Source organism: Micromonospora sp. NPDC007271 (assembly GCF_040634005.1).
Taxonomy (GTDB): Bacteria; Actinomycetota; Actinomycetes; order Mycobacteriales; family Micromonosporaceae; genus Micromonospora.
In genome coordinates this window covers 6,840-56,675 of sequence record NZ_JBEYER010000049.1, presented here as the reverse complement: position 1 = coordinate 56,675, position 49,836 = coordinate 6,840, and the positions used below count along the sequence as shown (strand labels likewise).

The window sequence follows — 49,836 nt, the reverse complement described above, 5'->3', positions numbered from 1 at the left end:
CACTCGCCGACCTGGCGGAGATCGACGCCACCGGCCTGCTGCCCGCGCCGCCCGGTGACCGGCTGCCGTTACGGCCTGGGATCAGAAGCCCGGGCCGTGCTGGTGGCCGTGGCCGTGCCCGTGCCCGTGGCCGTGGCCACCGGCGGCGGCCGGCTCGGCCTTCTCCGGCTTCTCCACCACCAGGCTCTCGGTGGTGAGCAGCAGCCCGGCGATCGAGGCGGCGTTGACGACCGCGTTGCGGGTCACCTTCACCGGGTCGAGGATGCCGGACTTGACCAGGTCGACGTACTCGCCGGTGGCCGCGTCGAGGCCGTTGCCCCACTCCTTGCCGGCGACCTTCTGCACCACCACGTAGCCGTCGTGGCCGGCGTTCTGGGCGATCCAGCGCAGCGGCTCGACCAGCGCCTTGCGCACGATCGAGACGCCGACCTTCTCGTCACCGGTAAGGCCCAGGTCGTCGGCGAGCACCGGCAGGATCTGGGCCAGAGCGGCGCCGCCACCCGGGACCGTACCCTCCTCGACCGCGGCCTTGGTCGCGGCGATGGCGTCCTCGATGCGGTGCTTGCGCTCCTTCATCTCGACCTCGGTAGCCGCGCCGACCTTGATCACGGCGACGCCGCCGGAGAGCTTCGCCAGCCGCTCGGCCAGCTTCTCCCGGTCCCACTCGGAGTCCGAGGCCTCGATCTCCTTGCGGATCTGGGCGACCCGGTCGGCCACCTCGCTCGCCTGGCCGCCACCGTCGACGACGGTGGTGTTCTCCTTGTCCACCACCACGCGGCGGGCGGTGCCGAGCACCTCCAGGCCGACCTGGTCGAGCTTGTAGCCCAGCTCCGGGGCGACCAGCTCGGCGCCGGTCAGGATCGCCATGTCCTGGAGCATCGCCTTGCGGCGGTCGCCGAAGCCGGGGGCCTTGACCGCGCAGACCTTGAGGGTCTTACGGATCGCGTTGACCACCAGCGTGGAGAGCGCCTGGCCCTCGACGTCCTCGGCGATGATCAGCAGCGGCTTGTTGTTCTGGAGGATCTTCTCCAGCAGCGGCAGCAGCTCCTCGATCGCCGAGATCTTCTGCGTGGTGATCAGGATGTACGGGTCCTCCAGGACCGCTTCCTGCCCCTCCACGTCGGTGACGAAGTTCGGCGAGATGAAGCCCTTGTCGAACTGGAGACCCTCGGTCACGTCCAGCTCGGTGACGAGCGCGGAGCCCTCCTCGACGGTGATGACACCGTCGCGGCCGACCTTCTCCATCGCCTCGGCGATCAGCTCGCCGATCGTGGCGTCCTGCGCGGAGACCGTCGCGACGTGCGCGATCGACTCCTTGCCGGCGACCTCGACGGCCCGGCCGAGCAGCGCCTCGGAGACCTTCTGGGCCGCCGCGTCGACGCCCCGCTTGAGGCCGGTCGGGTTGGCCCCGGCGGTCACGTTGCGCAGGCCCTCGCGGACCATCGCCTGGGCCAGCACGGTCGCGGTGGTGGTCCCGTCGCCGGCGACGTCGTTGGTCTTGGTCGCCACCTCCTTGACCAGCTGCGCGCCGAGGTTCTCGTAGGGGTTGGTGAGCTCGATCTCCTTGGCGATGGTCACGCCGTCGTTGGTGATCGTGGGCGCACCGAACTTCTTGTCCAGGACGACGTTGCGCCCGCGCGGGCCGAGGGTGACCTTGACCGCGTCGGCGAGGGCGTTGACACCGTGCTCCAGCAGGTGCCGGGCGTCGTCCGAGAAGCTGAGGATCTTCGCCATCAGTATCCCTTCGAAGCGACGTTGCCCCGGCCCGGCGAGCCGGACCGGGGCAACGACACTGATCGGTTGCTTACTTCTCGATGACCGCGAGGACGTCGCGGGCGGAGAGCACCAGGTACTCCTCGCCGGCGTACTTGACCTCGGTGCCGCCGTACTTCGAGTACAGGACGGTGTCGCCGACCTTCACGTCGAGCGGCACGCGGTTACCCTTGTCATCGATCCGGCCCGGGCCGACAGCGAGGACGGTGCCCTCCTGCGGCTTCTCCTTGGCGGTGTCGGGGATCACGATGCCCGACGCCGTGGTGGTCTCAGCCTCGTTCGCCTGGACCACGATCCGGTCCTCGAGCGGCTTGATCGCAACCTTGGTCGCGGTAGTCACGGGCATACCCTCCTGGGGTACTGGTTTCGTTGCCGGTCGACACGCCGACCGGCGTCAATCTGCCACATGCCACCGGGCGGGGCCGTCGTCGCGGGTGCCGGTCCGCCTGGCGTTCAACCCCCGGACACCGGGCCCGGGCGTTGGCACCCTCAGGGTGAGAGTGCTAATCGCAGGTTATTCCTCGGCTAGCACTCCGTCAAGGAGAGTGCCAACCCGCGCCCGGCGCGTCGCCAGTGTTCCGCCGGTCGGGAGAATGGGCGGGTGGATCTGGACCAGCTCGCCGCGCTGCGTACCCCTGAGGGGTCGGCCGCGCTCGCGGCGGCCGCCGAGGTCGCCGGCGGCGACCCGCTGGCCGCGGCGGCCCGGCTCCGTTCGGCGGGGTTCCCGGCCGGGCTGGCCGCCGCCGCGCTCACCCAGGCCGAGCTGCGCCGCCGGGCGGCCGGCAAGTTCGGGCCGGAGGCCGACCGGATGTTCCTCACCCGGCCCGGGCTGGAGCAGGCCACCCGCCGGGTGGTCGCCGACCGGCGGGCCGCGCGGCTGCACGCCGCCGGGGTACGCACCCTCGCCGACCTGGGGTGCGGTCTCGGCGCCGACGCGCTCGCCGCCGCCCGCGCCGGCATCCGGGTGTACGGGGTGGAGGCCGACCCGGTGACCGCCGCGATGGCCGCCGCGAACGCCGAGGCGGCCGGGCTGGCCGAGCGGTTCACCGTGGCGTGCGGCGACGCGACGGCGTTCGACGTGACCGGGGTGGACGCGGTCTTCTGCGACCCGGCGCGCCGTTCGGCCGGCACCGGACGGCGGATCTTCGACCCGAACGCCTACTCGCCGCCCTGGGACTTCGTCACCGGGCTGGCCGAGCGGGTCCCGCGCACCGTGGTCAAGGTGGCCCCCGGCCTGGACCACGCGCTGATCCCGGCCGGCGCCGAGGCGGAGTGGGTCAGCGTGGCCGGCTACCTGGTCGAGGCCGCCCTCTGGTGCGGCGCGCTGGCCGAGGTCCCCCGCCGCGCCACGCTGTTGAAGGAAGGGTCCCCTGTTAACGCACCCGGTAGAGCAGAGGCCCCCTGTTATCAGCTAGCCGGCTCCGGCGAGGCCGAGGCGCCGGTGGGGCCGGTCCGGCGGTACGTGCACGACCCGGACCCGGCGGTGGTCCGCGCCCACCTGCTCGCCGAACTGGCCGAGGACCTCGGCGGGACGCTGGCTGATCCGAGCATCGCCTACCTCTACACGGACGCCCCGGTCGCCAGCCCGTTCACCCGCTGCCTGGAGGTCACCGACGTGCTGCCGTTCTCGCTGAAGCGGCTGCGCGCCCTGCTGCGGGAGCGCCGCGTGGGCCGGGCGGAGATCCTCAAGCGCGGCTCGGCGCTGGAGCCGGAGAAGCTGCGCCGGGACCTGAAGCTCGTCGGCGAGGAAGCGGCCAGCCTGGTGCTGACCCGGGTGGCCGGCGCGCCGACCGTGCTGGTCTGCCGGCCGGCCTAGAAGCCTGACCGTGAGGCAGTACCTGACGCACGGACTTGACCTCAACTTCGGTTGAGGACATGTGCTGTTGCTCGCCGTTCCTGATCGGAGAAAGCGAGCACCGTTGGACACGACCATTTCATCTCCTCAACCCGCTGAAGGTACTGCGAGACCGTCTCCGTTGACGCTTCCGGTGGTGCTGGTCGGTGTCTTCTTGGTGGCGATGTCGATCTCGGGCACCGCGGTCGCGTTGCCGAGCATCGGCCACGACCTCGATGCCTCCGGCTCTGCCCTGAACTGGATCGTGGCCGGATACAACCTGGCTTTCGCCGCCATGACCTTGGTGGCGGGCTCGACCGCCGACCGGGTGGGCCGGCGCAGGGTTTTCATCGTCGCCGCATTCGTGTTCGCAATCGGCTTTCTTGCCACCGCGCTCAGCCCGTCGATCGTGATCGCCGACATCGCCCGAATCGTGTCCGGTGGCGGCGGGGCCGGAATCATGGCCGCGGGTGGGGCGATCCTGGCCTCCAGCTACAACGGTGCCACCCGCAACCGGGCCTTTGCGCTGATGGGCACCATGGCCGGGATCGGCATCGCGGTCGGCCCCACCTTTTCCGGGCTCTTGATCACCGCGACCGGGTGGCGGGGTAGTTTCGCGGTCTTCACCGTGATCGGTCTTCTGGCCGCGCTCGGCGCGACTCGTACCCGGGAGTCGCGCTCAGAGTCCGGGCGGGCCGACTCGGTTGGCAGCATCCTGTTCGTCGGCGCCTTGACCTGTCTGATGTTCGCACTGCTCGAAGCCCCGTCGCTGGGGTGGACCCATCGGGCCGTCATCGCCACTCTCGTCATCGGTCTGCTGGCGCTGGTGATCTTCGGCATCGTGCAACGGCACAGTAGTTCCCCTGTGCTGGCACCGTCCTTGGTGGCCAACCGCGGATTCATTGGGTGGAGCCTGGCGACACTCACGACCTCGATCGGATTCCTCGGCGTGCTCGTGTTCCTGCCGACCTACCTGCAGTCAGCCGCCGGACTCACCCCGGCGGCGGCCGGCGTGGCGATGCTACTGCTCACCGCACCGGTTCTGATCATGCCGATGGTGGCGGTCACCCTGGTCAACAAGGGCGTCCCCGCGCGAGCCTTGATCATGATGGCGTTACTGCTCGTGGTAGTCGGGAACTTCTGGCTCATGGCCCTCGGGTCCGAGAACACCGTTGCCGTAGTCGCGGCACCACTGCTGATGACCGGGATCGGCATGGGTGTTTCCTTCGGCATCACCGACGGTCAGGCCATGAGCCTCGTCCCGGCCGACTCGGTCGGCATGGCAGCCGGGTTCCTCAACACTCTGCGCGGCGCAGCCGAAGCGCTCGTGATCGCCGCGTTCAGCGCCTCCCTGATCGGTCTCCTCGCGAGCAAGCTCGGCGACCGCACCCATGCGGCGGCGGTGAGCGCAGGTCGCCTTGGCAACAATCCAGCCAGCGAACTGGACGCGTTCACCTGGTCCTGGCATATGACCCAGCTCGGCGTCGGCATCCTGTGCCTCGCCCTGTCGGTCGCCGTCGCCGCCCTCATCTTCGGGAGCAAGGCCAACGGCGCCGAAGGATCTGCCTCAACTTCACTTGACCTCAACCATGGTTGAATTTTTAGCGTCAAACCGTCGCCGAAAAGGAAGGTCAAATACCCCACCGCCTACGTCACCGGCGCACCGCGTCTGATTGATCTGGGAGGACGAGATGCATGCCAGGCCGGACGACCACCTCACCATCGGTGAGGTCGCCCGACGGACTGGCGTGCCCGCCTCAGCGCTCCACTTCTATGAACGCAAGGGATTGATCTTTTCGCTGCGCAACGGCGGCAACCAGCGCGTCTACCCTCGCCACATGTTGCGCCGCATCTCGCTGATCATCGTCGCCAAGCGGCTCGGCATTCCGCTGTCCGATGTGGCTGGCGTCTTTGTGACACTTCCCGCAGATGAGGCGCCGACCCATGCGGCTTGGCAGCGCGTCTCTCGATCGTGGAAACGCCAACTGGAAGAACGACGCCGTGAGATCGAGAGCCTGGAGCAGGAACTCACCGGCTGCATCGGCTGTGGATGTTTGTCGATGAAAGGCTGCCTCCTGCTTAATCCTGATGACGCCCTCGGGCAGCAGGGCCCCGGTCCAGTGCGGTTGCAGTCCAGCGATTCCACGAAGACCCCGCGGAGATCGCGCCGACCCTAGGCGTCTGCCGTCTCCAGGTCCGGCCGGCTGCCGTACCGGCTTTCCACTCGCCCATCCGCCCGGACCGGACTACCTTGTCGGGCATGGCGGGACAGGGCACTCCGGCGACGGCGCTGCTGGCGCGGCGGAGGATCGCGCACAGCACCCATCCGTACGACGTCTCGCCGGATGCGCCGAACTACGGCGCGCTGGTCGCGGCGGCCCTCGGGGTGCCGCCGGAGCGGGTGTTCAAGTCCCTGGTCACCGAGGTCGACGGCGGGCTGGCCGTGGCGGTCGTACCGGTCACCGGGGAGTTGGACCTCAAGGCCCTCGCCGCCGCGTTGGGCGGCAAGCGGGCGACCATGGCGGACCGCGCGGTGGCCGAGCGGGCCACGGGCTACGTGCGCGGCGGGATCAGCCCCCTCGGCCAGCGCAAGCGGCTGCCCACGGTGGTCGACGGGTCCGCACTGGACCATCCGACCGTCTACGTCTCGGCCGGTCGCCGGGGTCTGCAGCTGCAACTCGCCCCAGCGGATCTGGTCGCGCTGACCGACGCGGTCACCGCACCGATCGCGGCCGCCTGAACCACTTCGGACGGTCACCGCGCACGCGTTCCCGCACCTCGTGCCGGGGAGCGCTCTCAGCCGGGTGACGGCCGGACGACAGTGGCGTTGCTGAATTGTTACCGCCGCCAACAAACTACTGGCCTCGACAGTCTTGCGGGCCCAACAAGCGGGGAAATACGTTGCCGGGCACAACAAAACACAAATCCCCCACCCCGGAAAGGACCCGTGCACATGCGCAAGGGCTTCCTCACCTTCGCCGCCGTCGGCCTGCTGGCCGCCGGCAGCATGGCCGCCTGTGGTGACAACGACGGTTCCGACCAGGCCGGCGGCGCCAAGAAGCCGAAGATCGGTGTGATCCTCCCGGACAGCAAGTCCTCCGCGCGGTGGGAAACCGCGGACCGCAAGTTCCTCAAGGAGGCCTTCGACGCGGCGGGCGTCGACTCCGACATCCAGAACGCCCAGAACGACAAGAGCGTGTTCCAGACCCTCGCCGACCAGATGATCACCAACGGGGTGACCGTCCTGATGATCGTCAACCTGGACTCCGGCACCGGCAAGGCCGTGCTGGAGCGGGCGAAGTCCCAGGGTGTGGCCACCATCGACTACGACCGGCTGACCCTGGGCGGCTCGGCGCTGTACTACGTCAGCTTCGACAACGAGGCGGTCGGCAAGCTCCAGGGCGAGGGCCTGGTCAAGTGCCTGGCCGACAAGGGTGTCAAGAACCCGGCGATCGCCTACCTCAACGGCTCGCCCACCGACAACAACGCCACCCTGTTCAAGAACGGGTACGACTCGGTGCTCAAGCCGAAGTTCGACGCCAAGGAGTACACCAAGGCCGCCGACGACGACGTGCCGGAGTGGGACAACGCCCAGGCCGCCACGATCTTCGAGCAGCAGCTCACCAAGGCCGGCGGCAAGATCGACGGGGTGCTCTCCGCCAACGACGGCCTCGGCAACGCGGCCATCTCGGTGCTGAAGAAGAACAAGCTCAACGGCAAGGTCCCGGTGACCGGCCAGGACGCCACCGCCCAGGGCCTGCAGAACATCCTCGCCGGCGACCAGTGCATGACCGTCTACAAGGCGGTCAAGAAGGAGGCCGACGCCGCCGCCGCCCTGGCCATCGGTCTCGCCAAGGGGGAGAAGAAGGACACCGGCCAGACGGTCAAGGACCCGGAGGGCGGCCGGGACGTGCCGGCCGTGCTGCTAGAGCCGAAGGCGATCTACAAGGAGAACGTCAAGGACGTCGTCGACGACGGCTACGTCACCAAGGACGAGCTCTGCGCCGGGGCGTACGCCAAGCTCTGCGCCGACGCCGGGATCAGCTGACCCTTCCGTACCCGCTTCAGGCGGCGCCGCCCGGCACGGGACCCCCGTGCCGGGCGGCGTTCCCGCCGGACGGGACCCGAGACCTTACCTCCGTCCGAAGGAGACCCCGTGTCCGCCACTCCCCTGCTGGAACTACGCGGGATCGACAAGAGCTTCGGTCCCGTCCAGGTGCTTCGCAACGTCGACTTCGCCGCCCACCCCGGTGAGGTGACCGCACTGGTCGGCGACAACGGCGCCGGCAAGTCGACCCTCGTCAAGTGCATCAGCGGCATCTACCCCACGGACGCCGGTGAGTTCCTCTTCGACGGCCAGCCGGTGAGCATCAACGGCCCGCGCGACGCGGCCACGCTCGGCATCGAGGTCGTCTACCAGGACCTCGCGCTCTGCGACAACCTCGACATCGTGCAGAACATGTTCCTCGGCCGGGAGAAGCGCAACGGCATCGTGCTCGACGAGCCGACCATGGAGCAGTTGGCCGCCGAGACCCTGGCCGGGCTCAGCGTCCGTACGGTGAAGTCGCTGCGCCAGCACGTCTCCAGCCTCTCCGGCGGCCAACGCCAGACCGTGGCGATCGCCAAGGCGGTGCTCTGGAACAGCAAGCTGGTCATCCTGGACGAGCCGACCGCCGCCCTCGGCGTCGCACAGACCGCCCAGGTGCTCGAACTGGTCCGCCGGCTGGCCGACAACGGCCTGGCGGTGGTGCTCATCTCGCACAACATGAACGACGTCTTCGCCGTCTCCGACCGGATCGCCGCGCTCTACCTCGGCCAGATGGTCGCCCAGGTGAAGAGCACCGACATCACCCACTCGCAGGTGGTCGAGCTGATCACTGCCGGCCGCTCCGGCAGCCTCGGCCTCCCCGCCGACCCGGCCCCGGGCAGCAACGGCAACGGCGCCGAGCCCGCCGACCCCACCCCAGGAGCCGTCCGATGACCACCACCGCCGTCAAGAGGGAGGGGCCGGCCGCCGTCGCGCCGGCACCCACCGTCGGCAGCCACCTCCACAACTACTGGCGCCGGGTACGCGGTGGCGACATCGGGGCCCTCCCCGCGGTCGGCATGCTCGTCCTGCTCTCCGCGGCCTTCTCGATCGCGCGCCCGTCGTTCCTCACCGCCGGGAACTTCGCCAACCTGTTCACCCAGGGCGCGGCGGTCACCCTGATCTCGATGGGGCTGGTCTTCGTCCTGCTGCTCGGCGAGATCGACCTCTCCGCCGGCTTCGCCAGCGGGGTCTGCGCCGCCGTCCTGGCCAACGTGGTGACCGTGTTCGGCTACCCCTGGTACGTCGCGGTGCTCGCCGCGGTCGCCACCGGCGCGGTCATCGGCACACTCCTCGGCCTGCTGGTGGCGAAGGTCGGCATCCCGTCGTTCGTGGTGACCCTCGCCGGCTTCCTCGCCTTTCAGGGCATCGCGCTGATGCTGGTGGAGGAGGGCAAGAACATCTCGGTGCGGGACGACGTGCTGCTGGCCATCGCCAACCGCAACCTGCCCCCGGCGGTGGGCTGGCTGCTGGCCGCCGTGGCGGTCGCCGGCTACGCGGCGGTCCAGCTGCACCGGCACTGGCAGCGCTCCACCCGCGGCCTGCTGGCCGACCCGATCGCGGTGGTCCTCGCCCGGATCGGCGCGCTGGCGGTGATCCTCGGCGTGGCGGTCTTCATCCTCAACCTGGAGCGCAGCCGCAACGTCCTGTTCACCTCGCTCAAGGGCGTGCCGATCGTGGTGCCGATCATCGCGGTGCTGCTGATCGTCTGGACCTTCGTGCTCCAGCGCACCAGCTACGGCCGGCACGTCTACGCCGTCGGCGGCAACCGGGAGGCGGCCCGCCGCGCCGGTATCAACGTCGACCGGATCCGGATCTCGGTCTTCGTGATCTGCTCCGGCATGGCGGCGGTCGGCGGCATCGTGGCGGCCAGCCGGGCCAACTCGGTCGACCCCAACACCGGTGGCAGCAGCGTCCTGCTGTACGCCGTCGGCGCGGCGGTCATCGGCGGCACCAGCCTCTTCGGCGGCAAGGGCCGGGTGCTCGACGCGGTGCTCGGCGGCGCCGTGATCGCCGTCATTGACAACGGGATGGGCCTGATGGGATACAGCTCGGGCCGCAAGTACGTCGTCACCGGCATCGTCCTGCTCGGGGCCGCCACCATCGACGCGCTGTCCCGGCGGCGTGCCGCCGCCACCGGCAACCGCTGAACCGCTTACGGAAATGGCTGTGGCAATGCGCGCAGGACCGAGCCAGGACGAGATCCGCCGGCAGAACCTGGGCGCGTTGCTGCGGTACGTGCACGTCCACGGCGCCACCAGCCGCGCCGAACTGACCACCGCCCTCGGGCTGAACCGCAGCACCATCGGCGCGCTGACCGCCGACCTGGCCGGTGCCGGCCTGGTCAGCGAGGGGACCCCGAAGGAGACCGGCCGGGCCGGGCGACCGTCGCTGGTCGTCCGGCCCGAGTCGGCCCGGATCTACGCGTACGCGTACAGCGTGGAGGTGGACCGGCTGCGGGCCGCACGGGTTGGGCTCGGCGGTGAGGTGCTCGACCGCCGGGACCTGGACCGGCCCCGGAACCTGCTGGCCGCCGAGGCCGCGCCGGTCCTGGCGGCGGCGGGCAAGGAGATGCACCAGAGCGTGCCGGCGGACGCGACGTGCGTGGGCGTCGGGGTGGCGGTCTGCGGGATGGTCCGCCGCGAGGACGGCCTGGTCCGGCTGAGCCCGACGACCGGCTGGGTGGACGAGCCGATCGGCGCGGTGCTCGCCGCCGAGCTGGGCGCCGACGTACCGATCACCGTGGGCAACGTGGCCGACGTGGCCGCCTTCGCCGAGCACGCCCGAGGCGTCGCGGCCGGCTGCGACAACGTCATCTACCTGTACGGGGACGTCGGCGTCGGGGCCGGCATCATCGCCGGGGGGCGGCGGCTCACCGGGCACGGCGGGTACAGCGGCGAGGTCGGCCACATGGTGGTGGTCCGGGACGGCACGCCCTGCGACTGCGGGCGCCGGGGCTGCTGGGAGACCGAGATCGGCGAGCACGGGCTGCTGCGGGCCGCCGGCCGCTCCGACGCCCGGGGCCGGGACGCACTGCTGGCCGTCTTCGACTCCGCCGACCGGGGGGACGCCCGCGCCCAGGCCGCCGTCCGCCAGGCCGGCGACTGGCTCGGCTTCGGCGTGGCGAACCTGGTCAACATCTTCAACCCGGAGATGGTCATCTTCGGCGGCACCATGCGTGACCTCTACCTGGCCGCCGCCGCCCAGGTCCGCAGCCGGCTCAACTCCAACGGACTGCCCGCCTGCGTGGAACACGTGCGGCTGCGTACGCCCAAGCTGGGCGAGGACGGGGCGCTGATCGGCGCCGCCGAGCTGGCCTTCGAACGCCTCCTCGCCGACCCCCTCGACGTCGGCTGACCGATCACCCCGGCGGGTGAACTTCTAGCCCTCAGCCGTGCCAGGAGCGCCAGAGGGCGGCGTACGAGCCGCCGGCGGCGACCAACTCGTCGTGCGGGCCCAGCTCGGTGATCCGGCCGTCCTCCACCACCGCCACCCGGTCGGCGTCGTGGGCGGAGAAGAGCCGGTGCGCGATGGCGATGACCGTCCGCCCCGCCAGCACGGCGGCCAGCGAGCGTTCCAGCGCCCGGGCGGCGCGCGGATCGATCAGCGAGGTGGCCTCGTCGAGCACCAGCGTGTGCGGATCGGCGAGCACCAGGCGGGCCAGCGCGAGCTGCTGCGCCTGGGCGGGAGAGAGTGGGTGCCCGCCCGCCCCGACCCGGGTGTCCAGCCCGTCGGGCAGCGCCTCCGCCCAGCCCAGCGCGTTCACCGCGGCCAGCGCGGCGCGTACCCGGGCCGGCTCCGCGTCCGGGCGGACCATCGCCACGTTCTCGGCCAGGGTGCCGATGAAGACGTGGTGCTCCTGGCTGACCAGCGCGACGTGGCTGCGCAGCTCGGCCAGGGGCAGCCGGCTGAGCGGGCGGCCGTCCACGGTGACCGAGCCGGCGCGGGGCGGGTGCACGCCGGCCAGCAGCCGTCCCAGTGTGGACTTGCCCGCGCCGGACGGGCCCACCATGGCCAGCGTCTCCCCCGGCCGGGGCACCAGGGTCACCCCGTGCAGCACGTCGTGCCCCGTCCGGTACGCGTACCGGACGTCGTGCGCGGCCAGCCGGCCGGCGCCCGGCACCGGCCCCCGACGGGCGGGCGCCGCCGGGGCGTCGACCGGATCGGCGGCGGGGTCGGCCGCCACCCCGAGCAGCCGGGCCAGCGAGGCGCCGCCGACCTGCAGCTCGTCCAGCCAGGCGAGGAGCCGGTCGACCGGATCCACCAGTTGCTGGGCGTAGAGGGTGGCGGCGGTGACCTGCCCGAGGCTCACCCAGCCCTTGAGGTGGAACCAGCCGCCGATGAGCAGGGTGGCCACCACCGGTACCACGTACCCGAACTCCGCCACCGGCCAGAAGACCGTACGCAGGTACAGGGTGTACCGCTCGGCCGCGTACGACCGGCGGATGTCGGCGTCGGTGCGGGCCCGGCGCCGGGCCTGCTGCCGCAGCGCCTCCGTGGTCCGCGACCCCTCCACCACCTCGCTGATCCCGTCGGTGATGTCCGAGTACGCGGCGTTCTCCCGCAGGTAGCCCTCGGGAGCGCGGCGCAGGTACCAGCGGGTGCCGGCGACCAGCACCGGGACCGCGAGCAGCGCGGGCAGCGCCAGCAGCGGACCGGTCAGCAGCAGCGCGCCGAGGATCAGCAGCACGGTGACCGCCGAGATCAGCGTCTCCGGCGCGGCGAACCGCACCGTCCGGGAGAGCGCGGCGACGTCCCGGGAGGTACGGGTGAGCAGGTCGCCGGTGCCGGCGCGCTCCACCGTGGCCAGCGGCAGGGTGAGCACCCGCTCGACGAACTCCTCGCGCAGCTCGGCGAGGACCCGCTCGCCGAGCCGGGCCGAGGCCAGGTGGGCGAAGCGGACCAGCACCGACTGGGCGACCACGAAGCCGGCGATGGCCAGCGCGATCCGGTCGACGGTGACGCTGCCGGCGCCCCGCGAGATCCCCTCCACCAGGTCGCCGAGGAGCCGGGGCGCGACCAGGCCGGCGGCGGCGGCGAGCGCGTGCAGGCCGAGCGCGGCGGCCAGGCCGCGCGGGTGCCGGCGGACCAGGGCGCGGGCGTACCGGCGGACCTGGCCGGCGTCGGCGACGGGCAGGGCGGCGCTCACCGGTCCTCCTCCCGGCTCACGGTGGCCGCGTAGCGCGGCTCGGCGGCGAGCAGCTCCTCGTGGCGGCCCTCCGCGACCACCTTGCCGTCCTCGACGAACACCACGTGCTCGGCGCGGCCCAGCACCAACGGACTGGTGGTGCAGACGAGCGTCGTCCGACCGGAACGCGCGGCGCCCAGCCGGTCGGCGATCCGCGCCTCGGTGTGCGCGTCCACCGCGCTGGTCGGCTCGACCAGGATCAGCGTCTCCGGGTCCGCCACCAGCGCCCGCGCCAGCCGGAGCCGCTGCCGCTGCCCGCCGGAGAACTCGCGGCCGCGTTCGGCCACCTGGCTGTCCAGCCCGTCGGGCAGCCCCTCGACGATGTCGGTCGCGCTGGCCGCGGCCAGCGCCGCCTCGACCGCGGCCGGGTCGCCCCGGTCGCGCGGGTCCAGCTCCGTCCGCAGCGGGCCGCTGAAGAGCTGCGCGTCGTTGTCGACCACCAGGATCCGCTCCCGCACCGTCGCCAGCGCCACGTCCCGCAGCGGTACGCCGTGCAGCGTCACGTCCCCGTCGGCGTACCGGCCGAGCCGGTCGGCGATCTCGGCCGCGTCCTCGGGGGCGGCGGCCGCCAGCGCGGTGAGCCGGCCCGGCCGCAGCACCAGCCCCGACCGGACGTCCACCAGCTCGCCCGGCCCGTCGGGCAGGTGCACCGGGCGGGCCGGGTCGGTGAACTCCGGGACGAGCCGCAGCAGCCGGACCACCCGACGGGCGGCGACGTGTCCCCGGGTCAGCTTGTCCGCCGCCTCGGTGAGGTTACGCAGCGGGCCGACCAGGAAGGCGGTGTAGCCGTAGAACGCGACGAGCTGGCCGGCGCTGATCTCGCCGGCCAGTGCGAACCGGGCCCCCAGCCAGGTCACCAGCACCAGGAAGACGCCGGGCAGCAGGATCTGCGCCGCCTGGAGCAGCGACTCCACCCGGGCCACCCGCAGGCCGTCGGCGCGCAGCGCCTGGGACTGCTCCCGGTACCGGGCACCCAGCACCGGTTCCCCACCCACGCCGCGCAGCACCCGCAGGCCGGAGACGATGTCGGCGGCGCGGGCGGTGAGCCGCCCGGTCGAGTCCCGGTACGCCGCCTGCTGCCGGTGCAGCGGCCGGATCAGCAGCGCCACCAACGCCATCAGCAGCGGCACGCCGAGCACCACGACCAGCCCGAGCGGCAGGGACGCGCTGAGCAGGATCGCCGCGACCGTGCCGATCGCCACCACCGCCCCGGTACCCCGGGCGGTGATGTCGACGGCGCTGCCGATGTGCTCGATGTCGGCCGTCCCGATGCTGACCACCTCGCCCGCGGCGACCCGCCGGGGCAGTGCGGCACCGAGTCGGTTGGTGGCGTCCACGGCGACCTGCACGGTCCGGTACGCGGCACCGAGCCAGTTGTGCACCGCGCAGCGGTGTCGCAGGATGCCCGCGGTGGCCTGGAGGAGGCCCAGTCCCAGCAGCACGAGCCCCCAGCGCAGCAGGGCGTCCGGGTCGCGGTGGGCGAGGCCGGCGTCGACGGCCCGCCCGACGGCGGCCGGCATCAGCGCCTGCGCCACCATCCAGACGACACCGAACGCGATGCCGGCACCGAAGGTCAGCGGGTGCCGACCGGCCAGCCAGACCAGGTAACGGGTGGCGGACCGGGCGTCGGGGGTGCCGGGATCGCCGGCCGGGGAGAAAGGCATGACGCCCCGACGCTAGGTGGCCGGTACCCGGCCACGCCAACCAATTCCCGCCGCTCGCCGGCGGTGCCGGGTCAGCGGTCGACCTGCGTGAAGTCCCAGACGTGCGGCGGTCGCGCCACGAGTCGCACCGGCGGCTCGGGCAGGTCCCGGGGGTTGCTCCGCCACTTGGAGATGACCACCAGCCGGTGGTCGGTGGAGGAGAACACCTCGCTGGACAGGTGCAGCGGGTCGTGCTCGAACTCGGGCAGCACGGTCTCGCAGACCCAGGTGATCAGGTCGGCGAAGCCGTACGGCTCGGCCTTCGCCTCCCACATCCGGACGATCACGACGCTCCCCTCCCCCTCAGACGCTGACCACGGTCAGCGGCATCGCCGAGTCCGCGGGCAGGTCGAGGCGGCTCGGCGCGACACCCGAGGCGACCAGGTGGGAGCCGAGCGCGGCCACCATCGCGCCGTTGTCGGTACACAGTTTCGGCCGGGGCGTACGCACCCGGATGTGGTGCTTGGCCGCCCGGTGCTCGGCCATCGCCCGCAGGCGCGAGTTGGCCGCCACCCCACCGCCGATCACCAGCGTGTCGATCCCGCTGCTGCGGCAGGCGTCCAGCGCCTTGCCGACCAGCACGTCGCAGACCGCCTCCTGGAAGGAGGCGGCCACGTCGGCGACCGGCACCGGCTCACCGGCCCGCTGCCGCGCCTCCACCCAGCGGGCCACCGCGGTCTTCAGACCGGAGAAGGAGAAGTCGTAGCGGTGGGCGGCGAGGTCCTTGGGCGCGGTCAGGCCGCGCGGGAAGGCGATCGCCGCCGGGTCACCGGCCCGCGCCTCCCGGTCGATCCACGGGCCGCCGGGGAACGGCAGCCCGAGCAGGCGCGCCACCTTGTCGAACGCCTCGCCGGCCGCGTCGTCGATGGTCGAGCCGAGCGGGGTGACCCCCCGGGCCAGGTCGTCGACGCGCAGCAGCGAGGAGTGTCCGCCGGAGACCAGCAGGGCGACCGCCGGCTCGGGCAGCGGGCCGTGCTCCAGGGTGTCCACGGCGACATGCGCGGCGAGGTGGTTCACCCCGTAGACCGGCTTCTCGGCGGCGACCGCGTACCCCTTGGCGGCGGCGACCCCGACGAGCAGCGCGCCCGCCAGGCCGGGCCCGGAGGTGACGGCGATCGCGTCGATGTCCGCGAGCGTCACCCCGGCCTCCTTCAGCGCCCGGTCCATGGTCGGCACGATGGCCTCCAGGTGAGCGCGGCTGGCCACCTCGGGCACCACCCCGCCGAACCGGGCGTGCTCCTCGACGCTGGAGGCCAGCGCGTCGGCGAGCAGGGTGTGCCCGCGCACGATGCCGACCCCGGTCTCGTCGCAGGAGGTCTCGATGCCGAGGATCAGGGGTTCGTCAGCCATGCTCGTCAGTCCTCGTTGCGCTGCATGACCAGCGCGTCGGTGTTGCTCGGTTGGTAGTAGCCGCGCCGCACGCCGATCGGCTCGAAGCCGTACGTCGCGTAGAGGCGCTGGGCCGGGGCGTTGTCCGCCGCCACCTCCAGCAGGGTGCTGCGTACACCGCGCCGGGCCACCTCGGCGAGCAGCGCCTCCAGCAGCGCCCGGCCGATCCCCCGGCGCTGCGCGTCCCGGCGGACCGCGATGTTCTGCACCCAGGCCTCGTCTGGCGGCGCCACCAGCAGCCCGGCATAGCCGAGCACGCTCCCGTCGTCGTCCATGGCGACCAGGTAGAAGTGCCCGTTGGCCAGCTCGTTCCAGAACATCGCCGGGGACCACCGCTCGGCGCCGAAGAGGTCCGCCTCGATCGGCAGCACCTGGTCGATGTGCCACCAGCGGAAGCGCCCGAGCCGCACCCCCGTCATCGCAGGACCGGCTTGTGGCCGGTGGCCGCGACGGCGTCCGGACGACGCAGGTAGAGCGGGGTGAGTGGCTCGCCGGGCGCGCCCGCCCGGATCCGCTCGGCGGCGAGCCCGGCCAGCGCTGTGGCGTCCGGGTAGCGCGGTTCCTCGCGGACCGGCAGGCCGAGGACGTCCGCGTACCGGTGCGCGCCGTCGCCGACGGCGACGGTGACGGCGAGGTCCCGGGCGCGCTCGGCGGCGACCACGGGGGCGTCCACGTTCGGCCCGGCGATCCGCTGGCCGGCGCCGTCGTAGACCGCCCAGTAGACCTCCCGGCGCCGGGCGTCGCTCGCGGCCAGGACCGGCTCGCCGGCGGCCGCCGGATGGCCGATCCCGTCCAGCGAGCAGACCCCGTACGTAGGGACGCCGAGCACCTGTCCCATGGTGGCGGCGGTTACCAGGCCGACCCGCAGCCCGGTGAACGGCCCGGGGCCGAGCCCCGCGACGATCGCGGCGAGGTCGCCGGGGCGGGCGTCGGCGTCGGCCAGCACCGCGTCGACCTGCGGGGCGAGCAGCTCCCCGTGGGCCCGGGCGTCGACCGTGCACCGCTGCGCGCGGGCCACGACACCGTCCGCCGAGACCTCGACCAGGGCCGCGGTCACCGCCGGGGTCGAGGAGTCCACCACGAGTACGAGCACGGTATGCCAGCGTAGCCGCAGTGCGGTCACGCCCGGTCACGGGTGGGACCGGGCGTGACCGCTACTGACAGTGAGCTCAGTCCCGAAGGCGCATCACTTGTCAGCGATATGCCTCTTAGGCATAAATATGACTCAGAGGCATATCGCTCACGACTCTTCGTCATCATGCGGAGATGCCCGAGAGCCGCCTCGCCCGCCAGATCGCCACCGCCGTCCGGCACCAGCGGGAGCTCCACCAGCTGACCCAGCAGGCCCTGGCCGATCTGGCCGGGCTCAGCCAGGGCGCGGTCGCCCGCATCGAGCGGGGTGACCGGCTGCCGAGCCTGCCCGTGGTGGAGCGGCTGTTCGCCGCGCTCGGCCGGCAGCTCCGCGTGGCGGTCGAGCCGCTGGACACCCACCTCGACGCGGCGCTCGACGCGCTGGCCGAACGGTCGCTGATCGAGCGGATCGAGGAGCTCGGGTTGGACCGGATGCTCGACGCGCTGGGCGACCTGCCGTACGTGCTGACCGGGAGCAGCGCAGCGCTGCTCCAAGGGGCGCCGCTGCCGGTGGACGCGGTGGAGGTGGCGGTGCGCTGGTGCGACTCGGCCCGCCTCACCGGCTGGCTCGAGGAGGCGTACGGGCAGCGCTGGAACGCCCGGTGGGAGGAGTGGGGCGGGCGCCGACTGGAACCCGAGGAACCGGGCGAGCACCGCTGGCGGACCCGCTACGGCGAGCTGCGGGCCCGGATGTGCGACGAACTGCCGGAGCCGGTCGAGGTGCGGCACGGCGGCCGGAGCTACCCAGTCGAGCCGCTGGCCCGGGTCGAGGTGGCCGACCCGGGCGCCGCCGACCTGCTACGCCGCCACCGGCAGCGGCTCGCCCTCAGCTGGGCCGGAGGCGAGACGCGAGCCGGGTGCGAGACGCGGGCCGGGTCAGCCGGCTGACCGTTCCCAGTCGACGGTGGGCAGGCCGGCGTCGGCGAGGGCCTTGTTAGCCGCGCTGAACGGCCGGCTGCCCAGGAAGCCGCGCGGGTTCATCGGGCTGGGGTGACCGGCCTCCAGCACCACGTGCCGCGGGTTGCTGACCAGGGCCGCCTTCTTGCGCGCGTAACCGCCCCAGAGCAGGAAGACCACCCGCTGGTCGAGGGCGTCCAGCGCCCGGATGGTGGCGTCGGTGAACTCCTCCCAGCCCTGGTTGGCGTGCGAGCCCGGGCTGGCCTCGCGGACGGTGAGCACCGAGTTGAGCAGCAGCACGCCCTGCGCCGCCCAGCCGGTCAGGTTGCCGCTGCGCGGCTTCGGCACGCCCAGGTCCTCGCCCAGCTCCTTGAAGACGTTGCGCAGCGACGGCGGCACCGACACCCCCTCGCGCACGCTGAAGCTCAGCCCGTGCGCCTGCCCCGCCTTGTGGTACGGGTCCTGCCCGAGGATCAGCACCCGGGTCTCCGCCGGCCCGCACAGCCGGTAGGCGGAGAAGAGGTCCTCGACCGGCGGGTAGACCGTCCTGGTGGCGTACTCGCCGGCGACGAAACCGGCCAGCGCCGCGGTGCGGGCCGGGTCGAGGTGCGGGGTGAGCACGGCCCGCCACGCGTCGGGCAGGAGCGCCAGCAGGTCGAGGGTGGGGGCGTTGTCGGGCATCGGCAACCTTCCGCGGTGGAGATCGGTCCCGGGCACTGTAGGCGCCGGGTACGACAGTCGTCAGTCGAGGGCGGCGAGGCGCCGGGCCCAGTCGCCGCCGACCGGCTCCAGCGTGACCACCCGGGTGTCGTCGTCCCGCCGATCGATGCGGACCCGCAGGTGCGCGTCGACCAACTGCTCGACCATCCCCTCGCCCCACTCGACCACGGTCACCGCCTCGTCAACCGAGGCGTCCAGGTCCAGGTCGTCGATCTCCGCGCGCGGATCGGCGGACTCCCCCAGCCGGTACGCGTCGGCGTGCACCAGGGTCACCCGCCCACCCCGGGCCGGGTCCGGCCGGTGCACCCGGGCGATCACGAAGGTCGGCGAGGTGATGTCGCCGCGTACGCCGAGACCGCCGCCGATGCCCTGGGTCAGCGCGGTCTTGCCGGCGCCCAGCGGGCCGCTGAGCAGCAGCAGGTCACCGGCGTGCAGCAGACGGGCCAGCCGACGGCCGAACTCGTGGGTGTCGTCGACCGTCTTCAGCTCCACGACGACGGTCACAGCGCCTCCAGGAAGGCTTCCAGCGCCGCGTTGACCTCGTCGGCGTGCTCCAGCATCACCACGTGCCCGCTGTCGTGGATCTTCACGTACTCGGCGTGCGGCAGCCGCCGGACGATCTCCTCGGAGTGGGTCACCGGCGTGATCATGTCCTTGTCCCCCACGATCACCAGCACCGGCGTGCCGGCCAGCGCGGCCAGCGCCGGGAAGCGGGAGTGGGTGGCCAGCGTGCGCAGGTAACGGGTGACCGTGTCGGCGGAGGTGCGCGAGTTCATCGTCTCGACGTACGACACCAGGGCGGGGCTGGGCTTCGGGGTGCCGAAGCCGTACCTGCGGGTCAGCAGCCAGGCGACGTTGGACGTGGACTGCCGAGCCTTGTCGATCATCGTGCCGCCGTAGCGGGCGGCGTTGCTCATCATGTAGAGCACCGGCCCGCCGACCCGGCCGAGCAGCGCGGGAGCCACCAGCTTCGTCTCGGCGAGCAGGCCGCCCGAGGTGGCCACCAGCACGATGCCGACCACCCGGTCGCCGAACAGCTCCGGGTACAGCTCGGCCAGTGCCATGATCGTCATGCCGCCCATGGAGTGGCCGACCAGCACCAGCGGCCCCTCCGGAGCCACCTCGTCGATCACCCGGCGCAGGGTCCGGCCCAGCGTGGCCAGGTCGTACTCGCCGGTCTCCAGCCTCCCGGAGCGGCCGTGCCCCGGCTGGTCGTAGGCGACGATCCGGTAGTCGCCGCGTGCGGCGAGCAGCTTGCGCTGGAAGTGGAAGGTCCCCATGTCCAGGCAGAAACCGTGCACCAGCACCACGGTCGGGTGCCCGGCGACCGGCCGGGTCGGCTCGACCACCTCCACGTGGATGTCGGTGCCGTCCGGCATCTCCAGCCGGAGCGCCTCGTCGTACCGTTGCTCGCCGAAGACCTCCTGGGCGTACGGATCGGTGGGGTCGGTCTTGAGACGGCGGATCAGGAGCCGCTCGCTCACCACGCCCGCGGCGAGCCCGGCCGCGGCGACGCCGACGGCGGCACCGACCACTCCGGCGACCCGGCCGGCGGCGGTGCGTGGCCGGGGGATCCTCACGGGCGCTCGCCGTCGTAGACGCGGGGCACCCGGACCCCGCCGAACCGGGTCACGATCTCGTAGTTGATCGTGCCCACGGCTTCGGCCCAGTCGTCCGCGGTGGGCTCGCCGCCCACGCCGCTGCCGAAGAGCGTGGCAACGTCTCCGGCCGCCACCTCGTCGTCGCCGCAGTCCAGCACGAACTGGTCCATGCAGACACGGCCGGCGATGGTCCGCCGCTTACCGCCGAGCTGCACCGGGCCGGTGCTGGAGGCGTGCCGGGGCACCCCGTCGGCGTACCCGAGCGGAACGACGGCCAGGTTGGCCTCCCGCTCGGTGAGGTAGGTGTGACCGTACGACACGCCGGTGCCGGCCGGGACCCGCTTGGTCAGCATCACCCGGGCCCGGGCGGTCATCGCCGGGCGCAGGCCGAACCGCTCACCGGCGATCGGCGAGAGACCGTAGACGGCCAGGCCGGGACGGACCAGGTCGAAGTGGGCATCCCGGCGGGTCAGGGTGGCGGCCGAGTTGGCCAGGTGCCGGTACTGGGGGCGCAGCCCCGCCTTCTCGGCCATGGCCAGCCCCTCTTCGAAGACCGCGAGCTGCCGGTCGATGGTGGGGTGGCCGGGCGAGTCCGCGTACGCGAAGTGGCTCCACGCCCCGACCACCTCGACCAGGCCGTCCGCCTGGGCCTTCGCCGCGGCCTCCAGCAGGGCGGGCCAGTCGGCGACGGTCGCGCCGCCGCGCGACAGGCCGGTGTCGATCTTCAGGTGCACCCGGGCCGGCCGGTCCGCCCGGCGGCCCGCCTCGACCAGCTCGTCCAGCTGGGTGAGGCTCGCGCAGCCCAGGTCGACGCCGACCGCGACGCCGTCGTGCAGCGGCAGCCCCGGGGCGAGCAACCAGGCCAGCACGGGCGCGGTGATGCCCTCCCGGCGCAGGGTGAGCGCCTCGTCGAGGGTGCAGACCCCGAGCCAGTCCGCGCCGGCGTCGAGCGCGGCGCGGGCGGCCGGGGCCATGCCATGACCGTAACCGTCCGCCTTGACCACCGCCATCAGCTCGGCGCTGGTGCCCGCCTTGAGCTGGGCCACGTTCTCCCGGATCGCGTCCAGGTCGACGCGCACCTCAGCCTGCCACATGCCCCCAGCCTACTTCCGCCGCTGATCACAGCGGCCGTGAGCCGCCCGGTCCGCTCGCCGGATCGGGCCGGGGCACGCCGGCAGCCGGCGACGCGGTCAGCCCAGCCGGGCGAGCACCGGACGGAGCGCGGTGGCCACGTCGGGCGCGGTCACCGGACCGCCCCGGGCCGCCTCCCGGCCGGCCAGCCCGTGCAGGTACGCCGCCGCGGCGGCCGCCCGCTCGGCCGGCAACCCGGCGGCGAGCAGCGAGCCGAGCAGCCCGGCCAGCACGTCGCCGGTGCCCCCGGTGGCCAGCACCGCGGTGCCGGTCGGGTTGACGTACGCCCGGCCGTCCGGGGTGCCGATGATCGTGCGGTCGCCCTTGAGCAGCACCACGGCGTTCATCCAGGCGGCCAGCCGCAACGCCGACCCGACCCGGTCCGTCCCCGGGTTCTCGCCGCAGAGCCGGGCGTACTCCCGGTCGTGCGGGGTCACCACGATCGGGGCGTCCCGCTTGCGCAGCAGGTCCGCCATCGCGCCGTCGACCAGCAGGGTCAGCGCGTCGGCGTCGAGCACCACCGGCACCGGCGCGGCGAGCACCGCGCGCAGCTCGGCGGCGGCCTCCTCGCCGGTGCCCAGCCCCGAGCCGCAGACCCAGGCCTGCACCCGGCCGGCGTCGGCGACCCGGCCGGTGGCGATCACCGACGGATGCTGGTGCAGCACCTCGGCTCGGGCACCCCCCGCGTACCGGATCATGCCGGTCGGCCCGGCCAGGGCGCCGCCGACCGAGAGCACGGCGGCACCCGGGTACGTGGCCGAGCCGGTCGCCACCCCGACCACGCCCCGGCCGTACTTCTCGGCGGACGGCCCCAACCGGGGCCACCAGTCGGCCACGTCCGACCACTCGGTGACCCGCAGCGCCGGGGTGCCGCGCAGCCACGGCCCCAGCCCGATGTCGACCAGCTCGACGTGCCCGGCGAGCGCGGCGGCCGGGCCGACCACCAGGGCCGGCTTCAGCGCGCCGAAGGCGACCGTCACGTCGGCGCGTACCGCGCAGGGGCGGCCGGCGGCGGTGAGCGGCACGTGGCCGGTGTCCACCGCGACGCCGCTGGGCACGTCCACCGCCACCACGGTGGCCCGGGTGCCGTCCCGCCCGGAGCGCGCCGCCAGGCTCGCCGCGAGTTGCTCGGCGGTCTCCCGCAGCCCGCCGGTGCCGCCGATCCCGACGATGCCGTCGAGCACCAGGTCCACCAGGGTCGGGGGCCGGTCGACGACGCGCCCACCGGCCGCCCGCAGTGCGGCCAGCCCCTCGGCGTGCGCCCGGCCCGGGGTGAGCAGCAGCGCGGACACCGCCGCGCCCCGCCGGGCCAGGTGCGCGCCCGCGTACAGGGCGTCGCCGCCGTTGTCGCCGGAGCCGACCAGCAGCAGCACCCGGGCACCGTAGACGCCACCCCGATCGGCGAGCAGCAGCGCGCAGCGGCGGGCCAGCCCGGCGGCGGCCCGCTGCATCAGCGTCCCCGGCGGCAGGGTGGCCATCAGGCCCGCCTCCGCCGCGCGTACGTCCGCGACCCGCCACACCGGTTTCATGCCACCCCGTCCCGTCCGCTCGTCCCGGGCGGGCCGGCCGGCCCGCCCGGTCGGTTCACCGTTCCGCGACCACCATCGCCGACGCGATGCCGCCGTCGTGCGACAGCGACAGATGCCAGCGGTTGATCCCGCGTTCGGCCGCGGCGGCGGCGACCGTGCCCGAGACGGTCAACCAGGGTCGACCGTCCGGATCCGGCACGATCTCGCAGTCGTGCCAGCTCAGCCCGGCCGGCGCGCCGAGCGCCTTGGCCACCGCCTCCTTCGCGGCGAAGCGCGCGGCCAGCGACTCGGGCGAACGCGGATTGCCGGAGCGGGTGTACCGCTCGGCCTCGGTGAAGAGGCGGTCGGCGAGCAGCGGCGTCCGCGCCAGGGCCCGGGCGAACCGGTCCACCAGTACGACGTCGATGCCGACCGCCACGATCACGAACCTCACCCTACCGGCGGTCGCGGCCGCAGCTTAGCCACCGGGTGCGCGGTGGACAACGCCTGTGGACAACCCGCGGGTATGACCACCGCCGGTTGTCCACAGGGCCGGTGCGGGCGGTCGCCCGCCCCCTAGCGTCCCCGGTGCCCGATCCGCCCGCCGCGGCGCGGGCGTCCGTCCGCCGCCGGAGTCCACCGTCGGCGGCCTCTGCCGTGGGGAGGCACCGATGACCGAGGAGCCGTTCGCCGTCGAGCCGGAGCTGCTGCGCGGCGTCGCCCGGAAACTGGGCGACGACGCGTACGCGCTGGCACAGTCGCTGGCCGGCGTGCCCGGGCTGGTGACGCCGGCCGACGGTTGGCGGGTCGGGGCGGCGCTGGCCGAGTTGGAGGCCGCGACGCACCGCTGGTGCGCGCTGCTCGCCGTCCGGACGGCGGCCACCGCCGAGGCGGTCCGGGCCGCCGCCGACAGCTACGAGACGGTGGACGAGCGGGCCGCCCGGCGGCTCGCCGGGGTTCCCCGGTGAACGGCACCCCGTTCGTCCGCCCGGCCGCCGACCCGTCCCCGCCGGTCGGCTACACCCAGCTCTGGCGGGCGGACCCGGGTGCCTGGGTCGCGGCCGGGGCGGCCTGGCGGGGCCTCACCGCCCCGGTCCGGCGACGGGCCGACGGGCTGGACGCCCGGATCGCCGCCCTGCGTCCCGGCTGGTCCGGTGGGGCCGCCACCGCGGCGCGCGGGCGGATCGGCGGGCTGCGCGACGCGCTGACCGATGTGCTGCCCGCGCTGATCGAGGCCGATCAGGTGCTCGCCGAGTTCGCCGCCCGGCTGGCCGCGGCGAAGGCCCGGCTCGCCGCCGCGGTGGCGCACGCCGACGCGGGCGGCCTGCTGGTGGAGCGGACGGGTGCGGTCCGGCCCGATCCGGCCCGGTCCCACCCCGGCGACCGGCTCGGGCCGGCGCTGACCCAGGTGGCGGCCGAGGTACGCGGTGCGCTGGCGCTGGCCGGCGCGGCGGACCGGGAGGCCGCCGCCCGGCTGGGCACGTTGAGCACGGCGGCGGCCAGCGGGTGGGTGAGCGTCCCGCCCCCCGGGCGGCCGCCGCCCGGTGCCGGTCCGGTCGAGGTGAGCCGGTGGTGGGCCGGGCTCACCCCGGCCGAGCGCCGCTGGCTGGTCGGGCACGAGCCGACCCGGGTCGGCCGCCTCGACGGGGTGCCGGTGGCGGCTCGGGATCAGGCCAACCGGCTGCTGCTGGGCGGGCGGCGCGAGGAGCTGCTCGCCCGGCGCCGGCGGTTGCTGACCCCGCTGCCGCCGGGCCCGGCCGAGCTGGCCCGGGTGGCCCGGCTGGCCCGGGTGGAGGCGGCGCTGCGCGGCCTGGACGCGCTGGGCGGGCGACTGACCGCGTCGGAGCCACCCCGGGCGTACCTGCTGGGGCTGGACCCCACCGGGGACGGGCGGGCGGTGGTGGCGCTGGGCAACCCGGACCGGGCCGGCGCGGTGCTGACGTACGTGCCGGGGACGGGCACGGACCTCGCCGACGCCCCGGGGGAGCTGGGCCGGGCCGCCCGGGTGCTGGGCCGCTGCGCGGCGCTCGGGCCGGGCGAGGAGACGGCGGCGGTGCTCTGGCTGGACTACGACGCGCCGGATGTCCTCCCCGAGGCGACCCGGTCCCGGCAGGCCGAGGACGCCGGGCCGGCGCTGCACCGGTTTCAGGAGGGGCTGCGCGCCTCGCACGAGGGCCCGCCGGCCCGGCAGACCGTGCTCGGGCACAGCTACGGCTCGGTGGTGGTCGGCATGGCGGCCCGCGACCACGGGCTGAGCGCCGACGCGTTGGTCTTCGTCGGCTCGCCCGGGGTGGGCGTCGAGCACGCGGGCGAGCTGCGCATGCCGCCCGGGCAGGTCTGGGCCAGCACCGCCCCGGACGACGTGATCCGGCTGGCCCGGTCGCCGGAGGAGCTGGCCCGCCGGGCGATGCTGACCGGGACGCCCCTCGGCCCGGCGGCGGCCGCCCTGGACGGCCACGAGCTGTGGTTCGGGCGGGACCCGAGCGACCCGGGCTTCGGCGGCCGGCGCTTTCCCAGCGGCCGGTACGGCCACAGCGGCTACTGGGAGGCCGGCAACCCGGCGCTGGACGGCATGGCCCGGATCGTGCTGGGCCGGTGAGCGCCACCGGGCCGGACGCGGCGCGGCCCCTCCACCACGAGGCGGAGGGGCCGTGCCGAGGCCGGCTACTCGACGGTGACCGACTTGGCCAGGTTGCGCGGCTGGTCGACGTCGTGTCCGCGGGCGGCGGCGATCTCGGCGGCCAGCACCTGGAGCGGCACCGTGGTCACCAGCGGCGCCAGCAGTGTGGGCGTACGCGGCACGTAGATCAGGTGGTCGGCGTAGCGGACGACCGCCTCGTCCCCCTCCTCCGCGATCACGATGGTGCGGGCACCCCGGGCCCGCACCTCCTGGATGTTGGAGACGACCTTGTCGTGCAGCATGCCCCGGCCGATCGGCGAGGGCACGATGCAGATCACCGGGGTGCCCTTGTCGATCAGCGCGATCGGGCCGTGCTTCAGCTCACCGGCGGCGAAGCCCTCGGCGTGCATGTACGCCAGCTCCTTGAGCTTCAGCGCGCCCTCCAGCGCCACCGGGTAGCCGACGTGCCGGCCGATGAAGAGCACGGTCGGCTCGGACTTCAGCTCGCGGGCGAGCTCGCGGACCGGCTCGATCCGGTCGAGCAGCTCGCGCAGCTTGCCCGGCATCTCCTGCAACTGGGCGACGACCGCGCCCACCTCGTCGGCGAACTTGATCCCGCGCACCTGGGCCAGGTGCAGGCCGATCAGGTAGCAGGCGACGAGCTGGGTGAGGAACGCCTTGGTGGAGGCGACCGCGATCTCCGGCCCGCCGTGGGTGTAGAGGACGGCGTCCGACTCGCGCGGGATGGTGGAGCCGTTGGTGTTGCAGATGGCCAGCACCCGGGCCTTCTGCTCCTTGGCGTGCCGCAGGGCCATCAGGGTGTCCATGGTCTCGCCGGACTGCGAGATCACCACGATCAGGGTGGACCGGTCCAGCACCGGGTCGCGGTAGCGGAACTCGCTGGCCAGCTCCACCTCACAGGGGATCCGGGTCCAGTGCTCGATGGCGTACTTGGCGACCAGGCCGGAGTGGTACGCGGTGCCGCAGGCGACGATGAAGATCTTGTCGACGTCGCGCAGGTCCTGCTCGCTGAGGCGGACCTCGTCGAGGGCGATCTCACCGGTCTCGGTGAGCCGGCCGAGCAGCGTGTCGGCGATCGCCTGCGGCTGCTCCTCGATCTCCTTGAGCATGAACCAGTCGTAGCCGCCCTTCTCCGCCGCGGAGGAGTCCCAGTCGATGTGGAAGTCCTTGCCGGTGGCCGGCTGGCCGGCGAAGTCGGTGATCTCGATGCTGTCCGGGGTGATCAGGACGATCTGGTCCTGACCCAGCTCGACCGCGTCGCGGGTGTGCTCGATGAACGCGGCCACGTCGCTGGCCAGGTAGTTCTCCCCGTCGCCGCGACCGACCACCAGAGGCGAGTTGCGCCGGGCGCCGACCACCGCGCCGGGGATCCCCGCGTCGACGGCGAGCAGCGTGAAGGCACCCTCCAGCCGCTGGCAGACCAGCCGCATCGCGGCGGCGAGCAGCTGCGGGCTGTCGACCTGGCCGGCGGAGCGCAGGCCGGCCAGCGCCTGGGCGAGCAGGTGCGCGGCGCACTCCGTGTCGGTGTCGCTGGCGAACTCGACGCCGTCCTCCTCCAGTTCGGCGCGGAGCTTGGCGAAGTTCTCGATGATGCCGTTGTGGATCACCGCCACCCGGCCATCGGGGGACAGGTGCGGGTGGGCGTTGCGATCGGTCGGCCCGCCGTGGGTGGCCCAGCGGGTGTGGCCGATGCCGGTGGTGCCGTCGCCGATGCCGATCGGGCTGGCGGCGCAGGATTCCGGGTCGCTGGCGGCCCGCTCGGCGAGGACCTTCTCCAGGTTGGCCAGCTTGCCAGCCTTCTTCTCGGTCAGCAGCTCGTCGTCGCAGACGACGGCCACGCCGGCCGAGTCGTAGCCGCGGTATTCCAGCCGCCGCAGTCCGTCGAGCACGATGCCGAGCGCCGGGCGCCCACCGGCGTAACCCACGATTCCACACATGGTCCGCAGCCTAACCCAGTTTCGCTCACCATGGGTGCTCGGAAGCCGGGTAAACGATCACTGAATTTGAGCGAACGGGCGGACAGAGGGCTCGGATCGGATAAACCACGCAGGGTGGGTGCCCGGTGCGCGGGTCGCGCGTCCCCGGCCCGAGCCACCGTCCCCTACATTGAAGGCCGTGGTCCGGTCGGCCGCCCGACCCGAACCTGCTGCCCGTCCCCTCCGCGGCGGTGTCCGCGCCCGTCCCCCTGCGAGCTGAGCCGATGTCCGAGGCAATGTCCTCCCCTGATCCGCAGGCCGGTGGGAGCCCGACCGACCCGACCGCGCCACCGGCCGTCCCGGAGCCGCCAGCCTGGTCCCCGCCGGACCCACTGGCCACGCCGACGCCGTGGGCTCCGCCAGCGCCCTGGTCGCCCGCCGGTCCGCCAGCGCCCTGGTCGCCCGCCGGTCCGTCGGCGGGCACCGGCGGGGCGGGTGCCAGCGGCGTACCCAGTGCGCCCAGCACCGGCGTGCCGGGCCCGCCCGCGCCGGGCGCCACCCCGCCACCTGGGCACCCCTGGCCCGGGTACCCCGCACCCGGCTGGCCTCCCGCCGGCTACCCGCCGCCGTACGCGTACCCCGGGTCGACGCCGCCCTCGACGAACGGTGGGCGGACCGTGGCGATCGTGGTGGCCGTGGCCGCCGTCCTGGTGCTCGCCCTGTGCGGCTGCGTCGGTCTGACCGTGCTCAGCAGCTTCGCCGAGGACCCGGTGGGGTCCGGCGAGCCGTACCACCCCGGTTACGTGCCCGACGAGGACGAGGGCACCTCGGCACCGCCCCGCGACCCGGCCACGACGCCGTCGGGCGGGCCCGGCACGCTGACGGTCGTCTACGAGGTGGCCGGGACGGGCACCGCGGACATCCAGTTCTACGACGCCAACGCCGACTTCTTCCAGGTCGACGGGGTGGAGACACCGTGGCGGATGGCGTTAACCGCCAACGACCGCGAGCGGGTGCAGCTCATCGTCTCGCCGGCCGACCTGACGAGAGACGACAAGGTGACCTGCTCGATCACCATCAACGGGAAGGTCGTCTCGCGCGACTCGGGGGTGTACGGAGCGACCTGCTTCGGCTGGTAGCCCCGGCGGGCTTGCGGCGTCGGCGGCGTGCTGGTGTGCCTGTACGGTGCCCCGGTGGCCTTCGGAGACCCGCACCACGAGCACGATCCGAGTGCGCCCTGGGTTCCGCCGGACCCGCCCCGACCCCCAGCGGCCGACCGTGCCGCGCCGCCTGCCGCGACCGACGAACTGCCCGTCCTGCCGCCAGTCGGCGAAGCCGGCGCGCCTCGGCGGCGGCTCGACACCGGGCGACTCACCACCGTCGTACTCGCCGCCGTCGCGGCGGTCGCGCTGGCGGCCTTCGGGTGCCTCGGCGCGGTGTCCCTCCTGATCAACCTGCCCGACCAGGGGTACGGCGGCGACCCGGTGACCCAGCAGCAGCCCACCGACACGGCGGCCGGCCCCGACGAGGAGCAGAGCGTGGTCGCGCCGCCGTCGCCGGATCCGACCCCGTCTCGGAGGCCCGCGTCGACCCCGTCCACCGGACCCGGCCGGTTCGCCGTCGCCTACGCCGTCACCGGGCAGGGACCGGCCGACATCCTGTACCGGGATGCGGACGGCTACCTGGTCCAGCTCGAGAACGTGCCGCTGCCCTGGCACCGCACCATCCGCACCGACGACCCCAGCCAGGCGTTGCTGCAGGGGGCCAAGGCCCACGACCAGGGAGGCCGGACAATCACCTGCGCTTTGACGATCAACGGCGGCCGGCCGGTCACCGAGTCGGTCGGCCCCGCCGGCTGGCGGTGCGGCTGCTTCGGCTGGTAGCGCCGGCGGGTTTGCGGCTTCCGCGCCGGGCCGTAGGCTGGCCCGCGTGACGACGACCGATCCGCTGGTGGCCCGGATGCGGCCGTTCGGCACCACCATCTTCGCCGAGATGTCCGCGCTCGCCGTGCGTACCGGCGCGGTCAACCTCGGGCAGGGCTTCCCCGACACCGACGGCCCGCCGGAGATGCTCGCCGCGGCCGCCGAGGCGCTGCGCACCGGGCACAACCAGTACCCGCCGGGGCCGGGCATCCCGGCGTTGCGCGGGGCCGTCGCGGCCCACCAGCGCCGGTTCTGGGACCTCGAGTACGACCCGGACGGCGAGATCGTGGTGACCGCGGGCGCCACCGAGGCGATCGCCGCCAGCATCCTCGCCCTCTGCGAGCCGGGCGACGAGGTGGTCTGCTTCGAGCCGTACTACGACTCGTACGCCGCCTCGATCGCCCTGGCCGGCGCGGTCCGCCGGCCGGTCACGCTGCGCCCCGCCGCCGACGGCCGGTACGCCGTCGACCCGGCCGAGTTGCGCGCCGCGTTCGGGCCGCGGACCCGGCTGGTGCTGCTGAACTCCCCGCACAACCCGACCGGCAAGGTCTTCACCGCCGACGAGCTGGCCCTGGTCGCCGAGCTGTGCCGGGAGCACGACGCCTACGCGGTCACCGACGAGGTGTACGAGCACCTGATCTTCAGCGACGCGGCCGCGCCGCACGTGCCGCTGGCCACGCTCCCCGGTATGCGCGAACGGACGTTGCGGATCTCCTCGGCCGGCAAGACCTTCTCCTGCACGGGGTGGAAGGTCGGCTGGGTGAGCGGTCCCCCGCCGCTGGTCTCCGCGGTGCTGCGGGTGAAGCAGTTCCTCACCTTCGTCAACGCCGGGCCGCTGCAACCGGCCGTCGCGGTGGCGCTCGCCCTGCCGGACGCGTACTTCGCCGACTTCCGGGACGACCTGCAGCGGCGGCGGGACCAGCTCGTCGCCGGGCTCACCGACGCCGGGTTCCGGGTGTTCGTCCCCGAGGGCACGTACTTCGTCACCGCCGACGTCACGCCGCTCGGCGACCGGGACGGGGTGGAGTTCTGCCGCTCGCTGCCGGAGCGCTGCGGCGTGGTGGCGGTGCCGACCCAGGTCTTCTACGACGACGCGGAGGCGGGGCGGCGGCTGGTTCGGTTCGCCTTCTGCAAACGGCCCGAGGTGCTGACCGAGGCGGTGGGCCGGCTGCGCCTGCTGGCGAAGGAGGAGCGGTGACCGACGCGTACGCCGACCGGGTTCGTCGGCTCACCGCACTGCGCGGCTGCGACACCGTGCTCTCCGGGGCGCGACCGGAGTCGGTAGCCGAGCATCTGGCGGCGATCCGGGCCACCGTGGCCGACGACCTGCTGCCCGACTTCTACGGCGAGGGTGGCGCGGTCGAGGAGCTGGAACGCCGGGTCGGCGAGCTGCTCGGCGTCGAGGCGGTCGCCTTCTTCCCCACCGGCACCATGGCCCAGCAGGTCGCTCTGCGCTACGGCGCCGAGCTGACCGGCCGGGACACGGTCGGTCTGCACCCGCTCAACCACCCGCTGGTCCACGAGCGGGACGCGTACGCCGTGCTCGGCGGGTTGCGGGCGGTGCTGACCACGGGGGCGCCGCGCAACCCGACGGCGGAGGAGGTGGCCGGGCTCGACGAGCCGATCGGCACGCTGCTGCTGGAGTTGCCGCTGCGTGACGCCGGGTTCGTCCTGCCCAGCTGGGACGAGCTGGTGGCGGTGGTCGGGGCGGCCCGGCAGCAGGGCGTCCGGGTACACCTGGACGGTGCCCGGCTCTGGGAGTCGACCGTCCATCTGGGACGCTCGACGGCCGAGATCGCCGCCCTGGCCGACAGCACGTACGTCTCGTTCTACAAGTCCCTCGGCGGGCACTCCGGCGCGGCGTTGGCCGGCTCCGCGGAGCTGGTCCGGTACGCCCGGGCCTGGCGGCACCGCTACGGCGGCAACCTGTTCCAGCAGTGGCCGGCGGCCCTCGCCGCGCTGGCCGGCCTGAGGCACGAGCTGCCCCGGCTGCCGGGCTACGTGGCGCACGCGAAGCTGGTGGCCGCGGCCCTGGCCACCCTGCCCGGCGCGCGAGTGCACCCGGCGCCCCCGCACACGCACCAGTTCCGGCTCTGGCTGCCGCATCCGGCGGCGGCTCTCAACGACGCCAACCTGGCCCTCGCCGAGGACGAGAAGGCGTGGTTCGTCGGCGGCTGGCGGGACACCGAGGTGCCCGGGACCGCGCTGGCCGAGGTCACCGTGGCCGGGCCGGCGCTGGAACTGGATGCCGGCCAGGTCCTCGACCTGGCCGACCGCTTCCTGCGCCGGCTGCCGCGGAGCTGACCACCGGGCGATCGGCCAGGTCGTCGCGGTGGGGTGGCTGGCTTCGTACGGGTGGTGCTGCCACCGCCAGGCCCGCGCGCCCCAGGCCGCGCCGGACCGGTGGTCAGCCGGCGGGGCTCGCCGTCCGTACCTGGTCGGCGATCCGCTCGGCGACGGAACGGGCGGTGGCCTCGGTGGCCGCCTCGACCATGACCCGGACCAGCGGCTCGGTGCCGGACGGGCGCAGCAGCACCCGCCCCGTCTCGCCCAGCTCGGCCTCGGCCCGCTCCACCTCGGCCCGGACGGCCGGCGCGGCGGAGCCCACGGTCCGGTCGCCCACCGGCACGTTGATCAGCACCTGGGGCAGCTTGGTGACCACTGAGGCCAGCTCGGCCAGCGACCTGCCGGTGGCCGCCATCCGGGACATCAGGTGCAGCCCGGTGAGCACGCCGTCGCCCGTGGTGGCGTACGCCGGCATGACGATGTGGCCGCTCTGCTCGCCGCCCAGGGCCAGCCCGGAGGCGCGCAGCTCCTCCAGCACGTACCGGTCGCCGACCTTGGTCTCGACCAGCCGGACGCCCTGCGCGGACATGGCCAGGCGCAGACCGAGGTTGCTCATCACGGTGGCGACCAGAGTGTCCTCGGTCAGCTCGCCGGTCTCGCGCATGGCCAGGGCGAGGATGGCCATCAGCTGGTCGCCGTCGACCTCGTCGCCGTCGGCGGTCACCGCGACGCAGCGGTCGGCGTCACCGTCGTGGGCGATGCCCAGGTGCGCGCCGTGCTCCACCACGGCGGCCCGCAGCGCGTCCAGGTGGTTGGAGCCGCAGTCGTCGTTTATGTTGAGCCCGTCCGGCTCGGCGCAGATCGCGATCACCTCGGCGCCGGCCTCCTGGTACGCCACCGGGGCGACCTCGGCCGCCGCGCCGTTCGCGCAGTCGACCACCACCCTGATCCCGTCCAGCCGGTGCGGCACGGTGCCGACCAGGTGCTGGACGTAGTGGTCGGCGCCGTCGAGCAGGTCGTGCACCCGGCCCACGCCGGCACCGATCGGGCGCTCCCAGGCGGTGGTGGCGTTCGCCTCGACCGCCGCCTCGATCCGCATCTCGATCTCGTCGGGCAGCTTGTGCCCGCCGGCCGCGAAGAGCTTGATCCCGTTGTCCGGCATCGGGTTGTGCGAGGCGGAGAGCATCACGCCCAGGTCCGCCTTGGCCTCGGCGGTGAGGAACGCCACCGCGGGGGTGGGCAGCACACCGACCCGTAGCACGTTGGCGCCGGCGCTGGTGAGCCCGGCGACCACCGCCGCCTCCAACATCTCGCCGCTGGCCCGGGTGTCCCGCCCGACGACGGCGAGCGGGGGATGACTCCTGTCCGTCTCGGCGAGTGTGTGGGCGGCGGCGACCGCCACCGCGAGCGCCAACTCCGGGGTGAGATCCGCGTTCGCCCGCCCGCGTACCCCGTCCGTGCCGAACAACCGGCCCATACCCGCCAACCTCCGATGGAACTGCCGATGGGAGAGAGCGGAACGGCCGGGCCCACCTCCCCGGAGGGGAGGCGGACCCGGCCGTTCGTCAGAAGTACAAGACGTCGCTGGTGATCAGCGCTTCGAGTACTGGGGAGCCTTACGAGCCTTCTTGAGGCCGTACTTCTTGCTCTCCTTGACCCGGGCGTCACGGGTCAGGAAGCCGGCCTTCTTCAGGGCCGGGCGGTCGTCCGGCTCGCTGACGATCAGCGCCCGGGCGATGGCGAGGCGCAGCGCACCGGCCTGGCCGGTGGTGCCGCCGCCACGGAGGTTGGCGATCACGTCGAACGCCTCGGCCTTCTCGGCGGTCACCAGCGGGTCCTTGATGAGCTGCTGGTGCACCTTGCTCGGGAAGTAGGCCTCGAGGTCACGGCCGTTGCAGGTGATCTTGCCGCTGCCGGGGACGATGCGGACCCGGACAATGGCCTCCTTGCGCCGACCCACGGTCTGGATCGGGCGGTCGCCACGAGGCGCGCGGGCGACGGGCGCCGGCGCCTCGGTGGCCTCGGGGGCAACCTCGGTGGCGGTGATGTCGGTCATGCTGTTTCCTTCGCCCGCGCTCACTGCGCGATCTGCTTGATCTCGAACGGCACCGGCTGCTGCGCGCCGTGCGGGTGCTCGGCACCGGCGTAGACCTTCAGCTTCTTGATCAGCTGACGGCCGAGCTTGTTGTGCGGGAGCATCCCCTTCACGGCCAGCTCGATGGCCCGCTCGGGACGCTTGGTGAGCAGCTCGTCGTAGCCGACCTGCTTCAGACCACCCGGGTAACCGGAGTGGCGGTAGGCGATCTTCTGCTGGCGCTTGTTGCCGGTCAGCGCGACCTTGCCCGCGTTCACGATGACGACGAAGTCGCCCGTGTCGACGTGCGGCGCGAAAGTCGGCTTGTGCTTGCCACGCAGCAGCGTGGCGGCGTGGGTCGCCAGGCGGCCCAGCACGACATCAGAGGCGTCGATGACGTGCCACTGACGCTCGATCTCACCCGGCTTCGGGCTGTACGTACGCACAGGTCTACCTTGTCTCGTCGTCGGTCTGGGGTCGCGCGCCGAGGTGACCAGGCGCGCACGAACGACCAAGCGTACCTGATGCGGCACGCCTCTGAATGTCGTACAACAGCAGGCAACGATACCCGGCCGCACGGTGGCAGGTCAAAACGGGGTACCGCCTCGCGTGGTCTGGGCCGTCCTCATGGTGGAGGTCACCTGGCCGACAGCTTACGCCGCCCGGCGCCGGCGCCGACGAGCCGGTCAGATCTCCTGGAGGATGCGCAGCGCCCGGCCCACCCGGCGCATGGTCTCGGTGTCGGCCACGTCCACGCACTCGGTGAACCACTTCTTCATCGGCGAGGAGAGCCGGTCGGGCATCACCACGTACCCACCCATCGGCACGGCCAGGGGCGAGTCCCGCAGCAGCGATTCCTCGACCACCTCGGCCACGATCACGATCGGCACGTCCGTGGAGTTGTAGACGTCGGAGCTGATCACCAGCCCGAGCCGTTCCCGGGCGCCCGAGATGCGCCAGACCTCGCCCCTACGCAGCACGCGGGCGTCCGCCGCCGAACAGGGCGTCGTCGACCAGCGCGGCCTCCTGGGCGTCGGCCAGCGCGGCGGACTCCAGGTCCAGGCCGGAGCGGCCGACGGCGGCGGCGTGCGCGGTGAAGACCTCGCGCAGCGCCTTCTCCCGCGCGGCCTGGTCCATCCAGGCGGAGAGGGAGAGCCCCTCCCGCTTGGCGAACCGGCGCGCGTCCTCGATCGTCTCGTCCGAGAACGACAACGTCACCTTGGCGGTCATGCCGGTGAGATTACCCACTGGTATGACCAGCAGTCATCCCCGCTCGCAGGGTCCGGCGAACCGGACAATCGGCCCAACCGGGACCGGGTCAGGGACGGCGACCGCCGAAGACGGCGAAGCGCCACTCCTTGAAGAAGCAGTCCACGTCGGCCAGGCCGGCCTCGGCGAGCCAGCGGCACTGGTCGGCCACCGGCGCCGGTCGGTCGTGCCGCATCCGCTCCCGGGCGGCGGCGATCTCCTCGCCGTCCGAGCCCAGCTCGGTGATCCGGGCCGTCCAGACCTCGTCGTAGCGCTGGTCCAGCGCCGGGGTCGGGCCGGCCACCTGCTCGGCGTTGACGAACACCCCGCCGGGTACCAGCGCCTCGGCCGCCCGCCGGTAGAGCACCCGCTTGCCCTCGTCGGTCAGGTGGTGGATGGCCAGCGCCGAGACCACCGCGTCGTACCGGCCGGCGGGCAGCGGATCGGCCAGGTCGGCGCGCACCGTCCGGTGCGGCACGGCCCGGGCGGACAGGTGGTCGGCGGCCACCGCGAGCATGCCCGGCGCGGCGTCGACCAGGGTCAGCCGGACGCCCGGGACGGCCGCGGCGAGCAACAGGGAGAGCAGGCCGGTGCCGGCGCCCAGGTCCAGCACCTCCGGGGTACGCCCGGCGGCGAGCGCTGCCCGCAGCGGGGGCGCGGCCACCTCGACCGCGGTGCCGTAGAAGGCGTCGAAGCAGGGCACCAGGCGGCGCCGGGCCTCGTCGTAGCTGCCCGCCACCGCGTCGAACGCGTCCGCCACACCCATCACGCCTCCCACTATTCGGGAACTTCGTCTCACATTCTAAAGCTCCCGAGGGGCGTGCGGTCAGCCGACCGAGGCCGGGTAGCCGCGTTCGTGTTCGGCCTGAAGGCGGAGCATGGCGTGCTCGACGACGGTCACCAGCACCTGCTTGACCGACTCGCGGTGCCGGGCGTCACACATCACCAGCGGGACGTCCGGCGAGATCGCCAGCGCCTCGCGAACCTCCTCCACCTCGTACAGCGGGGCATCGTCGAACCGGTTCAGCGCCACCACGTACGGCAGGTTGCGGTTCTCGAAGTAGTCCAGCGGCGCGAACGCATCGGTGATCCGGCGGGTGTCCACCAGCACGGCGGCACCCACCGCACCCCGGATGATCTCGTCCCACATGAACCAGAAGCGGGTCTGGCCCGGCGTACCGAACAGGTAGAGGATCAGGTCCTGCGCCATGGTGATCCGGCCGAAGTCCATGGCGACCGTGGTGGTCTCCTTGCCAGGCACCTTCGACGGGTCGTCGATGCCCACGCCGGCCGCGGTCATCAGCGCCTCGGTGGTCAGCGGAGTGATCTCGGAGATCGCACCGACCAGGGTGGTCTTGCCCACCCCGAAGCCACCCGCGATCACGATCTTCGCGGAGATGATCTCCCGGCTGCGGTTCGCCCCGGCGGGGTCATAGTTCGCGAAGTCCACTTAGCACCCTTCCAAGCAGGTTCATCCGCTCCTGGAACCCCGTCGCGGGAGCGGCAGTGTGTAGCGTCAGCAGGCCCTCGGCCACCATGTCGGCGACCAGCACCCGGGTCACGCCCAGCGGCATCCGGGTGTACGCGGCGATCTCCGCCAGCGACTGTGCCCGGCCCTCGCAGACCGTGGCGATGCGGTACTTGTCGTGCCCGGCGAACCGTGCCTCGGCCGCCTGGGTGAAGTTGCACGACAGCACCGCCTCGAGCGCGATGTTCTGCAACGGCTCGGTGCGGCCACGGGTGACCGCGTACGGTCGCACCAGCGCCCCACGTGGATCCCGCCGTGGTTCCATCTCGCGATCACCTCCCCTTTCGTACGGAGCCGGGCCGGCTCCTGGTCACGTCCAACGCCCGGTCAGGACCGGACGGCATCCCGCGGCAGTGGAACGAGGGCCTGGCCGACCCGTTCCACCAGCAGCGCCATCTCGTAGCCCACCTGACCGACGTCGCAGCTGCGGGCGGCCAGCACCGCCATCGACGAGCCGTCGCTGATGGACATGAGGAAGAGGTACCCGCTGTCCATCTCGATGACCGTCTGGAGCACCCCGCCGGCGCTGAACATCCGGGCGGCGCCCTCGGTCAGGCTCACCACACCGGAGGTGATCGCGGCGAGCTGGTCGGCCCGGTCCCCTGGTAGGTCGCGGGAGGAGGCGAGCAGCAGCCCGTCCGCGGACACCGCCACCACGTGGGCGATGCCCGCCACGCTGTCGGCGAAGTTGGTGAGCAGCCAACCCATGTCCTGCATGGCCGCCGGCCTGTTCATCGGTTCGTCTCCTTGGTCGAGGTGCTGTTCAGGTCCGCGCCAGCCGTCCGACCCCGCTGCACACCGCGGTGGTAGGCCGACAGCAGGCCGCGTACTTCGTCCGGCGTGCGCCGGGTGCGGGCCCGGGCGGCCTTGGGTTCGATGCCGCCGGGCACGAGCTGGGCCTGGGGCACCCGCTTCGGCAGGCCGGAGCGGGTGGTGCCGGCGTTGGTGGGCTCCGCGGCCTGGCTGGCCCGCGACCAGCCCTCGTCGGCCGCCGTCCGCCAGGCGCCCGCGTCGTCCGCCGACGGCGGGGGTGTGGCGGCGGGCGGGGTGGACGATGCCGCCGGCGGCGTGTACGGCGGGGGCGTGGTCAACCCCGACGCCTGGGCGCCCGGGGTACGGGTCGGCAGCGGAGGCGGCGGCGGAGCCGCCGGGACCGGCTGCGCCGCGGCGGGCGCCGGCCCGTCGTCGAACTGCGGCCGGGCGAAGATCGTGGTCTCGTCGTTCCCGTGCGAGCGGAACCAGACCGCTTCCATCTCCCGGAAGATCGGCGCCTCGGCCTGCGGCTCGGGCTGGGCCGCCACGGGCGCGGCCGGCGCCGGGGGCACCGCCGCGATCGGCTGGTACGCCGGCGTGGCCGGATAGGCGGGCGGGTTCGCCGGAGCGGGCACGGCCGGAGCCGGAGCCGCCGTGTCGCCGCCCGGAGTCCGCCTCGGCAGCGGATCGAGCGTCGGGTACGTGACGGTGGGTCCCCCCGCCGACCAGCCACCCCCGGACATGGGGGTCGACGGCGCGGGCGCGGCCGGAGTGTTCGCCGGCACGCTCGGCAGCGCGCCGGTCGTACCGCCGAGTTGCACGGCCGGGCCGCTGTCCCGCGCCTCGGCCCCGGCCTGCCAGCGGGCGGGCGGCGGGCTCGCGGAGCGCCACTGGTCGGTGAGGGTCGCCGTGGCGCCGCGTCCCGCGCCCGCCAGCGAGTCGGCGGCGGAGCCGGCCTGGCGCAGCGGGGACTGCTCGACGGCGAGCGGCTGGTGCGGGCGGGGCAGCGAAGCCTGGCCCCGGTTCGCCGGCAGCACGACGGCGGAGTTCGGCAGGGTCACCTGGGCCACGGTCCCGCCCTCGACGTTGCGCCGCAGCTCCACCCGGATGCCGTAGCGGGCGGCGAGCCGGCTGACCACGGCCAGACCCATCAGCCGGAACGCGGCCACGTCGACCGTGGGCGGGGCGGCCAGCCGCCGGTTCAGCGAGTCGAGCTGCTCGTCGCTCAACCCGAGGCCGCGGTCCTCGACCTGGATCAGCACGTAGTCCCGGATCCGCCGGCCGTCGGCGACCACAGTGGTGTTCGGCGGCGAGAAGCGGGTGGCGTTGTCGAGCAGCTCCGCCACGAGCCGGACCACGTCGTTGACCGCGTGCGCGGCGACCGAGATGTCGGTGTCGACCGTGCCGAACTCGATCCGGTTGTAGAGCTCGACCTCCGACTGGGCGGCCCGCAGCACGTCGACCAGGAGCGCGTCGTCCCGGCGCGGCACCGCCGAGTCGGCGCCGGCCAGCACGAGCAGGTTCTCGTCGTTGCGGCGCATCCGGGTGGCCAGGTGGTCGAGCTCGAAGAGCTGGGCCAGCCGCTTCGGGTCCTCCTCGCCGCGCTCGATCGCGTCCAGCTCGCCGATCATGCGGTCGACCAGGTTCTGCGAGCGCCGGGCCAGGTTGAGGAACATCGCCGAGACGCTGGTCCGCAGCGCGGCCTGCTCGGCCGCCACCCGGACCGCCTCCCGGTGGACCACGTTGAAGGCCGCCGCAACCTGGCCGACCTCGTCGCGGTTGGTCAGCTTGATCGGGTCCCGGACCTGCTGGACGATCTCGTCCACGCCGCCGTCGCCGATGGCGTTGACGTTCTGCAGCCGGCTCACCGCGTCCGGCAGGTCGTGGTTCGCCACCGCCAGGGCGCCCTCGCGCAGCCGGCGCAGCGACTCGTTGAGCGAGCGGGCGAGCACCACGGCCAGCGTCACGGCGATGGCCAGCGTGAGGAGGACGAGCATGCTCTCGACGACGGCCTGCCGGATGACGTTGGCGCGGACCGTGTCGGCGTCGGTGAGCAGTCGGTCCTGAAGCTCGATCTCGGCCCACCGCATCAGCTCGTCGACCGCGCCGATGGCGGCGGCAGCGTCGGCGCGGCTGACCAGTGGGGCCCGCCCGACGGAGCGGGACAGGTCGTTCGCCACCCGGTCGGCCAGCTGGACCGCGTCACCGGAGACCGTGCCGTTCACCAGGGAGCGTTGCGCGGGCTCGGCGGCCCGGGAGAAGGCGACCAGCGCCTCCTGCTGGGCGGTCAGGGTGGTCAGGAAGGCGGAGAACTGCTCCTCGTTGAGCTGGCCGGTGGAGAGCGCGGTGAAGGCGACCGCCTGCTCCTCGGCGACCGCCGCCTTCGCCTGGGCGAACGCGGCCACCGCGCGGCGGGCGTCGGCGATGCTCTCCGCGCCGGGCTGCTGGGCCAGGGTGTCCCCGTACGCGACCAGGTCGTCGACGACGATGCCGTAGCGCAGGACCGCCTCGGCCACCGGCATCTGCTGCCCGTCCAGCACCTCCTGTCGGGTGCTGTTCAGCCTGCCCAGGTGCTCGTCGATCACCTTGAGTCGGCCCCGGACCGAGGCCGGCACGTCACCGAGCCGGTCCCGCTCCTCCTGGTACGCGGCGATCCGCTCGTCGGTCCGCCGTACCCGCAGGTTGTAGTCGTCCGGCTGGCGGTTCGGCGTGGCCAGGTACGCGGCCGCCGCCATCCGCTCCTTGTGCAGGTCGTGGGTCAGCGCCGAGACGTCGATCGACAGCGCGGTCAGCGACCGGATCCGGGTGGCCTCGTACGCGCCCTGGCCGATCGAGACGAGTCGGATACCTGCCAGGGCGATGACAGCGGCGACCGGAACGACCAGGATGAGCGCGAGCTTGGAACGAATCCGCGCGTCACGCAGCCGAGGCAGCCACCGTCGCCGCTTCCGCTGATCGGCCTCGGGGTTCTCGGGCAGGGTCGTAGGTCCGCTGCTCACGACATCGCCTCCGTCGTATCTTCCACGCCCGCCCCGCCGATCCGTGCCTGGTGCGGCGGCCAGCGCCACGCGCGGCACGGCCGCGATTTCATCAGAGAAGATCCCGTTTGGGAAGCCGCAGTGGGACAGTAAACGGTCGGCGGGCGCTCAACCCGTGCTCCGGTCAACTAATACCTTCATTTCTTCGGGGTCCTGAACTGGGCTTGTTTCCCAGCGTGGCCGGTCGCATCTGTGCAGTGATCGCCGGCCATCATTCCGCATCCCCAATATGTGGGATGGGTGTCCCGAAACGACTCCCGCCACCCGCGCTTGACCACAGGGCCCGGCATTGGCAAGGTTTTGCAGGCTTCGCGCACACCGTACGGCATACCAATCCCGTCACTCCAATGAGGACGGTCAAGCGGCGGTGATCGGGCGTACGCCCGCGCCGCATCTGGAGGACTGAGTTGAGCCCCATCCGCTCCGCGAGCATCGCCGCGCTCGCATCGGCCGTGCTGGCCACCACGCTCACCGGCTGCCAGTTCGGCGGGGAGCAGCAGGACACCAGGCCGATCGTGATCGCCGCGGACCTCGAGCTCTCCGGCGCCTCCGCGCCCGTCGGCAAGGTGTACCAACGGGCGCTGGAACTGAAGCGCGACCAGTTGAACGCCTCCGGCGCGCTGGGCGGCCGGAAGATTGAACTCAGGGTGAAGGACAACCGCTCCGACGCCGCCGAATCCTTGCGTAACATCAACGATTTCATCGGTGACCGTAGCGTCAGCGCCATCATCATGGGCGGCTGCAACGAATGCGCGGTCGGGGCCGCCCGGACGGTCGACGAGAAGCGGGTTCCGACCATCGCGCTCGCCCCCTCCGCCGCCGTCACCGAACCGGTCGCCGAGCGCCGCTACATGTTCAAGCTGGCTCCGAACGCGACCGACAGCGCCGCCGCCCTCACCGCCGAACTGGGCCGGCAGAAGATCCGCAAGGTGGGGGTGCTGCACAGCTCCGACAGCTACGGCCAGGAAGGGCTCGACGCGCTGAGGCGCGAGCTCAGCAAGGCTGACATCGCGGTGGTCCGCGCCGAGGCGGTACGCCCGACCGACACCGACGTCAGCGGCCAGATCGCCGACCTGGTTGCGAAGAAGCCCGGGGCGCTGGTCGTCTGGACCCCGAACGAGCAGGCCTCGCTGGCGGCCGTCAGCGCCCGGCAGTCCCGCTACGCCGGCTCGCTCTTCTTCGACGCGGCGGCGGCCGGCGAGCTCTTCCTGGGCGCCTCGGCCCGTTCCACGGAACGGGCCACCCTGATCTTCACGCAGACCATGGTGATCGACGACGTCATCGCCACCACCCCGGCCAAGGCCGCGCGCCGGCAGTGGTTCCAGGACTACACCGCCCGCTTCGGCGGCTACCACGGCTCGTCGTCGTTCGCCGCCGACGCGGTCCAACTCATCGCCGACGCCGAACTGCGGGCCGGTGGTGACCCCCGCCAGGCGAACCGGGACAGCCTGCGTGACGTGCTGGAGACCGCGCAGCTCGACGGGCTCTCCGGACCGATCCGGATGACCCCGGACAACCACTCGGGGCTGATGCCACAGGCGCTGACGGCCCTGGTGGCGCGTGGGGGTCGCTGGCGTTTGGCCGGATAGCCTAAGATCTTCGTCACATCGAGGTTTGTACAGCTCTCGATGCACGACGATCGCCTGAATGCTGGAGGTGGCTTCATTGCTGATCCCGAGAAAGCCCGGCCGGTGGCGGTCGCTGACTGCTGGCGCCGGCGTGGCTGCGGCAGTGCTGGCCGCCGCGCTGGTCTGTCCCACACCGGCGCAGGCTTCGGCCGCTCAGGGCGTCATCTCCGGAACCGGTGCGGTGACTGACGACTTCGGCGACGAGGCCACGCTGAGCCGATACGGCCAGTACCGCTACAGCACCGCCGTCGCCCTGTGGCAACGGGTCCTGGTCGCCGAAGGCTTCCTCACCGACTCCGGCGTCGACTGCGACTTCGGGCCGGCAACCGAAGCCGCCACCGTGAAGTTCCAGCAGCGCTACGGGCTGACCGCCGATGGCGTTGTCGGCACGCAGACGTGGAGCAAGGCAGACGACTTCCTGGTCAACGAGTACCAGACCGTGGGCTATGAGCTCATCGCGTACAAGTCGGCGAAACGGGTCGAGGAAATCTCCTTCCGGCGCGCGAGCAGTTACTACCACACCTTCCTGCCGGGCGGCCGGGTGTGGGCGATGGCCTACAACACCTCGGCGTCACCGTACTGTTGACAACCAGGAACGAGCAGCAGCGTGGCGGAGCCCCGGACCTACCTCGGTCCGGGGCTCGTCGCTTCGGGCGCCTACGTCGTCGTTGGTTACCGGGCTGAGGTGGTGGCCCGGACCCAGGGCAGGGCCAGGCGTTCGAGGAGGGTGAGGGCGGAGTAGAGCAGGATGCTCATCAGCGCGACCAGCACGATCGCCGCCCACGCCGTCGGGAAGTCACCGATGCCGTTGTACTGCAGGATCTGGTAGCCCAGCCCGGGCCGGTCCGAGTAGAACTCCCCGATCACGGCGCCGATCGCGGCGAGCGGCATGGCCACCTTCAACCCGACGAAGATCTGCGGCAGGGCGGCCGGGAACCGTACCTTGCGGAACGTCTGCCACCACGACGCGTTCAGCGACCGGCCCAGCTCGGCCAGGTCGGCCGGGGTGGTGGTCAGCCCGGTCGCGGTGGACAGCACGATCGGGAAGAAGCAGAGCAGGAAAACCATGGTCAGGATGGGCTTCTGCCCCCAGCCCACGGCGACCACCAGCAGCGGTCCGAAAGCGATCTTCGGCACCGCGTTGACCGCCACCAGCAGCGGCGAGAACATCCGCTCCACCCGGCGCGAGGCGGCCAGGGCCATCCCGATCAGCACGCCGGCGGCCGACGACAGCAGGAAGCCGAGCACGGTCATCCAGGTGGTGATGCCCATGGCCGGAAGCAGTACGTGGGCCGCCCCGGTCAGCGACCGCCACACCGACTGCGGCGGGGGCAGCACCGCCGGGTGGATCACGTGCAGGCCCGAGGTGAGCAGCCACCAGGCCGTCACCACGATCACCAGCCCGAGCGCCGGCAGCCCCACCACGGCCGGTCGTACTCTGGGCCGCCCCCGGGTGGGCGCGGCCGGTGGTGGGGCCGCGGCCGGCGTGCCGGTGGGTGCCCCGGTCAACTGCGTCAAGGTGTCCTCCTCTCTCGGCCGGCCGGACGACCGGCACGCGAAGGGGGTGCGCCCCACCGGAACGGCGGGCCGCACCCCCGATGTCCGAGCCGACCGGTCAGGCCTTCGGCGCGAGGTTCAGGTCGATGATCTGGTCGGGGGTGAGGTCCTGCTTGAGCGCGCCCGCGCCCCGGAGCAGGGCGATGCTCTTGGCCACCCGGCCGCTGTCCAGCGTGCCGATCGCGGTGCCCGAGTTGCTGGACCGGACGTACGCGGCCATCAGCTCGAGCTCGGCCTTCGCCGCCGCCGGGTTGGTGGCGTCCACGTTCTTCTTCAGGATGTCCGCCGCCTCCTGCGGGTGCTCCAGGGAGTACTCCAGGCCCTTGAGCAGCGCCCCGACGAAGCGCTTGACCATCTCCGGCTTCTCCTTGGCGATCTTCGTGGAGGTGATCAGCGCGTTGCCGTAGAGGTCCTGCATCACGTTGCTGTAGGGCAGCACGACCGGCGTCTTCTTGGTCACCGCCGCGACCGTGGGCTGACCCACCACGAACTGGCCGATGCCGTCGACCGAGCCGGAACCGAGCATGCTCATGAGGGCCTGCGCCTCACCGTTGACCCAGGTCACCTTGCTGCCGTCGATGCCGGCCAGCCGGGCGTACGTCGGGAAGAGGTTGCGCACGACGGAGAAGGGAGTGTCGGCGAGCTTCTTGCCCTCGAGGTCCTTCGGAGTGGCGATCTTCTTGCCCTCGACCGAGACGATCGCGGCCATGGTCCGCTGCTGGATCGCGGCCACCGCGACGAAGTCCTTCGCCTCGCCGTTGCCGAGCTGGAGGATGCCACCGGTCAGGTCGATCGGGCCGAACTGGGCCTGGCCGCCGGTGATGGTCTGGATGACCGAGCCGGTGCCCTGCCCGGGCTTGATGTCGACGTCGAAGCCGGCCTCCTTGAAGAAGCCCTTGTCCTTCGCCACCCAGGCGTACGAGTCACGGCCGAAGTTGCCGAATGAGGTGAGGTAGGTCACCTTCTCCAGGGAACCGCCCGTGCCCTTGGCGTCCGTGGACTTGTCCGAATCGCCGCTGCAGCCGGCGACCAGGGCGAGGGTGGCGGCCAGCGCGGCGGCGGCGACCGTACGGGTCAGCCTTCTCATCTATGCACCATGTCCTTTCCGACCAGGCGATACTCGCCTGGACGGGTCGTGGGTCCGACGGTGCCGGCAGGAGGGGACGCCGACCGGGCCGTCGTGAGGGGACTCTTCGCGCGCAACAGCGTACGAGAAGGTCAGTGGACGTCGGCGGGCGTACGGGTTGCGGAACGGAAACGAAGTTGCCTGACGGAAAACAGACTGTCTTCCACCCCAGACGGTGCTATGGGGAGCAGCCCGCTACGCTAGGCCGGCTCTCGTTCGCGACGTGGAAGGAGGCGGCGGGAGATGATCCGACTGTCCGGGGTGTCCCGCACCTTCGATGGCCGCTCCGGGCGAGTCGAGGCGGTGCGCGGCATCGACCTCGAGGTAGCGGACGGCGAGTTCGTCGCCGTCCTCGGCCGCTCCGGCTGCGGCAAGTCGACCCTGCTCCGCATGATCGCCGGACTGTTGCCGGCCACCGCCGGTGAGATCACCGTCGGCGGTACGCCGATCACGAAGCCGCGCCGGGACATCGCCATGCTGTTCCAGCGGCCGGCGCTGCTGCCCTGGCGCTCGGTGCTCGACAATGTCCTGCTCCCCGTCGAGATCTTCGGCTGGAGCCGGGCGAAGCATCGCGGCCGGGCCCGCGCGCTGCTGGAGATGGCCGGGCTGGGCGGCTTCGAGAAGCGCCTGCCGCACGAGCTGTCCGGCGGCATGCAGCAGCGGGTCTCCCTCTGCCGGTCACTGATCGGCGAACCGCGCGTGATGCTGATGGACGAGCCCTTCTCGGCGCTCGACGCGCTCACCCGGGAGGAACTCTCCGGCGAGCTCCAGCGGGTGCACATGGAGACGAAGGCGACCATCGTCTTCGTCACCCACTCGATCGACGAGGCGGTGCTGCTCGCCGACCGGGTGGTGGTGCTCAGCCCGCGTCCCGGCCGGATCCGCAAGGTGGTCGAGGTCAACGTGCCCCGACCGCGCACCCTCGGCCGGCACGCGCACCTGGCCGACGTGGCCCGGATCAGCGCCGACCTGCACGAGTTGCTGATGGAGCGGGAGGCGCCGGAGGTGCCCGCGCAGCCCGGCGCGCCGGACGGGCCCACGTCGGGTGACACTGCGGACACGCCGAAATCGGGCGACGCAGCGGAGACGCCGAGGCCCGGCGACGCGGCGGAGACGCCGACGGGGGCCGGCACGGGAGTCCGCTGACCATGCGAGTGTCGGTGTTCATCGAGCCGCACCGCGGGGCCAGCTACGACGACCAACTCCGGTTCGTCCGGCAGGCCGAGGAGACGGGCTTCGAAAGCTTCTTCCGGGCCGACCACTACCGGTCGATGGGCGACGACCCGGGGCTCCCCGGCCCCACCGACGCCTGGCTGACGCTCGCCGCGCTGGCCCGGGAGACCTCCCGGATCCGGCTCGGCACTCTGGTCACCTCGGCCACCTTCCGGCTGCCCGGTCCGCTGGCCGTGCTGGTGGCCCAGGTCGATCAGATGAGCGGCGGGCGGGTCGAGCTGGGCATCGGCGCCGGCTGGTACGAGCGGGAGCACACCGCGTACGGCATCCCCTTCCCCGCCGTCGGCGAGCGGTTCGACCGGCTGGCCGAGCAGCTGGAGATCATCACGGGGCTGTGGGGCACCCCGCCAGGCGAGACGTACAGCTTCAAGGGCGAGCACTACCAGCTGGTCGACGCGCCTGCGCTCCCCAAACCGGTGCAGCGGCCGGGGCCACCGGTGATCGTCGGCGGCCGGGGCCCGAAGCGCACCCCCGAGCTGGCCGCCCGGTACGCCGACGAGTTCAACCTGCCGTTCAAGTCCGTCGCCGAGACCGCCGCCGCGTACCAGCGGGTACGCGAGGCGTGCGAGCGGACCGGGCGCACCGAGTCGGGGCGGCCACCCCTGGCGCTGTCCGCCGGAGTCGTGGTGGCCATCGGCCGCACCGATGCGGAGGCGCAGCGCCGGGCCGCGCCGCTGCACGTCAAGAGCGCCCTCCCCCCGGAGGACCCGGTGGTCGGCTCTCCCGCGCAGCTCGTCGACCGGCTCGGCGAGTTCGCCGCGATCGGCGCCACCCGGGTGCACCTGCGCCTGATCGACTTCCACGACCTCGACCACCTGGAACTCATCGCCGCCGAGGTGCTCCCCCAACTGGTCCGGGCCCGGTGACCGAGATCGCCGCCGACCTCGGACTCGGTCCCGTGGGCCAGGAGATCGTCTACGAGAACGACAAGGTACGCGTCTGGCACATCCGCCTGGAGCCGGGCGAGCGGCAGCCGCTGCACCGGCACGACCACCCGGACCTGGTGGCCGCGGTCCAGGGCACGAAGAACGTCGTGCAGACCATCGACGGCACGACGATCGACGCCGACGAGCCGACCGGCGGGGTGGTCCACCACGACCCGGGCGCGGTGCACATGCTGACCAACGTCGGGGACACCGCCTACCTGGCCCGCCTGGTCGAGTTGAAGTAGCCACGCCGGCGCGCCGTGCCGCGACGCGCGGTGGCATTGGTGGCGATCGGGGTCACCGGGCCGTAACGTGCCGGACATGGCCTTTCGGACGTGGAGCAGGCTGCTGCTCACGGCGCTCGGGGTGGGCGTGCTGGCCGGTGCCGGTCAGCTCGGTCTCGCGTACGGGTTCGGCGTCGTGCGCCTCGACGGAGCGTTCACCGACGGCGCGGTCAACCGCTGGCCCGCCCAGCTCGCCTGGGTCGGCTGGTTCGCGGCGGTCGCCGCGGTGGCCGGTGCCGTCGCGACGGAACGCCTCGCCCGCCGGGACGGGGCCCCGGGTGGCACCACCGAACAACTCGCCCTCGCCGGCGCCGCGGCGCTGGGCGCGACCGTGGTCGCACCGCTCTGCATGCGGCCGGCCCGCACCGCCGAACTCGCCGGCACCGTCGACCCGGTGTGGGCGGTCGGCATCTGCGCGATCCTCGGCGCGGTGGTCGGGGCGGGCGCGGCGATCATCGTCCTGCTCAAACCGCCGTTCGGGTGGAACATCGCGATCATCACGCTGGCTGTCTGGCTGTTCGCGCTGGCGTCCGCCGCGCCGTCGGTGTCGGCGACCGGGCCGCTGGTCACCGTACGCCTCGGGGTCCTCGAACCGTCCTGGCTGGACGCCACCGCCGCGCAGCGCCTGGCCACGCTGCTCCTGCCGCTGATCGCACTGCTCGCCGGGGCGGCGGTCGGCGCGCTGGCCCGCCGACGCGGTCACCTTCCGCTGGTCGGCGGGGCGGCCGGTGCCGCCGGGCCGGTGCTGCTGGCCTTCGCGTACCTGACCGCCGGCCCCGGCACGGCAGCCGACCGGTACCAGCTCGCCCCCTACTACGGGGCGCTGATCGCGGTCGCCGCCGGCGCACTCGGCTCGGCCGCCACCACGGTGCTGCGCCGGACGGTCGTGGCTCCGGAGACCGCCGCACTCGAACCCACGGACATCCTCCAGCCCCTGCCTCCGGTGCCCACCATTCCGGGCCACCCGGCCCCCGCCGACGGCCCGGAGGCGGCCGTTCCGTCGACGGCCGAGGACACGACCGGCGGAGCCGACGAACCGGTGAGCGGCCGGGAGGTGCGCCCGACGGGCGCCGTGGCCGCCACCCCCGCCCACTGGGACTGGCCGGCGCCCGCGGGTCTCACGCCGGCACCCGTACCGGCCCACGGTTCGCGCGCCGAGCGGACGTCCCTCGAGCGCATCACCGCCGACGACCGGGTGACCTCCACCGAGCGCATCACCGCCGACGACCGGGTGACCTCCACCGAGCGCATCCCCTCCGGCGACCACACGGCCGCCGCCGACCCGGCCACCATCGCCCAGCCCACCTCCACCGACCCCACGACACCCGCCCAGCCCACCTCCACCGAGTCCAGCACGCCCGCCCAGCCCACCTCCACCGAGCCCGCCACGCCCGCCCAGCCCACCTCCACCGAGCCCGCCAGCCCCGCCGAGCTCGTCTCCGGTCCGCCCACCGTCGCCGAGGAGCCGGACCCGGGGGTCCTGGTCGCCACCCCTGCCGCGCCGACGCCGGATGCCTCGCCGAGTACGGCTGGCGACGCCGGCACCGACGAGCCGAGCGCCGGGCGGGACGCCGACGACCTCGCGCGGAGCCTGCCGGTGCCGGGGCTACTGCCCTCGGGGCGGCGTACCTCCGCCATCGACGTGCTCGCCGCCGGCCGTCCGGCTGAGCACCCGCCCGTCGCGCCGCACGGACAAACGCCGGCGTCGGCGGGGTTTACCGATCTGGCGCCCTCGCCAGGGTCGGACGTCGCCGTTCCAGCGCAGATGGACAGCCCCGTTCCGGTACAGGCGCGGCGCGACCCGGCCGACTCGTTCGCAGCGGGCAGCACGCCGGCGGATCCGCCAGCGGCGGAAACGCCGATGGTTGCTCCCGCCGACTCCGCCCCGGGCGGCACGCGCCCGGACGGGCGGTCCAGGCGTGGGCGCAAGGTTCGCACCGGCCCGACCACCACGACGACGTCAACCAAACGAACGCTGGCCGAACCGGCGCCCGCCGAGCCCGCCTCGGCCCACCCGGACCCGGCCGAGGCCGTGTCGATCGAGCCGATCTCCGTGGAGCCGGCCCAGGCCAAAGCGGCTCCGGCCAAGCCCGCCCCGCTCCGGGCGACCCCGGCCCAGGCGGCGCCGGTCGAGGTGACCCCGGCGCAAACGGCGCCGGCCCAGACAGCGCCGGCCCCGGCCGCCCCGACCCCGGCGACGCCGACCCAGGCGGCCCCCACCCAGGCGACGCCGACCCAGGCGGCCCCCACCCAGGCGGCCCCCACCCAGGCGGCGCCGGCCGACCCGAGCCTCGCCGCATCGGGGGCACCCGGGGTCGACGCACCGGGACGCTCGGCTCCGCCGGTCCCCCGGCCGGCCGGCGGCCCCGACTCCATGACCGGCAGGCCCACGTCGAGCCTGGGCGGTGAGCCAAGCGGCGCCGCGCCGGGTCCCGCGCCCGCCGAGGGTGGACGGAGCAGGCCGCGCTACTTCTTCTCCGACGACGAGCCGACCGCGAGGGATCTTCCCGCCTCGGTCGACGCTCCGGCGTCGCCGCGCCCGCGCTTCCCGATCTTCGAGGATGTGACGGACCAACCGGACAACGCCCTGTCGGCCTGGCCGGCCGCACTCCCGCCGAGCCCGCCGGTCGCCGCGCGGCCCAGCGAACCCGCCGCGCCCCCGCCGAGCCGGCCAGTGGCACCCCCGCCCAGCGAGCCGGTCGCACCCCCGCCGA

47 protein-coding genes and 1 pseudogene are annotated in these 49,836 nt (G+C 73.2%); 21 read left to right on the top strand and 27 right to left on the bottom strand.

From position 1 onward, the window contains the following. Positions 1-81: 81 nt before the first annotated feature. Both groL and groES read right to left on the bottom strand, forming a co-directional pair. Positions 82-1,734: a chaperonin GroEL gene (gene groL, locus ABZ570_RS18935; RefSeq protein ID WP_358064804.1), complete on the bottom strand. Its 1,653-nt coding sequence runs from the start codon at positions 1,732-1,734 to the stop codon at positions 82-84. Between the two features lie 70 nt (positions 1,735-1,804). Next, complete coding sequence (gene groES / locus ABZ570_RS18930; protein ID WP_089005269.1) at positions 1,805-2,119, bottom strand: co-chaperone GroES; 315 nt, start codon at positions 2,117-2,119, stop codon at positions 1,805-1,807. A 255-nt stretch (positions 2,120-2,374) separates the two neighbouring features. Between groES and ABZ570_RS18925 the strand changes: the two genes are divergently transcribed. The 8 genes from ABZ570_RS18925 (at position 2,375) to ABZ570_RS18890 (ending at position 11,051) form a co-directional block, all read left to right on the top strand. After that, positions 2,375-3,589, top strand: a complete 1,215-nt coding sequence (locus ABZ570_RS18925) for a methyltransferase domain-containing protein (protein WP_358064801.1) — start codon at positions 2,375-2,377, stop codon at positions 3,587-3,589. A gap of 175 nt (positions 3,590-3,764) precedes the next feature. After that, positions 3,765-5,204: an MFS transporter gene (locus ABZ570_RS18920; protein ID WP_358064798.1), complete on the top strand. Its 1,440-nt coding sequence runs from the start codon at positions 3,765-3,767 to the stop codon at positions 5,202-5,204. Positions 5,205-5,280: 76 nt separating this feature from the next. Then, positions 5,281-5,784 carry a redox-sensitive transcriptional activator SoxR gene (gene soxR, locus ABZ570_RS18915; RefSeq protein WP_358064795.1) on the top strand — a complete coding sequence of 168 codons (504 nt, stop codon included), beginning with the start codon at positions 5,281-5,283 and terminating at the stop codon, positions 5,782-5,784. 83 nt (positions 5,785-5,867) lie between these two features. Next, positions 5,868-6,347 (top strand): Cys-tRNA(Pro) deacylase, encoded by a 480-nt coding sequence (gene ybaK / locus ABZ570_RS18910; protein ID WP_358064792.1) that lies wholly within the window; start codon positions 5,868-5,870, stop codon positions 6,345-6,347. Between the two features lie 213 nt (positions 6,348-6,560). Further along, positions 6,561-7,655 (top strand): substrate-binding domain-containing protein, encoded by a 1,095-nt coding sequence (locus ABZ570_RS18905; RefSeq protein WP_358064789.1) that lies wholly within the window; start codon positions 6,561-6,563, stop codon positions 7,653-7,655. 108 nt (positions 7,656-7,763) lie between these two features. After that, positions 7,764-8,588, top strand: a complete 825-nt coding sequence (locus ABZ570_RS18900; protein WP_358064786.1) for an ATP-binding cassette domain-containing protein — start codon at positions 7,764-7,766, stop codon at positions 8,586-8,588. Further along, a complete protein-coding gene (locus tag ABZ570_RS18895; protein ID WP_358064783.1) occupies positions 8,585-9,844 on the top strand; it encodes an ABC transporter permease in 1,260 nt (419 codons plus the stop codon). The genes ABZ570_RS18900 and ABZ570_RS18895 overlap by 4 nt, the downstream gene beginning before the upstream one ends. A 25-nt stretch (positions 9,845-9,869) precedes the next feature. After that, positions 9,870-11,051 carry an ROK family protein gene (locus ABZ570_RS18890; protein ID WP_358064780.1) on the top strand — a complete coding sequence of 394 codons (1,182 nt, stop codon included), beginning with the start codon at positions 9,870-9,872 and terminating at the stop codon, positions 11,049-11,051. A 31-nt stretch (positions 11,052-11,082) separates the two neighbouring features. Here the strand turns inward: ABZ570_RS18890 and ABZ570_RS18885 are convergent, their stop codons facing one another. The 6 genes from ABZ570_RS18885 to tsaB form a co-directional block, all read right to left on the bottom strand. Further along, positions 11,083-12,843 (bottom strand): ABC transporter ATP-binding protein, encoded by a 1,761-nt coding sequence (locus ABZ570_RS18885; protein ID WP_358064775.1) that lies wholly within the window; start codon positions 12,841-12,843, stop codon positions 11,083-11,085. Continuing rightward, a complete protein-coding gene (locus ABZ570_RS18880; protein ID WP_358064772.1) occupies positions 12,840-14,546 on the bottom strand; it encodes an ABC transporter ATP-binding protein in 1,707 nt (568 codons plus the stop codon). The genes ABZ570_RS18885 and ABZ570_RS18880 overlap by 4 nt, the downstream gene beginning before the upstream one ends. Before the next feature lie 71 nt (positions 14,547-14,617). Further along, positions 14,618-14,872 carry a hypothetical protein gene (locus ABZ570_RS18875; protein WP_358064769.1) on the bottom strand — a complete coding sequence of 85 codons (255 nt, stop codon included), beginning with the start codon at positions 14,870-14,872 and terminating at the stop codon, positions 14,618-14,620. A gap of 16 nt (positions 14,873-14,888) precedes the next feature. Continuing rightward, complete coding sequence (gene tsaD, locus ABZ570_RS18870; protein WP_358064766.1) at positions 14,889-15,935, bottom strand: tRNA (adenosine(37)-N6)-threonylcarbamoyltransferase complex transferase subunit TsaD; 1,047 nt, start codon at positions 15,933-15,935, stop codon at positions 14,889-14,891. A 5-nt stretch (positions 15,936-15,940) separates the two neighbouring features. Next, on the bottom strand, positions 15,941-16,393 hold the full coding sequence (rimI, locus tag ABZ570_RS18865) for a ribosomal protein S18-alanine N-acetyltransferase (protein WP_358064763.1): 453 nt from the start codon (positions 16,391-16,393) through the stop codon (positions 15,941-15,943). Next, entirely contained in the window at positions 16,390-17,067 is a 678-nt protein-coding gene (gene tsaB / locus ABZ570_RS18860; RefSeq protein WP_358064760.1) for a tRNA (adenosine(37)-N6)-threonylcarbamoyltransferase complex dimerization subunit type 1 TsaB, read from the bottom strand. The genes rimI and tsaB overlap by 4 nt, the downstream gene beginning before the upstream one ends. A 173-nt stretch (positions 17,068-17,240) precedes the next feature. On the opposite strand from tsaB, the gene ABZ570_RS18855 reads away from it, so the two are divergent. Next, the gene (locus ABZ570_RS18855; RefSeq protein ID WP_358064757.1) at positions 17,241-17,993 is read left to right on the top strand and encodes a helix-turn-helix transcriptional regulator; all 753 of its coding nucleotides are present in this window, start codon (positions 17,241-17,243) and stop codon (positions 17,991-17,993) included. Here the strand turns inward: ABZ570_RS18855 and ung are convergent. The 6 genes from ung to ABZ570_RS18825 all read right to left on the bottom strand — a co-directional run bounded on the left by ung (position 17,982) and on the right by ABZ570_RS18825 (position 23,407). Continuing rightward, on the bottom strand, positions 17,982-18,683 hold the full coding sequence (gene ung / locus ABZ570_RS18850) for a uracil-DNA glycosylase (RefSeq protein WP_358064755.1): 702 nt from the start codon (positions 18,681-18,683) through the stop codon (positions 17,982-17,984). The two genes, ABZ570_RS18855 and ung, sit on opposite strands and share 12 nt — an antisense overlap. A gap of 60 nt (positions 18,684-18,743) precedes the next feature. Next, entirely contained in the window at positions 18,744-19,226 is a 483-nt protein-coding gene (tsaE, locus tag ABZ570_RS18845; protein ID WP_358064752.1) for a tRNA (adenosine(37)-N6)-threonylcarbamoyltransferase complex ATPase subunit type 1 TsaE, read from the bottom strand. Further along, positions 19,223-20,302, bottom strand: a complete 1,080-nt coding sequence (locus tag ABZ570_RS18840; protein ID WP_358064749.1) for an alpha/beta hydrolase — start codon at positions 20,300-20,302, stop codon at positions 19,223-19,225. The genes tsaE and ABZ570_RS18840 overlap by 4 nt, the downstream gene beginning before the upstream one ends. Continuing rightward, positions 20,299-21,417: an alanine racemase gene (alr, locus tag ABZ570_RS18835; RefSeq protein WP_358064746.1), complete on the bottom strand. Its 1,119-nt coding sequence runs from the start codon at positions 21,415-21,417 to the stop codon at positions 20,299-20,301. Before alr ends, ABZ570_RS18840 begins: the two co-directional genes overlap by 4 nt. A 96-nt stretch (positions 21,418-21,513) precedes the next feature. Next, on the bottom strand, positions 21,514-22,983 hold the full coding sequence (locus ABZ570_RS18830; protein ID WP_358064743.1) for an NAD(P)H-hydrate dehydratase: 1,470 nt from the start codon (positions 22,981-22,983) through the stop codon (positions 21,514-21,516). A gap of 55 nt (positions 22,984-23,038) precedes the next feature. After that, positions 23,039-23,407: a holo-ACP synthase gene (locus ABZ570_RS18825; protein ID WP_358064740.1), complete on the bottom strand. Its 369-nt coding sequence runs from the start codon at positions 23,405-23,407 to the stop codon at positions 23,039-23,041. Between the two features lie 226 nt (positions 23,408-23,633). On the opposite strand from ABZ570_RS18825, the gene ABZ570_RS18820 reads away from it, so the two are divergent. Together ABZ570_RS18820 and ABZ570_RS18815 are read left to right on the top strand one after the other, a co-directional pair. After that, positions 23,634-23,930: a type VII secretion target gene (locus ABZ570_RS18820; RefSeq protein ID WP_358064737.1), complete on the top strand. Its 297-nt coding sequence runs from the start codon at positions 23,634-23,636 to the stop codon at positions 23,928-23,930. Continuing rightward, the gene (locus ABZ570_RS18815; RefSeq protein ID WP_358064734.1) at positions 23,927-25,561 is read left to right on the top strand and encodes an alpha/beta hydrolase; all 1,635 of its coding nucleotides are present in this window, start codon (positions 23,927-23,929) and stop codon (positions 25,559-25,561) included. The genes ABZ570_RS18820 and ABZ570_RS18815 overlap by 4 nt, the downstream gene beginning before the upstream one ends. 65 nt (positions 25,562-25,626) lie before the next feature. On the opposite strand, the gene glmS is transcribed toward ABZ570_RS18815, so the two are convergent. Then, a complete protein-coding gene (glmS, locus tag ABZ570_RS18810) occupies positions 25,627-27,540 on the bottom strand; it encodes a glutamine--fructose-6-phosphate transaminase (isomerizing) (protein ID WP_358064731.1) in 1,914 nt (637 codons plus the stop codon). Positions 27,541-28,196: 656 nt separating this feature from the next. Between glmS and ABZ570_RS18805 the strand changes: the two genes are divergently transcribed. Genes ABZ570_RS18805 through ABZ570_RS18790 form a run of 4 tightly spaced genes read left to right on the top strand, consistent with a single transcriptional unit; the run spans position 28,197 to position 31,745 of the window. Continuing rightward, positions 28,197-28,658: an MmpS family transport accessory protein gene (locus ABZ570_RS18805; protein ID WP_358064728.1), complete on the top strand. Its 462-nt coding sequence runs from the start codon at positions 28,197-28,199 to the stop codon at positions 28,656-28,658. A 54-nt stretch (positions 28,659-28,712) separates the two neighbouring features. Further along, positions 28,713-29,402 (top strand): MmpS family transport accessory protein, encoded by a 690-nt coding sequence (locus ABZ570_RS18800; RefSeq protein WP_358064725.1) that lies wholly within the window; start codon positions 28,713-28,715, stop codon positions 29,400-29,402. Between the two features lie 46 nt (positions 29,403-29,448). After that, the gene (locus ABZ570_RS18795; protein ID WP_358064722.1) at positions 29,449-30,639 is read left to right on the top strand and encodes a pyridoxal phosphate-dependent aminotransferase; all 1,191 of its coding nucleotides are present in this window, start codon (positions 29,449-29,451) and stop codon (positions 30,637-30,639) included. Continuing rightward, entirely contained in the window at positions 30,636-31,745 is a 1,110-nt protein-coding gene (locus ABZ570_RS18790) for a beta-eliminating lyase-related protein (RefSeq protein ID WP_358064719.1), read from the top strand. Before ABZ570_RS18795 ends, ABZ570_RS18790 begins: the two co-directional genes overlap by 4 nt. A gap of 103 nt (positions 31,746-31,848) precedes the next feature. Here ABZ570_RS18790 and glmM read toward each other — a convergent pair whose 3' ends face one another. The 10 genes from glmM to ABZ570_RS18740 all read right to left on the bottom strand — a co-directional run bounded on the left by glmM (position 31,849) and on the right by ABZ570_RS18740 (position 40,329). Then, complete coding sequence (glmM, locus tag ABZ570_RS18785) at positions 31,849-33,204, bottom strand: phosphoglucosamine mutase (RefSeq protein ID WP_358064716.1); 1,356 nt, start codon at positions 33,202-33,204, stop codon at positions 31,849-31,851. A 114-nt stretch (positions 33,205-33,318) separates the two neighbouring features. After that, positions 33,319-33,783: a 30S ribosomal protein S9 gene (gene rpsI, locus ABZ570_RS18780; RefSeq protein WP_030501567.1), complete on the bottom strand. Its 465-nt coding sequence runs from the start codon at positions 33,781-33,783 to the stop codon at positions 33,319-33,321. A 20-nt stretch (positions 33,784-33,803) separates the two neighbouring features. Next, positions 33,804-34,247 carry a 50S ribosomal protein L13 gene (gene rplM, locus ABZ570_RS18775; RefSeq protein WP_089005245.1) on the bottom strand — a complete coding sequence of 148 codons (444 nt, stop codon included), beginning with the start codon at positions 34,245-34,247 and terminating at the stop codon, positions 33,804-33,806. Positions 34,248-34,487: 240 nt separating this feature from the next. Further along, the gene (locus ABZ570_RS18770; RefSeq protein ID WP_358064712.1) at positions 34,488-34,781 is read right to left on the bottom strand and encodes a hypothetical protein; all 294 of its coding nucleotides are present in this window, start codon (positions 34,779-34,781) and stop codon (positions 34,488-34,490) included. Further along, on the bottom strand, positions 34,771-35,031 hold the full coding sequence (locus ABZ570_RS18765; protein WP_358064709.1) for a DUF6364 family protein: 261 nt from the start codon (positions 35,029-35,031) through the stop codon (positions 34,771-34,773). Before ABZ570_RS18765 ends, ABZ570_RS18770 begins: the two co-directional genes overlap by 11 nt. A gap of 88 nt (positions 35,032-35,119) precedes the next feature. Beyond that, positions 35,120-35,815 (bottom strand): class I SAM-dependent methyltransferase, encoded by a 696-nt coding sequence (locus tag ABZ570_RS18760; protein WP_358064706.1) that lies wholly within the window; start codon positions 35,813-35,815, stop codon positions 35,120-35,122. Positions 35,816-35,875: 60 nt separating this feature from the next. After that, the gene (locus ABZ570_RS18755) at positions 35,876-36,499 is read right to left on the bottom strand and encodes an ATP/GTP-binding protein (protein ID WP_358064703.1); all 624 of its coding nucleotides are present in this window, start codon (positions 36,497-36,499) and stop codon (positions 35,876-35,878) included. Continuing rightward, positions 36,480-36,842, bottom strand: coding sequence for a DUF742 domain-containing protein (locus tag ABZ570_RS18750; protein WP_089005241.1), 363 nt, complete (start codon positions 36,840-36,842; stop codon positions 36,480-36,482). Before ABZ570_RS18750 ends, ABZ570_RS18755 begins: the two co-directional genes overlap by 20 nt. Before the next feature lie 62 nt (positions 36,843-36,904). After that, positions 36,905-37,312 carry a roadblock/LC7 domain-containing protein gene (locus tag ABZ570_RS18745; RefSeq protein ID WP_013288588.1) on the bottom strand — a complete coding sequence of 136 codons (408 nt, stop codon included), beginning with the start codon at positions 37,310-37,312 and terminating at the stop codon, positions 36,905-36,907. Further along, on the bottom strand, positions 37,309-40,329 hold the full coding sequence (locus ABZ570_RS18740; RefSeq protein WP_358064700.1) for a sensor histidine kinase: 3,021 nt from the start codon (positions 40,327-40,329) through the stop codon (positions 37,309-37,311). The genes ABZ570_RS18745 and ABZ570_RS18740 overlap by 4 nt, the downstream gene beginning before the upstream one ends. Before the next feature lie 446 nt (positions 40,330-40,775). Between ABZ570_RS18740 and ABZ570_RS18735 the strand changes: the two genes are divergently transcribed. Together ABZ570_RS18735 and ABZ570_RS18730 are read left to right on the top strand one after the other, a co-directional pair. Next, on the top strand, positions 40,776-41,957 hold the full coding sequence (locus ABZ570_RS18735; protein WP_358064697.1) for an ABC transporter substrate-binding protein: 1,182 nt from the start codon (positions 40,776-40,778) through the stop codon (positions 41,955-41,957). Between the two features lie 58 nt (positions 41,958-42,015). Continuing rightward, positions 42,016-42,582, top strand: coding sequence for a peptidoglycan-binding domain-containing protein (locus ABZ570_RS18730; RefSeq protein ID WP_358064694.1), 567 nt, complete (start codon positions 42,016-42,018; stop codon positions 42,580-42,582). A gap of 86 nt (positions 42,583-42,668) precedes the next feature. On the opposite strand, the gene ABZ570_RS18725 is transcribed toward ABZ570_RS18730, so the two are convergent. Both ABZ570_RS18725 and ABZ570_RS18720 read right to left on the bottom strand, forming a co-directional pair. Next, entirely contained in the window at positions 42,669-43,589 is a 921-nt protein-coding gene (locus ABZ570_RS18725) for an ABC transporter permease (protein WP_358064691.1), read from the bottom strand. 22 nt (positions 43,590-43,611) lie between these two features. Beyond that, entirely contained in the window at positions 43,612-44,640 is a 1,029-nt protein-coding gene (locus ABZ570_RS18720; RefSeq protein ID WP_358064688.1) for an ABC transporter substrate-binding protein, read from the bottom strand. 282 nt (positions 44,641-44,922) lie between these two features. Between ABZ570_RS18720 and ABZ570_RS18715 the strand changes: the two are divergent. From ABZ570_RS18715 to ABZ570_RS18700, 4 genes and pseudogenes are all read left to right on the top strand, one after another. Then, positions 44,923-45,687 (top strand): annotated as a pseudogene (locus tag ABZ570_RS18715) (ABC transporter ATP-binding protein); the annotation flags it as partial. 140 nt (positions 45,688-45,827) lie between these two features. Then, positions 45,828-46,778, top strand: a complete 951-nt coding sequence (locus ABZ570_RS18710) for an LLM class F420-dependent oxidoreductase (RefSeq protein ID WP_358064685.1) — start codon at positions 45,828-45,830, stop codon at positions 46,776-46,778. Next, positions 46,775-47,083 carry a cupin gene (locus ABZ570_RS18705; RefSeq protein WP_358064682.1) on the top strand — a complete coding sequence of 103 codons (309 nt, stop codon included), beginning with the start codon at positions 46,775-46,777 and terminating at the stop codon, positions 47,081-47,083. Before ABZ570_RS18710 ends, ABZ570_RS18705 begins: the two co-directional genes overlap by 4 nt. Before the next feature lie 76 nt (positions 47,084-47,159). Next, positions 47,160-49,836: hypothetical protein (locus ABZ570_RS18700; protein WP_358064679.1), on the top strand; the 2,677-nt coding region annotated here is incomplete at its 3' end.

Bases quoted from the DNA above. Each gene is read 5' to 3' on its own strand.
- groL (WP_358064804.1), bottom strand. From the start codon at position 1,734: ATGGCGAAGATCCTCAGCTTCTCGGACGACGCCCGGCACCTGCTGGAG.
- groES (WP_089005269.1), bottom strand. From the start codon at position 2,119: ATGCCCGTGACTACCGCGACCAAGGTTGCGATCAAGCCGCTCGAGGAC.
- ybaK (WP_358064792.1), top strand. From the start codon at position 5,868: ATGGCGGGACAGGGCACTCCGGCGACGGCGCTGCTGGCGCGGCGGAGG.
- ABZ570_RS18905 (WP_358064789.1), top strand. From the start codon at position 6,561: ATGCGCAAGGGCTTCCTCACCTTCGCCGCCGTCGGCCTGCTGGCCGCC.
- ABZ570_RS18895 (WP_358064783.1), top strand. From the start codon at position 8,585: ATGACCACCACCGCCGTCAAGAGGGAGGGGCCGGCCGCCGTCGCGCCG.
- ABZ570_RS18890 (WP_358064780.1), top strand. From the start codon at position 9,870: ATGCGCGCAGGACCGAGCCAGGACGAGATCCGCCGGCAGAACCTGGGC.
- ABZ570_RS18880 (WP_358064772.1), bottom strand. From the start codon at position 14,546: ATGCCTTTCTCCCCGGCCGGCGATCCCGGCACCCCCGACGCCCGGTCC.
- tsaD (WP_358064766.1), bottom strand. From the start codon at position 15,935: ATGGCTGACGAACCCCTGATCCTCGGCATCGAGACCTCCTGCGACGAG.
- rimI (WP_358064763.1), bottom strand. From the start codon at position 16,393: ATGACGGGGGTGCGGCTCGGGCGCTTCCGCTGGTGGCACATCGACCAG.
- ABZ570_RS18855 (WP_358064757.1), top strand. From the start codon at position 17,241: ATGCCCGAGAGCCGCCTCGCCCGCCAGATCGCCACCGCCGTCCGGCAC.
- ung (WP_358064755.1), bottom strand. From the start codon at position 18,683: ATGCCCGACAACGCCCCCACCCTCGACCTGCTGGCGCTCCTGCCCGAC.
- alr (WP_358064746.1), bottom strand. From the start codon at position 21,417: ATGTGGCAGGCTGAGGTGCGCGTCGACCTGGACGCGATCCGGGAGAAC.
- ABZ570_RS18830 (WP_358064743.1), bottom strand. From the start codon at position 22,983: ATGAAACCGGTGTGGCGGGTCGCGGACGTACGCGCGGCGGAGGCGGGC.
- ABZ570_RS18820 (WP_358064737.1), top strand. From the start codon at position 23,634: ATGACCGAGGAGCCGTTCGCCGTCGAGCCGGAGCTGCTGCGCGGCGTC.
- glmS (WP_358064731.1), bottom strand. From the start codon at position 27,540: ATGTGTGGAATCGTGGGTTACGCCGGTGGGCGCCCGGCGCTCGGCATC.
- glmM (WP_358064716.1), bottom strand. From the start codon at position 33,204: ATGGGCCGGTTGTTCGGCACGGACGGGGTACGCGGGCGGGCGAACGCG.
- rpsI (WP_030501567.1), bottom strand. From the start codon at position 33,783: ATGACCGACATCACCGCCACCGAGGTTGCCCCCGAGGCCACCGAGGCG.
- ABZ570_RS18765 (WP_358064709.1), bottom strand. From the start codon at position 35,031: ATGACCGCCAAGGTGACGTTGTCGTTCTCGGACGAGACGATCGAGGAC.
- ABZ570_RS18760 (WP_358064706.1), bottom strand. From the start codon at position 35,815: ATGGGTGTGGCGGACGCGTTCGACGCGGTGGCGGGCAGCTACGACGAG.
- ABZ570_RS18750 (WP_089005241.1), bottom strand. From the start codon at position 36,842: ATGGAACCACGGCGGGATCCACGTGGGGCGCTGGTGCGACCGTACGCG.
- ABZ570_RS18745 (WP_013288588.1), bottom strand. From the start codon at position 37,312: ATGAACAGGCCGGCGGCCATGCAGGACATGGGTTGGCTGCTCACCAAC.
- ABZ570_RS18730 (WP_358064694.1), top strand. From the start codon at position 42,016: ATGCTGGAGGTGGCTTCATTGCTGATCCCGAGAAAGCCCGGCCGGTGG.
- ABZ570_RS18720 (WP_358064688.1), bottom strand. From the start codon at position 44,640: ATGAGAAGGCTGACCCGTACGGTCGCCGCCGCCGCGCTGGCCGCCACC.
- ABZ570_RS18710 (WP_358064685.1), top strand. From the start codon at position 45,828: ATGCGAGTGTCGGTGTTCATCGAGCCGCACCGCGGGGCCAGCTACGAC.